The sequence below is a fragment of the Streptomyces sp. NPDC051243 genome (assembly GCF_044455405.1).
GTDB lineage: Bacteria > Actinomycetota > Actinomycetes > Streptomycetales > Streptomycetaceae > Streptomyces.
Genome location: NZ_JBITES010000019.1, coordinates 171,494 through 223,275 on the forward strand (window position 1 = coordinate 171,494; position 51,782 = coordinate 223,275).

The following is a 51,782-nucleotide window of genomic DNA, read 5'->3' on the forward strand; positions in this document are numbered from 1 at the left end:
ACCGCCTTGCGTCATCGGTTGGGCGGGACGCCCGATGTTCTCGTGGGCAGCGCGCACGCGGTCTCCGAGGACGGCTTTCGCCTGGTCGGATCCGCCAATGGCCGCCGCTCGCCTGCCGAGCGAGGTGTGGTCGTGCCGGTCCGCGACCCTGTCGGGTTGTGACGCGCTTCCCGTCGGACGACCCCGACCGAAACGAACCCGAAGGGAATTTCATGCACCTGCAATGATCTAGCCCTCAACTGCCTGCTAGACATGAGGGGATGACCCCCTGCGACGCCGCCCGCACACCCGGCTCGTCCGCGGCCGGAACATCGCGCGAAGCCGGGGCGTTGTGACTCATGACGAGATGTGCCAGGCGCCGACGCGCATGACCCTGAGGACGGAGGTGGTGGACGTGACGCCCATATTCCACGCCGTCCACCTCCATTCCCGGCCCCACATAGACCTCCAGCGCGTTGCCGGCGCGCTCTGTTGTTCCTGACCCGTTCCTTCACCGCCGTTGCCTCCCCTTGTCTGCGGGGGCCGGCGTTCTCGTCACGGACTTCCAGGAAGGCACCCACTCGTGTCCTCGACAACTCCCCCCTCCCTGCACCTTGCTGTCGCCCTGGACGGCACCGGCTGGCATCCCGCCTCCTGGCGCGAGCCGGTGGCCCGCCCCCGCGACCTTTTCACCGCCGGGTACTGGGCCGATCTGGTCGCCGAGGCCGAGCGCGGTCTGCTCGACTTCGTGACCATCGAGGACGGCCTCGGCCCGCAGTCCTCCCACTTCCTGGACCCGGACGAGCGCACCGACCAGGTCCGCGGCCGCCTCGACGCGGTCCTCATCGCCTCCCGCGTCGCACCGCTGACCCGGCACATAGGTCTGGTTCCGACCGTGGTCGCCACCCACACGGAGCCGTTCCACATCTCCAAGGCCATCGCCACCCTCGACTACGTCAGCAAGGGCCGCGCCGGCCTGCGGGTGCAGATCACCGCCCGCCCGAACGAGGCCGCGCACTTCGGCCGCCGCACCATCCCGCGCATCGAGGCCTACGACCACCCGGAGACCCGGCAGTTGGTCGCCGATCTCTTCGACGAGGCCGCCGATCACATGGAGGCTGTGCGCCGCCTCTGGGACAGCTGGGAGGACGACGCCGAGATCCGCGACGCCGCCACCGGCCGCTTCATCGACCGGGACAAGCTGCACTACATCGACTTCGAGGGCCGCTTCTTCAGCGTCAGGGGCCCCTCCATCACGCCCCGCCCACCACAGGGCCAGCCGATCGTCAGCGCCCTCGCCCACGACACCGTCCCGTACCGGCTCGTGGCCCGCGCCGCCGACATCGGCTACGTCACCCCGTACGACACCGACGAGGCCCGCGCGATCGTCGCTCAGATCCGCGCCGAGCAGAACGCGGCGGGGCGAGGCGCCGAGCCCCTGTACGTCTTCGGCGACCTGGTGGTCTTCCTCGACGACGACCCGGCTGTCGCGACCGCCCGCCGGGAACGGCTCGACGCGCTCGCGGGACAGCCGTACACGAGTGACGCCCACATCTTCACCGGCACGCCTTCCGAACTCGCCGATGTACTACAGGAGTTGCACAGCGCCGGGCTGACCGGCTTCCGGCTGCGCCCCGCCGTCGCAGGCCACGACCTCACGGCGATCACCCGCGGGCTGGTCCCCGAACTGCAGCGCCGGGGCGCCTTCCGCCGCGCCTACGAGGCCGACACCCTGCGCGGCCTGCTGGGCCTGGCCCGCCCCGCCAGCCGCTACGCCGAAGCTGCCACCGCCTGAGCCGGAGGGACGACCACGACCATGAGCAAGCCGTTGAAGCAGATCCACCTGGCCGCCCACTTCCCCGGCGTCAACAACACCACCGTGTGGAGCGACCCGAGTGCCGGCAGCCACATCGAGTTCGGCTCCTTCGTCCACTTCGCGCAGACCGCCGAACGCGCCAAGTTCGACTTCCTGTTCCTCGCCGAGGGGCTCAGGCTCCGCGAACAGGGCGGAAAAATCTACGACCTGGACGTCGTCGGCCGCCCCGACACCTTCACCGTCCTGGCCGCACTCGCTGCCGTCACCGAGCACCTCGGCCTGACCGGCACCATCAACTCCACCTTCAACGAGCCCTACGAGGTGGCCCGCCAGTTCGCCAGCCTCGACCACCTCTCCGGCGGCCGCTCCGCCTGGAACGTCGTCACCTCCTGGGACGCCTTCACCGGCGAGAACTTCCGCCGCGGCGGCTTCCTGCCGCAGGAGGAGCGCTACTCCCGCGCCAAGGAGTTCCTCGCCACGGCGAACGAGCTCTTCGACTCCTGGCACGGCGACGAGATCCTCGCCGACCAGGAGACCGGCACCTTCCTGCGGGACGCCAAGGCCGGCGCCTTCGTCCACACCGGACAGCACTTCGACATCCACGGGCAGTTCAACGTGCCGCGTTCCCCGCAGGGCCGCCCGGTGATCTTCCAGGCCGGCGACTCCGAGGAGGGCCGCGAGTTCGCCGCCTCCGAAGCCGACGCGATCTTCAGCCGGCACGCCACCCTCGAAGCGGGCCAGTCCTTCTACACCGACGTCAAGAAGCGCCTCGCCAAGTACGGCCGCCGCCACGACCAGCTGCTGATCCTGCCCGCCGCCACCTTCACCCTCGCCGACACCGACGCCGAGGCGGAGGAACTGGCCAAGCTGGTGCGCCGCCAGCAAGTCAGCGGCGCCACCGCCCTCAAGCACCTGGAGTTCGTCTGGAACCGGGACCTGTCCTCCTACGACCCGGACGGGCCGCTCCCCGACATCGAACCGGACGTCGGCGACGACCACATCTCCAAGGGCCGCGCCCAGGTCCGCATGTACCGCGACCCGCTGGCCACCGCCCGCGAGTGGCGCGAGCTCGCCGCCGCGAACAACTGGTCGATCCGCGACCTGGTCATCGAGACGGGCAACCGGCAGAACTTCATCGGTTCGGCGGAGACGATCGCCCGCACCATCAACGAGTTCGTGCAGGCCGACGCAAGTGACGGCTTCATCCTCGTCCCGCACATCACCCCGACCGGCCTCGACGAGTTCGCCGACAAGGTCGTCCCACTCCTGCAGGAACAGGGCGTGTTCCGCACCGAATACGAGGGTCCGACCCTGCGCGACCACCTCGGCCTGGCCCTCCCCCACTCTCGGCTTCGCTCGAGCGGGGGGACCCCCATCGACGACATCCGTGACGCACGGGCAGCGTCGTGAAGTTCCTCGCCATCACCCTGATCGTGCACCGGCCGGATCCGATCACCGGGGTGCACAAGCCGACCCAGGACCGCTTCCGCGAGGTCCTCGACAACGCCCTGCTCGCCGAGGAACTCGGCTTCGACGGATTCGGTGTGGGGGAACGGCACGAGCGGCCGTTCCTCTCCTCCTCACCGACCGTCGTCCTCGGTCACATCGCGGCACTGACCCGACGCATCCGGCTGTTCACCGCCGTGACCACGCTCAGCCTCCTGGACCCCGTGCGCGCCTACGAGGACTACGCCACCCTCGACCATCTCTCCGAGGGACGGCTGGAGCTGATCATCGGCAAGGGCAACGGCGCCGCCCAGCGCGAGCTGTTCCACGTCACACCCGAGGACCAGTGGGAGCGCAACGCCGAGAGCTATGAGGTGTTCCGGCAGATCTGGCGGCAGGACAAGGTGACCGCGGCGACCCGCTTCCGCCCTCCGCTGACGGGCGCCGAGGTGTTGCCGCGGCCCTACCAGCAGCCCGTCCGGGTCTGGCACGGCAGCGCCACCAGCAAGCAGTCGGTGGACCTGGCCGCCCGCTACGGCGACCCGCTGTTCTCGGCGAACGTCACCAACCCCCTCGAGCCGTACGCCGAGTTGATCAGGTACTACCGCGAGCGCTGGGAGTTCTACGGCCACGACCCGGCGAAGATCGCAGTCGGCGCCGGCAGCGCCGGGCTCCTCGTGACCCACACATCCCAGGAAGCGCTCAAGGTGTACCGGCCGATCTTCGAGTCGACGCTCGCGTTCCAGAAGCAGTTCGGCCTGCCGGTGGTCTTCGAGACCGTGGAGGACTTCGTGGAGCGCAGTTCCGCACTGGTCGGCAGCCCGCAGCAGGTCGTCGAGAAGGTGCACCGCTACCACGAACACTTCGGGCACACCGTGCTCCACCTGCACGCGGACGCGAACGGTTTGACGGACGCCCAGCACCGCGCCTCACTGGAGCTGTTCCAATCCGAGGTCGCCCCTGTACTACGGCGGGACATCCCGGACCCGCCCTTCACCTGGGGACCAGTACTGCCCGTCACCGAGGAGCCCGCCCATGCCTGACATCCCCCTCGGCGTCCTCGACCTGGTGCCGATACCGTCCGGCTCGACGGCCGCCGACGCCCTGCGCAACTCCATCGACCTGGCACAGCACGCCGAGCGCTTCGGATACGCCCGGTACTGGTTCGCCGAGCACCACCTCAACCCGGGCGTGGCGGGCACGTCCCCCGCGGTCGTCCTCGCGCTCACCGCGTCAGCCACCTCCACGATCCGGCTCGGCTCCGGCGCCGTACAGCTCGGCCACCGCACCGCGCTCAGCACGGTCGAGGAGTTCGGCCTGATCGACGCGCTGCATCCCGGCCGCTTCGATCTCGGCCTGGGCCGCTCGGGCGGCCGCCCGCCGGGACAGACGACCGCAGCCCCTGCCACCGTCACCCCCGTCGTGGACGGCCGGGCCCCGAACGGCCTGCTGATCCCGCCCCGCTTCTCCTTCGAACGCCTCCTCGGCTCACCCCGCGTCGCCTTGCAGCGCAAGCTGCTCCTGCTGCCCGGTGCCGAGTCGCAGGACTACGCCGAGCAGATCGACGACATCCTCGCCCTGCTGGCCGGCACCTACCGGTCCCCGGACGGCGTCGAGGCGCACGCCGTGCCGGGTGAGGGCGCCGACGTCGAGGTGTGGATCCTGGGCAGCAGCGGCGGTCAGAGCGCCGAGGTCGCGGGCGCGCGGGGGCTGCGGTTCGCCGCGAACTACCACGTCAGCCCCGCCACCGTGCTGGAGGCCGTGGACGGCTACCGGGCCTTCTTCCAGCCCTCCGACTTCCTCGACAAGCCGTACGTCAGCGTCTCGGCCGACGTGGTCGTGGCGGAGGACGAGGAGAGGGCCCGAGAGCTCGCCACCGGCTACGCGGCCTGGGTCCGCAGCATCCGCACCGCCGAGGGCGCCATCGAGTACCCGACGCCGGAGCAGGCGCGGGCCTTCGAGTGGAGTGACGAGGACCGGGAGCTGGTGCGGGACCGCGTGGACACGCAGTTCGTCGGCTCACCCGGACAGGTGGCCGACCGCCTGGTGCGGCTCCAAGAGGCCACCGGGGCCGACGAGTTGCTCATCACCACCATCACCCACGACCACGCCGACCGGGTGAGGTCGTACGAACTGCTCGCGCAGGAGTGGAGCCGGAGGTGAGCGGGAGACCCGGCATTGCGGGAGACCTACGCCGAGCCTCCCGCGCGCAGCCCGGCGGCCCCCAAAGGGATCGGCCGTCGCGGCTGCCTTGACTGCGTGGGAGACCTGCGCGCGCAGCTCGGCGAACTCGCGCGAGCCGCGCAGCTCCTCGGCGTCGACGTCGCCGCGCGGCAGGGTGATCGGCAGGTCCAGGGCCACGGTGCCCGGGCTCTTGGTCGGCACCACGGCGCGGGAGCCGAGGAACACCGCCTCCTCCGCCGAGTGCGTCACGAACACCGCGGTCCGCCCGGTCCGTTCGGTCACCCGGCGGACGTCCTCCTGAAGCCGCTCCCGGGTCAGCGCGTCCAGCGCCGCGAACGGCTCGTCGAGCAGGAAGAGCGGGTTCTCGGCGGCGAGGGCCCGGGCGATGGCGACGCGCTGCTGCTGACCGCCGGAGATCTCCCGGACACGCCGCTTCTCGTTGCCCTCCAGGCCGACCCGGGCCAGCAACTCCGCGCGTCGCTCGGCCCATTGAGCGCGGTCCACACCCGCGTACCGCAACGCCAGGTCGATGTTGCCCCGCACGGTCCGCCACGGGAACAGCCGCGGCGTCTGGCACACCACCCCGGCCGCCCTGCCGGGCCGCGGTTCGGTGCCGGAGACCCGCACCGAACCGTACGTGGGCCGCTCGAACCCGGCGATCAGCCGCAACAGCGTGCTCTTGCCGCAGCCGGAGGCGTCCACCAGGACCAGGAACTCCCCGGCCGGAACGGTCAGGTCGACAGGCCCGACGGCGGTGAAGGCCTCGCCGCCCCGGCCGTACAGGTGGGTGACGTGGTCGAGACGGACGGAACCGGCGCGCGCGGAGTCGGCCTCTTCCGGGGCCTGGGTGAGCTCACTTGAGGACATCGGACAGCCCCTTGAGATAGAACGCCGTGCGGACGATGTCCTCGGACGGTGCGGCGTCGGTCTGTTTCTGGTCGGCCAGGAACCGACCGGTGTCGGTCACGTACGTGAGCAGCTTGCCCGGGCTGCCCTCGGTGCCCAGCCAGTCGGCGGAGACCACCTGCTCCGGGGTGAGGAACACCCCCTGGGCGAGCTGTGCCCCGGCATCCGCGACACTGATGCCGAGCTCGGCCGCGCCGGCCTCGACCGAGCCGTCGGGGTCGGACATGAGCAGGCGCAGTGCCTCGGCCTCCGCTTTGCGCCAGGCGTCGATGGCCCGTGGGTCCCTGGCGATCAGGTCGTCCGAGACGACGGCCAGGTCGAGGGTCGGCTTGCCCGCCGCGCCGATCTCCTTGCTGCTGGTGAGCTGGGTGCCGGTCTTGCGCAGCTCGTCCAGGGTTGGCAGCCAGACGTAGGCGGCGTCGATGTCGCCCCGCTGCCAGGCGGCGAGGATCGGCTGCGGCTGCAGGTCGATGAGCTCGACATCGGACGGCTTGAGGCCGGCCGCCTCCAGCGCCGCGAGCAGGCTGTAGTGCGAGGTGGAGGCGAAGAGGGTGGCTATCTTCTTGCCCTTGAGCCCGGCGACGCCGATGATGCCGGTCGCCGTGCGCGCCACGAGGGCCTCGTTCTCACCCGCGACGTCGAGGATCCACGCGACCTTGTACGGGACGGGCGAGCTGCCGGACACCCCGCGGGCGAACGGGCTGGAGCCCAGCGCGGCGATGTCGAGGGACTTGCCGATGAAGGCCTGGTTGACGCTGGCGCCGGAGTCGAACTTGATCCAGGTGATCGTGGATCGCGACCGGGAGCCGGTTCTCGGCGGGCGGCAGCGGGCAGGTCGCGAAGTCGGCGCAGGCGCACGGCAGGTTGGTGGCGCGGCTGAAGTCCAGCACCACGGTGCCGTCGGGCCCCGGTGCGTCGATGTGCAGGGCGCGGTTGGCCGGATACGTGGTCACGCCCGATGCCGCATCGGTGAACAGCACCATGAGGCTGCCCGGTGTGTGCCCGTTGAACGCGGTCAAACCCAGGGTGCGGCCTTCGACGCGGAAGCGGATCCGACCGGGGGCGTCGAAGACGCGCTGCAGCCCCTCGACGGTGGCGCCCACGGTGGTCGGCCGCGGCTCGGGGAACGGGGTATACGCCTCCCCCCAGACGGCGTTGACGCCGCCGCGTTCCGGGATGACGCCGAAAGCGTGCCGTCCGCGCACCACGGTGCCGTCGACGACGAGTTCCTCCCCCTCGCCGAGCACGACGGTGACGCCGTCGTCGCCCGTCGACCAGGCTCCAGGTTGCGCACGGTCTCGCTGAGTCCGGGCTGGGACAGGTGCAGTTCTTCTGCGGCGCGCCGCAGCGACCTCAACCGTGTGACGCAAGCGATGTATTCGAGCTGTTCGATACGCACGGCAAGGAGGCTGCCGTTCACCGTGCGCCGCGTTCAAGAGAATCCCTGTCACAACCTCGTGAATAGCGACTCTCAGCATGTGGAATGACATCCGGGCATTCTTGACCGGCCGGACCCCCACTGCTTTGATCGAAGGCATGAAGCGACAGGACCTCACGCGGCGACGCCATGTCGACCTCGCGCGTGTCTCCAGCTCCTGCTGTCGCTGTCGGGTCTGAGCACACCAGCTCGGCCGCCGAGGGAAACCCTCGCACTCGCGCCGATCTCCGCTCTTGAATTCCACCTCCGGCCGTTTTCCGTCGTGATTACGGCCTTGCCGGGAACAGTGCGCCCGCACGCCTGAATCCCGATCCCTGAACACGTTTCCCTGTCGCGCACGCGCCTTTTTCGCCTGCGCAGTCATGCCAGGAGTTCCCCATGCCCGAACCGACCGGACCCGACCCCGTCCGCTTCGACCACCGGGTGCCGAACGTCAGCGGAGGCCTGGTCACCAGCACCATCGAGCAGCGCACCGACCACTCAGCGCCTGAAGGCCATCGCCGCCGACCAGCTGTCGAACGGCCGTTTCGCCGTCAACGTCGTCAGGGGCTGGTTCAAGGGCGAGTTCACCGCCCTGGGCGAGCCCTGGCTGGAGCACGCCGAGCTCCCCCAGTTCTCGGCTTCGCTCGAACCGGGGAACCCCATCCGCCGCTCCGAGGAGTTCATCCTCGCCCTGCGCCAGATCTGGACCGAGGACCGCGTCGAACTCGCCGGGAACTTCTACCGGTTGCCCGACTTCCCCCTCAAGCCCAAGCCGCTCAACACCGTCGAGCGCCCGCACCCGGAGATCTTCCAGGGCGGCAATTCCACCGCCGCTCGCGCCACGGGGCGGGCCGGGTCTCCGGCTGGTACTTCTCCAACGGCAAGGACTTCGACGGTGTCACCGCGAGATCGTCGCCAAGGACAACACCGAGGCCGTCCACGGCTTCCGCGACGCCGTCCAGCAGGCCGGCCCCTCCACCGCCGACCGCAAGGGCATGTGGCAGGACTCCACCAAGCGGGTGCTGCCCCTGGTGCGCGAACCGGAGGCCCAGGAAACCGAGTCCCAGCCCGTCACCGCCCACGCCTGACCGCCACCGGCATACCACCGCAGCTCACCCGGCACTCCTGAAAGGTCCTCGCATGGCCATCGTCCTGTCCGTCTCCGGCAGCCCCTCCGCCACCTCCCGCACCGCCCGGCTGCTGCGCCACCTGGACGCCCGGCTCCGGGCCCAGGGGCACGAGGTGATCCCGTTCGACGTCCGTACGCTCCCGCCCGTCGCCCTGCTGCACGCCGACTTCGCCCACCCGGCGATCGTCGAGGCCACCGCCCTGTTCGAGCGCGCGGACGGGATCGTGATCGGCACGCCCGTCTACAAGGCCGCCTACTCCGGGCTGCTGAAGTGCCTGCTGGACCTGCTCCCGCAGTACGCACTCGCGGGCAAGACCGTCCTTCCGCTGGCCACAGGCGGCACCACCGCCCACGTCCTGGCCATCGACTACGCCCTGCGCCCCGTGCTGAACTCCATGGGCCCCGCCCACATCACGCCCGGCTGGTTCACGCTCGACAAGGACATCACCGTGGCCGACGACGGCACCCTGACCGTCGCGCCGGCCCCCGCAGAGGCCCTGGCGCAGGTCACCGACCAGTTCTCGCTCGCCCTCGGTGGCCGCCCGACCCTGCTGGCGGCCGCCGGATGAGCGCCGCGACGGTGCTCGCCGGCGACACCGAAGCGCTCGCCGTCGCCGCCGAACTGGCCGCCGACTTCCGCAAGGACGCCGCCGAGCGGGATGCCCGCCGCCGGCTCCCGCATACCGAGGTGGCGCGGCTGTCCGCGTCCGGACTGCTCGGGGTGACGGTGCCCGCCGTTCGGCGGTGCGGACGTCCGTACGGACACACTCGCGGAGATCTTCCGGCTGCTGGCCTCCGCCGACGCCAGCCTCGCCCGGATCCCGCAGAGCCACTTCGTGTATGTCAATGTGCTCCGCCGGCAGGGGACACAGGCGCAGAAGGAGTTCTTCTTCGGCGAGGTGCTGGCCGGAAAGCGGTTCGGTAACGCCCAGTCCGAGGCGGGTACCGGCCATGTGCAGGACATCCGTACGCGGCTCGCGCGGCGCCCCGACGGGCTGGTGCGGGGCGGTGCGGGCACGGCGCTGGTCGGCAGCCACGACGAGGTCGCCGAGCGGATCGCCGAGTACCACCGGCTGGGCATCGACGAGTTCGTGCTCTCCGGCTCCCCGCATCTGGAGGAGGCCTACTGGTTCGGCGAGGGCGTCCTGCCGAAGCTCACGGCACAGGGACTGTGGACCCACCCCTTCCGCACCGTGGCGGATGTGGGGCCCACCGCTCAGGTCCCCTTCGTCTGCGCCGGGAGCCCACGACGCCCCGCGTGATCGCTGACGACTCCGAGACGGCGACCGGTGCCTGGGACGTCACCGGCACAACGGTGCCGTCATCACAGTGCCCGGGCTGCGTAGGCCCTGACGTCCGCGTCCGGGTCCGTCGTCGCCGTGGCCAGGGCCGCCCGGGCGTCCTCGGTGGCGCGGTGCCCGGTCAGTGCCACCACGGCGGCCTTGCGGACGTCGGCGTTCGGGTCGGCGAGGGCCTTGGCGAGGGCGGGAACCGCCAGGCCGGGGTCCGCGAGGGACAAAGCCGTGGCGGCGCCGACCCGCACCTGCCAAGCCGGGTCGGACAAGGCGGCCTGCGCGCGTGCGGCCAGGGGAGCCGGGCAGCCGGACGTGCCCAGCGCTTCGTAGGCGGCAGCTCGCACCAGCGCGTCGGGATCGTCGGTGAGCCCGGCCAGGGCCGAGTGGACCAGGTCGGGTCCGGGGCCGGTCGGCGGGGTGTCGCCGAGCTGTCTCCCCGTCACGGTGGCCAGGGCCTTGGCGATGGTGACGCGGACCTCGCGGGACGGGTCGGCGGTCGCCGTGCGGGCCAGCTCTGCGGCGGCGTCGACCGACACGAGCGCCCGCACGGCCGCGATGCGGACGGTGATGTCGGAGTCCGACAGGGAGTTCGCGAACAGTCCGGTGTCTCCGAGGCGCAGGACGCGCAGGGCGTCCAGCGCGGCGGCGCGGACGACGGGGTCCGTTTCGGACAGCGCGGCGGTGAGGCCGTCGCGCAGGGCCGGTTCGGGGGCCAGCGTCTCGACCAGTTCGCTCAGCGAGGCGGCAGCGGCGGCGCGGACGCCGGCGTCGGTGTCGGTGAGCGCGGCGGCCAGTGCGGGTCCGGTGCCCGTTGGCACCGTCTCCGTCAGGACGGTGACGGCCGTGCGGCGGACGGTGGGGTCGGGGTCGGTCAGGTAGGGGGTGAGGGCGGGGAGCGGGGGTTCGTCTTCCGCGAGGGAGAGGAGTTCGAGCAGGCGTGGCGTGGTCGGCGCGTCCGCGTCGGTACCGGGGTGGGCGGTGGTACCGGTCACGGCGGTCTCCTGCCGCATCACCACCGGCGCCGCTTCCCGGGCCCCAGCGATCGCCACCTGTTCCGGGTGGACCTCGCCGAGATGACGGGAGGGTCCGCCGACCGGCCTGAACTCGTCGACCGGGACCAGATAGGGGGCCACGGGACGTGCCGTGAACTCCATCGCGCCCGTGGGGGACTTGCGCAGGTCGAGGTGGTGGAACCAGGACGCGTCGTCACGACGCGGGTGGTCGAGTCGGTCGTGGTAGAGGCCCCAGCGGGATTCCGTGCGGGCCAGGGAGGCCCGGGCGGCCATCTCCGCGCAGTCGCGGATGAAGCTCACTTCCGCGCAGCGCATCAGCTCGTGCGGGGTGCGGGCGCCCATCGAGGCGATGTCGGTGCGCATCCGCTCGAACGCCTCCAGGGCCAGCGACAGCCGGGCGCCGGACTTCGGCGGAGCCACATAGTCGTTCACGAAGCGCCGCAGCTTGTACTCGACCTGGGGCTGCGGCGGGCCGTCGGGGTGGTGCAGCGGGCGGTAGATCAGCTCGTGCGCCTCCTGGAGCTGGTCAACGGGCAACTCCCCTTCGTACGGCGTGTACTGGGACGCGTCCGCTCCCGCGAGGTCCCCGAAGACGAACGCGCCGATCATGTAGTTGTGCGGGACACAGGCCAGGTCCCCGGCGGCGTACAGCCGGGGAACGGTCGTACGGGCGTGGTCGTCCACCCGTACGCCCGAGGCCGAGTGGCCGCCGCACAGGCCGATCTCGGAGATGTGCATCTCGACGTCGTGGGTGCGGTAGTCGTGGCCGCGGCCGGCGTGGAAGGTGCCGCGGGTCGGGCGTTCCGTCGAGTGCAGGATCGACTCCAGAGCCGAGACGGACTCCTCCGGGAGGTGGCTCAGCTTCAGGTAGACCGGGCCCCGGTCACTGGCCACCTCGGCCGCGAACTCGGCCATCATCTGGCCCGACCAGTAGTCGGAGTCGACGAAGCGTTCGCCGTGCCGGTTGACCTGGTAGCCGCCGAAGGGGTTGGCGACGTACGCGCAGGCGGGGCCGTTGTAGTCCTTGATCAGCGGGTTGATCTGGAAGCACTCGATGCCGGTCAGCTCGGCGCCCGCGTGGTACGCCATCGCGTAGCCGTCACCAGCGTTCGTCGGGTTCTCGTACGTGCCGTACAGATAGCCGGAGGCGGGCAGTCCGAGTCGGCCGCAGGCGCCGGTCGCCAGGATCACCGCGCCCGCGCGTACGGTGACGAAGGCGCCCGTGCGGGTGTTGAAGCCGACCGCGCCCACGGCACGCCCCTCCACCGTGAGCACGCGCACCGGCATCACCCGGTTCTCGATCCGGATGCGCTCGCGCATCTCGCGCCGCCGCAATTGCCGGTACAGGACCTTCTTGACGTCCTTGCCCTCGGGCATCGGAAGCACGTACGAACCTGAGCGGTGGACCTGGCGGACCGCGTACTCGCCGTGCTCGTCCTTCTCGAACTTCACTCCGTACGACTCCAGCCGCCGCACCATGGCGAAGCCGCGGGTGGCGGTCTGGCGGACGGTGGACTGGTCGACGATGCCGTCGTTGGCGCGGGTGATCTCGGCGACGTAGTCGTCCGGTTCGGCGCGGCCCGGGATGACAGCGTTGTTGACGCCGTCCATGCCCATGGCGAGCGCGCCCGAGTGGCGGACGTGGGCCTTTTCCAGGAGCAGCACGTCCGCGCCGCGCTCCGCGGCGGTCAGGGCAGCCATGGTGCCGGCGGTGCCGCCGCCGATCACGAGCACGTCGCAGCTGATCTCCTCGGCGTCGGTGAGGGCCGGGATCTGCAGGGGGGTGTCCACCGGGGTGCCTTTCAAGAACCGAGTGAGGTGAGGACTTCGCGTCGCAGGGCGATACGCGCCGGATCGTCGTGGGCGGCGCGCTCACGCGGGCGCGGTACGTCCCGTACGGCGATGAGCCGGCCCGCGCCGAGCAGGGCCACGCGGTCGCCGAGGAACAGGGCCTCGTCCACGTCGTGGGTGACGAAGACGACGGTGGCGCCCGTGCCGTGCAGCACCTCCACCAGCAGGTCCTGCATCCCGGCGCGGGTCTGGGCGTCGAGGGCGCCGAAAGGTTCGTCCATCAGTACGGCGCGGGGCGCTCCGGCGAGGGCCCGGGCCAGTTGGGCGCGCTGGCGTTGCCCGCCGGAGACGCGGTGCGGCAGTTGCCGGGACTGTTCGGCCAGCCCGACGCGGGCAAGCCAGGCATCGGCCTGGGTGCGGCGTTCGGAGCGGGACAATCCCTTGATGGCGAGGGGGAGTTCGACGTTCGCGCGCAGGGTGCGCCAGGGCAGGAGGGCGTCCTCCTGGAAGATCAGCGCACGGTCGGCGGAGGGATCCGCCAGTGGGCCCGCGTCCTGGGTGACCTCTCCGGCCAGGGGCGACAGCAGCCCGGCCAGCGTGCGCAGCAGCGTCGACTTGCCGCAGCCGGAGGGGCCGACGACGGTGAGGATCTCGCCGGGCGCCACCTGGAGGTCCACCTCGTCGAGCACGGGAGCGCCGGGCCGTCCGAGGATGGCACCGTGCAGGGTCAGCGCCGCACCGGTGCGGGCCGGGGAACGCACGTCAGACGAGCTGGTCATGGGGCACGTTCTCCTTGGTCCTGGGGCCGACCGGTATGAGGGCTGTGGCGCCGCGCACCCGGCGTGGGGCCCGTCCGCCGGGGACGTACGACGTACGCGGCAGCCAGTGGGTCAGGCGGCGGCCCAGCAGTTCGACGGCGGTGGAGGTGAGCCAGCCGAGCACGCCGATCGTGACCATGCCGACGAACACGCCGGGGTAGTCGACGACCGTGTAGTCCTGCCAGGTGCGGTAGCCGACCCCGTACTGACCGGAGATCATCTCGGCGGAGATCACACAGATCCACGAGACGCCGATGCCGACCGACAGGCCGCCGAAGATGCCGGGCAGCGCGCCCGGTAGGACGACGGAGCCGAGGATCCGCCACCGGCCGCCGCCCATCGTCAGCACCGCCTCCTCCCACACGGGGGTCAGCGCGCGCACCGCGTGCCGGGTGGAGACCAGGACCGGGAAGTAGGCGGCGGTGAAGGTGATGAAGACGATGCCCTGTTCGTTGGAGGGGAACAGGAGGATCGCCACGGGGACCAGGGCGATGGCCGGGATGGGGCGGAGGACTTCCAGCAGCGGTCCGAGCAGGTCCTCGGCGAGCCGCGAGCGGGCCACGAGCACGCCCGTGGCCACACCCAGCACGGTGGCCAGCAGGAAACCGGTGAGGATACGGGTGAGGCTGTCGGTGAGATCCGTCCAGTAGTCGGGCCCGGACAGCCGGTCGGCGAAGGCGCGGGCCACGTCGGTGACCGTGGGGAACTGCGAGAAGCGCAGCCAGACGTCGACGTTCAGGCTGGTCAGCAGCTGCCAGAGACCGAGGCCGACGGCCAGGGACAGCCCGCGCAGCGCGTACCGCGTCACGACGCCCGCTCCAGCGCCTCGGCATAGGTGACGACGCTCGCGCCGCCGTGACCGTCGACGTAGGTCTGCGCGGTCGCCGGAGCGACGAACGGCAGCAGCTTCTCCCCGTCGGCCACCCACACCGCCTTGTCCGCGAACCACAGGGTGCCGGTGGTGGCGTCGGGGACGTAGGCGGCGCGGATGGTACCGCGGTGGGCGGACACGTAACTCAACAGTTCGGCGGGCGACTTGAAGGTACGCGTCCGCGCGGAGCCCTTCGGCCACACCTCGCTCGCCGCGGCCGGGGGCGTGGCGGCGAGCCGCTCGGCGTACGCCGTCCCCAGGGCCTTCTTCACGTACTGGTCGTCGACGAAGGAGTCCACGTCCACGTCACCGGTCAGCTTCGCGGACTTCAGGATCGCCACGTCCTGCTTCAGGGCGGAGACGAGCCGGGGCTTGAGAGCCGGGTCGAAGGTGGCGATGCCGTGGGCGCCGTTGTAGAGGTAGACGACCTCGGCGGGCAGGCCGGTGGCCTCCGCGACCTTCTCGGCGGCGGTGACGGGATGGTCGTTGAGGTAGTCGGTGGCCTGTGCCTGGGCCTTGAGGAACGCCTCCAGTACGGTCGGCCGCTCCTTCGCGAACTCCTCGCGGGCGGTGACGCCGTGGAAGGTGGGCAGGTTCAGTTGCGCGCCGTCGTACAGGGCCTTCGCCTTGCCCTGGTGGGCGAGCAGGCCCGGCCAGGCGACGAACTGCGACAGCGCGTCCGCGCTGCCCGCGGCGAGGGCCGAAGCGCCCACCGCGGGCTGCTGGTTGAGCTTCTCGACGCCCTTGTCGGGGTCGATGCCGGCGCGTTGCAGGGCCCGTACGAGCGTGCCGTCGGCGGCGGAGCCGACGCTCGTGGAGACCTTCTTGCCCTTCAGATCCTTCAGGGAACTGAGCTCGGAGTCGGGCGCCGTGACGATGGTGTTCAGGCCGCCGCGCAGGTTGTAGCCGGTGACCGAGACCAGATGGGTGGGGCGGCCGAGCTGTTTGCCGCGGGCGGCGTTGATGAGCAGCGGGAAGTCGCCCATCGAGCCGATGTCGATCTTTCCGGCGGTCATCTGGGCGGTGATGGGGGCGCCGGTGGCGTAGTCCTGCCAGACGACCCTGTAGCTGACGCCGTCGCCGAGCGAGTTCAGCTGCTTCTCGAAGTAGCCGAGGGAGCGGAGCAGGGTGCCGGCCGTGACCGTGTTGATGGTCTTGGACTGGTAGCCGACGGTGACGGTGACCGTGGAGCCGTCGCCGGCCTCGGCCTCACCGCCGCAGGCGCTGAGCGGGAGCAGAAGGACGACTGCGGATGCTGCGACTGCCGTGCGTTTCATGGTGGTTCGGCCTTTCACCGGATCAGGTCAAGGGGATCAGCGGAGCAAATAGGGCATGTTGACCGTGACGGCTCCGGTGGGACAGCGGGCCGCGCACGGGCCGCAGTACCAGCACTCGTCGACGTGCATGTACGCCTTCCCGCTGCTGACGTCGATGGCCAGGGAGTCCAGCGGGCACATGTCCACGCAGAGCGTGCAGCCGTCGATGCACTTCGACTCGTCGATGGTCACGGGCACATCAGCCCGCTGGGGCGCCAAGGGCATGGCTGTCTCCAGGAAGGTCGGACTCGGTAAGAGGGAGGTGTGAGGAGGTGTCAGAGGGAGCGGCGCAGCAGGCCGCTCATCGTGATGCGGTCGCCGCGGAAGCGGATGAACTCCAGATCGACGGGGCGGCCGTCGGACAGGTGCGTGAGGCGTTCCAGCATCAGCACGGCCGCACCGCGCGGGGCCTGGAGCACGGCGGCGGAATGGGCGTCCGCGTTGACCGCCTCCAGGGTGATCTCGGCGTGGCCGAGCCGCTGGCCGGTCACGGCTTCCAGGAGGCGGAAGACGTCCGTGTTCTCCAAGTCGCAGCCGAGCAGAGCGGTGCCGATGTCCAGGGGGATGTAGGTGAGGTCCAGGGACAGGGGGAGGCCGTTCAGACGGCGAAGGCGTTCGATGTAGAGGACGTCGGTGCCGGATGGGACGCGGAGGCGATCGGCGACGGGGAGGGGTGCCGGGGCGGGGCCCATGGTGCGGACCTCGTTGGTGACCCGGCCGTGCTCGTGGAGGGTTTCCGCGAGGCCCATCAGGCGGTCGAGGCCGTGGGGGTACTTGCGGGCCACGACCACGGTGCCGACGCCGGGGTGGCGTTCCACGAGGGCCTCGGCGCGCAGGAGGTCCAGAGCCTCGCGGACGGTGTTGCGGGAGGCCCGGTAGTCGGTGGCGAGAGTGGACTCGTGGGGGAGGGTGCCGGCGGGGTATCCGCCGACGAGGATCTGGTGGCGGAGCAGGTCGGCGAGCTGGCGCGCCCGGTCCGCGCGCAGCCGGCGTCGCGCGCGGTGGGCCGCGACGGTCGTCGCGCCCTGGCCGGCGTGGTCTCGGATGCGGTCGGTCGGAGGCATGGCCGGAACCATACTCATCCGGTAGGGATAGTGGTGTTGCGGAACTGTTGCGCCACCTGACACATCGCCGGGTACGCCGCTGACCTGGGCTTTCGGCGGGCAGGAGGGGAGATCTGCCAGGGGCCCGGCGCTGGGAGCGGCATGCCGGGCCGCAGGAAGGGCCTTGGAAGAGCCTTGGAAGGGCCTTGGAAGAACCTGGGAAGAACCTGGGAAGAAATGGAAGGGCCTGCGCCCGTCCCGTCCGCTGCGCCAGGCGGCCACGCAGGCGGGTCAGCCGCTCGATCTCGGCGTCGATGGCCGCCAGTCGGTCGGTGACCACGTGGGAGCCGGCGGAGGCGGAGTCGGTGTTCGCGCAGCCCCTGGCCCTGCTCGCCGCCGCACTGTGAGGCTGGTACCCCGCGGTCAACCGACCGCTACGGAGCGCCACAGCCCCCTGCACGTGACCGCCTGGACCTCCGCGGCGGGCGCGGCGGTCCTGCTCTTTCCCGCTCGCCGCGATCGCGCGGGCTTCACCGTGCACGGGACGGTACGTGGACCGGGCCGGCCTCCGGTGCCCGCATGGCCCATTGACCCTGCTCCCCAGTACGCAGGCGCGGCGCATCACAGGTCCGCGGGGCCTGCTGTGCGCCCTGGACGCCGAAGAGGCAGGTGAGCATCGTGACGCGGCTGCGCATCGACGGCGGCGATCTGGTGGTGCGTCTGCCGTGGCGGTGGGTGCTGGCGGCGGGGCGCCGCGGCGTGCGCCTGCCACTTGCATCCGTGGACGACGTTCACGTGGAGCCGCTCTGGTGGCGCGCTGTGCGCTCGCCTCCCGGGCCCCGCTACCGCTTCCGTCCGGGACGCTGGTGCGTGGGCGAGCCCGATGCGGCGCACCATCCAGCGCGAGCTCGACGACCTACTTCTGTCCGGCACCCTCAATCCAGGCGACCGGGTCCGTGTCGATGCCGTCGACGGACGGCTTCACCTGCAGCCGGTATCGGCGGGTGCCGCGGAGCAGGACAACAGCGGCGGACAGTCGCCGGCGTAGGAGCCTGTCGGCGGCGGGCCGGCATCAGGACCCGGGTAGGCGTTCCGGCTCCCCGCCGTCGGCGTCGAACACCTTCGTGAAGGTGGCCCCGTACCGGCAACGGGAGTGCTCGATCAGTACTCCCTCGGCCGAAACGCTCAGCCCCTGGCTGAGCCGCACGTGCACATGATCACCCATGAGAAACCGGCCTCCTTGGCCTCGTCCGGTCCGGTCATCGTGGAGGCCGGCCGCGTGGACCGACAATGCCGCAGCTCACATATGAGTGCTGATCGTGACGCCCGCTCTTCATCCGAGGAAGTCCCGTCGCAGCGCCCAGGCGCGCACTGGCCGGATCACCCGGACGGCTTCGTGGACGGCTGCGCTGCTCGCGCGCTGGGCTGCGGCAGCGGGTGACCGGCGGCGTGCGGCATCGGCGCAGCGTGCCGCTCGGGACGATGACCGTCCTCGCCCGGGACACGGCTGCGTGGCGCCTCGGCGTCGCCGGGCAGCGGTACGGGCCAGCGCGCCACCAGGCGTCCGACCCAGCGGCGGCCGCAGTGCTCGCAGGGCGGAGCGCCCCGCGGCGTATACGGGGAGGGAACAGCGGTGTTGTCGCGGCAGAAGACCTCCCACTCTGCGTCGAGAGCATCTCGGTGGCGCTGCACGTCGTAGTCGACGCTCCAGCGGTGCCGGCACGAGCCGCAGGTGAACTCCACACGTTCGACGGCGACTTCGGTGATCACTGCACTGCACCTCCCATCCGGTGTGCGGGAACGGCCGGGGTGCTGACAGGGCCGCATCGAGAGAGGGGCACACGGGCGGAGCCGAAGCAGCGCCGCTGCTCTGGCAGCAGCCGATCTGTGCGCCCTTGCGGGCATACCAGCCGTAGCTCCCCTGGTCCTGGTCCAGCAGCGTCCGCACGGATATCAGGGCGTCGAGGCCGTCGGCGTCGGCATGTGTCAGTTCGGACAGGTCCAGGATCAGGTGCTGGTGCCTGCGCGGTGACGGAGGCCGCGAAGTCATGCAGTTCTCGCGCCGTGGCCGCGTCCAGGACGCCTTTGATCTCGACCCCGGCCCAGCCGTTGTGCCAGTGCGTCGCGAGGAACAGTGTCATGATCCGCACCCCGCTTTCTGCTACCCAGTGTCCCCGTGGGCCGCCCACGGTCGGCGGTCCTGGGTCTCTGCTGCAACTCCTTCGCCCACTGCACCGCTCTGCGTTGCGCAGTACCGCGGATACCTCCCCTATTACCCCCCGTGGATACCTCCCCTATTACCCCCGGGCCCAGACTTGACAAGGAAAGACTCAAGTTTTATCTCAGAAGGGTAGGCAAGCAGGTGAGAAACCACAGCTCAGCATGGGTAAGGAGGTGGCCGGACGTGCCGGTGCGAGGGCCGGAATCCGACCTGTACGCGGTGCTGGGGGTGCAGCCCTCGGCGACAGCCGAGGCCATCACCTCGGCCTTCCGCGCCCGGGTGCGGGAACTGCGCCCCGACACCCGCGTGGACGCGGACACCGCCGCGCGGTTCGGCCAGGCTCGGGCGGCGTACGAGACGCTGCGCGATCCCAACCTGCGGGCGGCCTACGACCAGCGCCTCGAGCAAGCGCTGCAGGTGCCTGATCGAGGAGCTGTCCCCACCGAGCCCGTGCGGCCCGCGTGGAGGTACGCGGTGGTCCTCGGGGACGTGCGTCCCGAGCCGCCGCTGCGTGCGGGGCCGGTCCGGTGGATTCCCGGCCGGTGAGACGAAGAACGAGGTGAGGACGAGAAGGGAGCGCACAGATGGCTCGTGCGGTTGGTATCGACCTGGGTACGACGAACTCGGTGGTCTCGGTCCTGGAGGGCGGCGAGCCAACCGTCATCACCAACACCGAAGGCGCGCGGACGACCCCGTCGGTGGTGGCGTTCTCCAAGAACGGTGAGGTGCTGGTCGGCGAGGTGGCCAAGCGGCAGGCCGTGACGAACGTGGAGCGCACCGCACGCTCGGTCAAGCGGCACATGGGCGACCACACCTGGCGTTTCCCCGATCACGGGGACATCGACGGCAAGCGGTACACCGCGCAGGAGATCTCCGCTCGCGTGCTGCAGAAGCTGAAGCGGGACGCGGAGTCCTACCTGGGTGAGGACGTCGCAGACGCGGTGATCACGGTGCCCGCGTACTTCGATGACGCCCAGCGGCAGGCGACGAAGGAGGCCGGTGAGATCGCGGGCCTGAACGTGCTGCGGATCATCAACGAGCCGACGGCGGCCGCGCTGGCGTACGGCCTCGACAAGGAGAACGACCAGACGGTCCTCGTCTTCGACCTGGGCGGCGGCACCTTCGACGTGTCGCTGCTGGAGATGGGGGAGGGCGTCATCGAGGTGAAGGCGACCAACGGCGACACCCACCTCGGCGGCGACGACTGGGACCAGCGGATCGTCGACCACCTGGTGAAGCAGTTCAAGAACGGCTACGGCGTGGATCTGTCGAAGGACAAGATGGCCGTGCAGCGCCTGCGGGAGGCGGCGGAGAAGGCGAAGGTCGAGCTGTCGTCATCCACCGAGACGACCATCAACCTGCCCTACATCACCGCCTCGGCGGAGGGCCCGCTGCACCTGGACGAGAAGCTGACCCGCGCCCAGTTCCAGCAGCTGACGGCCGATCTGCTGCAGCGGTGCAAGGCGCCGTTCCACAATGCGATCAAGGACGCCGGGATCAAGGTGTCCGACATCGACCACGTGGTCCTGGTGGGCGGCTCGACCCGGATGCCGGCCGTGACCGAGCTGGTGAAGGAGCTGACCGGCAAGGACCCGCACAAGGGCGTCAACCCCGACGAGGTCGTCGCGGTCGGTGCGAGCCTGCAGGCCGGTGTCCTCAAGGGTGAGGTCAAGGACGTCCTGCTGCTCGATGTCACCCCGCTGTCTCTGGGTATCGAGACCAAGGGCGGCATCATGACCAAGCTGATCGAGCGCAACACCACGATCCCCACCCGCCGCTCGGAGATCTTCACCACCGCCGAGGACAACCAGCCCTCGGTGACCGTGCAGGTCTTCCAGGGAGAGCGGGAGATCGCCGCGTACAACAAGAAGCTCGGCATGTTCGAGCTGACCGGCCTGCCGCCGGCCCCCCGGGGTGTGCCGCAGATCGAGGTCACCTTCGACATCGACGCCAACGGCATCATGCACGTCTCCGCCAAGGACCTGGGCACCGGCAAGGAGCAGAAGATGACCGTCACCGGCGGCTCGGCGCTGCCCAAGGACGACATCGACCGCATGGTCCGCGAAGCGGAGCAGCACGCCGAGGAAGACCGCAAGCGGCGCGAGGCTGCCGAGACCCGCAACCAGGGCGAACAGCTCGTCTACTCCACCGAGAAGCTCCTGAAGGACAACCCCGACAAGCTCCCGGCGGACGCGAAGAGCGAGACCGAGTCGGCGCTGGCGGAGCTGAAGGAGAAGCTGAAGGGCGACGACACCGCCGCGATCCGGCAGGCCATTGACCACACCGCCCAGGCCGCGCAGAAGATCGGCACCGCCCTGTATCAGCAGTCCCAGGCCGATCAGCCGGCCGGTGCCTCCGCGGGCGGTGGTACGAGCGGTGGTCCGGCCGAGGATGACGTGGTGGATGCCGAGATCGTTGATGACGACAAGCCGGAGGCTGGCTGACGATGACCAGAAGCGGCCCGCAGAGCACCGAGCTGGACCATCTGCGGCGCCTGGTCCAGGAGCAGACCGCCGACCTGCAGCGGGTCAAGGCCGAGTACGACAACTACCGCAAGCGGGTCCGGCGGGACCGACTGGCCGTGCGCGAGATCGCCGCGGTCAACGTGCTCCGGGCGCTGCTGCCCGTGCTGGACGCCGTCGACCGGGCGTGCGCCAATGAACCGCTCACGCCTGGTCTGAAGGACATCGCCGGCACCCTCGAGGAGCAGCTCGGCTCGCTGGGTGTCACCTCGTTCGGTGAGGTGGGCGATCCGTTCGATCCTGCCTGCCACGACGCCCTCACCCACCACGTCTGCGCCGCCGCGGACGGCCTGGTGTGCTCGGCGGTCCTGCGTCCCGGCTACCGGCTGGGCGAGAACCTGCTGCGCCCGGCGACTGTGGAGGTCACCGGACCGGCCCCGCCCGCGAGGAGCGCACCAGCGCCGCAGTGCGGCGGACGGGGGTCATCCGCCCGCCCGGACAAGCCGCCGTTGCCTGTCGTGCGGAGCTGACAGGCTTACCCCTACCTGGGTACCGGGGAAGTGGGCATCACCTTCGATGCCCTGCGATCACTGGCAAGCGGAGGTGACGAACCATGCAGCACCACGAGTTCCTCGCCCGCGTACGCGAACTCGGCGAATACGCCGGCCAGGACGAAGCCGCGAAGGTCACCGACGCGGTGCTGGAAGCCCGAGGCCGCCCGGCGACGTCGTAGGAGCGACCGAATCATGGAACCCCCCCGTTGTATTCGTCCTTGCGCGCCCGGCCGCACGTACTGGGTGCGTACGGCCCAACGTACTGGCAAGGGAGAGCGCCGTTACAGGCGCAGCCGTATGCCGGGCTGCCCGGGGTCCTGGGTGGTGCGGTCTGCTCAGGAGGTTCTCCCGTGACCCGCTGCGTCGTCGGTCAGCCGGTGTCCGGGGCATCACTCTGCAGCACACGGCGGCTGTGGCACTCGTGCACCGCGAGCGACAGCTCCTTCACCGCGCTCGGGTACGTTCGGCGTGCACGCCGTCATCGATACAGCCTCCAACGCGGCAGCCGCCGACACACGGACGGAGCGGGGCAGGCCGTCATAGGCGCAGAGCCGGTACGCGACGGTGCGACGGGCCTCCTGCTCCTCATCGTTCACCCCGTCAGCGGCGAGCGGGAAGACCGCGATCGCCCGGCGTGTCACGGGTGCCGGACGCAGCGCTGGATACGGGCAGGTGATTGAGCGTCAAAGGCCGTTGTCAGTGCCTCCCCATAGAGTGGAGACATCACTCGGGGAGCCTCGAAGGGGGAGCACAAACATGCCCGCAAACAAGATCCAGCACAAGGTGAATCACGTCGCGCTGGTGGTGGACTGTTCGGGTTCAATGCGTCCGCACGAGAGTCAACTCATTCGAGTTGTGGACGAGTTCGTGGCAGGGCTGAAGGCCGAATCGGACAGCCTCGGCCACGAGACCCGGATCAGCCTCTATTCCTTCGACCACAGGGTGGAGAATCTGGTCTGGGACATGGACGTGAAGCATCTTCCGTCCATGCGCGGGCTGTACCAGGTCGACAATGGCGCTACGGCCCTTATCGAGGCTTCTCTGAAGTCCCTTGACGATCTGGGTCACATCTGGGAGGAATACGGCGAGCACAGCTTCCTCCAGATCGTAGTGACGGACGGCGAGGAGAACGCCTCCGGCGGCGACCGGCGGCACGACGGCGACATGGCCATCCTCGGCCCCTGGCTCGACAGGATCACGGCGAAGATGGGCGGGCTCCCGGGTCACTGGACTTCGGCGATCCTCGTGCCGAACTCCCTGGCCAAGCGGACAGCCCAGAACTACGGTTTCCCGGCCGGGAACATCGCGATCTGGGACGCGGATTCCCAGAAGGGCGTCGAGGAGGCGATCGGCACCGTGCGCGCTGCCGCCACCAGCTTCCTGCGCGGGCGCGAGCAGGGGGTGCGCGGCACGAAGAACCTGTTCGCCGTCGGTCAGGACATATCGGTTGACGAAGTGCGGGCGAACCTCGAACCGATTCCGGCCGACAAGTACCGGCTCCTGAAGGTCGACAAGGAGGCCGAGATACGCACCTTCGTCAACTCGCATCCAGGCGTGACGTACGAACGTGGTTCGTGTTACTACCAGCTGGGCGCCCGTGCTCAGGTTCAGCAGAACAAGGAAGTCATCGTGGTCGAAAAGGACACCGACCGAGCCTATACGGGCGACGCGGCACGCAGTCTCCTTTTCGGTGCGGACGTCCGGGGAACCGTCTCCGTGAAAGCGGGGAACAACCCCAAGCTGGAGGTATACGTACAGAGTCGTTCGGTCAACAGGAAGCTCAAGCCGAATACACGTCTGCTCATCATGCTCTGAAATCAATGAGTGAAGAGCGGGGGCGGTCCGGGAGCAGCTCACTCCCCTTGCTGGAAACCGCCGCGAGACAGATGTGCGCCCCGTGCGGTCACTTGCGGCACGGGGCGACACGAAGGTAAGACAGGGATACGTACGCGCGAACTTACGTGGAAATCGCGCCTACTGGACGAGCTCCCAGTCCTGGGATCCGTCCGTGAGCGAGTTCTGCAGGGTCAGCTGCGCCCCGGCGGACGCGCCGGCCAGGTACGGATTCGGGTTCTTGACGGACTGCAGTTTGTAGAACCGGTCGGCGGTCTTGACGAGGTTTCAGCTGCCCGTGGCACTGTTGTCCACCCACTGCCCGATCTTCTGTCCGGCCGTCGCGTTCCCGGTCCAGATGGCTGCCGCGCCCCGCCCGACTTGTTCAGCAGCGTCTGGCCGCCGTTCGGTTCGGTCACGATGTGCCGGTACTGCGTGTCCGGGTCGCCCGCGGAGCCGGGGGCTTCCAGACGGACGTCGGGAACGTCGCCGTTGCCGAGGATGACCGGGTCTGCGGCCGAGGGAGGGGCAGTCCCCGCAGCTTGGCCTGCTGTCGTGGGACTGCCCCCCTTCCCGACGGGCCTCTGCCTGCTTGGGCAGGGGGCGGGTTACGTGAGCGTGGTCCACTTCTGGTTGTTCTGGCCGTTGCAGGTCCACAGGACGACCGGGGTCCCGTTGGCGGTTCCTGCCCCTTCGGCGTCCAGGCACAGCCCGGCGTGGACGTTGCGGATCGACCCGTCGGCCTGCCTGGTCCACTTCTGGTTGTTCTGGCCGTTGCAGGGCCAGATGATGACCCGGGTGCCGTTGGTGGTGCCCTGGTTGGAGGCGTCCAGGCACTTGTCGCCGTAGACCCGGATCTCGCCTCCGGCCCACGCGGTCCAGAGCTGGTTGGCGGCGGTGTGGCAGTCCCAGATCAGCGTCGACGTGCCGGCCGCGGTGGAGGCGAGGTCCACATCCAGGCAGCGGCCGGACCCGGTACCGCGCAGCCGCGAGGTGGTCGCGGCCAGCGGGCTGCCGCCGGTCACCTTGAACACGGCGACGCCGTGCGCGGGGACGCTGGCCGAGATCTGGCCGGAGGTGCTGGACGTGCCGCCGGTCCACAGGTCGGTGAGGGTGAACGATCCGCCCGTGAGGCCGACTTGTGCGGCCGTGGTGGTCACGGTCGCGGTGCTCTCGCCCCGGTTGAGCAGGCCGACGGCGACCGAGCCGTCGGACAGGGGCTTGGCGAACACCTCGGTGTTGCCGTCGTCGCGCACCCGGCGTCCGCCCGCGCCGAGCGAATCCTGGTTCACGGCGAGCAGGCGGGGGTTGCGCAGGATCGCGCTCACGTCGGCGGACATGGTGCGGATGTCGTTGCCGGCCATGAGGGGGGCACCCATCAGCGACCACAGGGCGAAGTGGGAGCGGGACTCCGTCAGTGACAGGCCGGGTCGGCCGACGACCAGCATGTCGGGGTCGTTCCAGTGGCCCGGGCCCGACTGAGCGGCCAGCGGCGCTGTGATGTCCAGGACGTTGCCGACGCCCATCGGGTAGCTGTTGGTGTTGTTGTTCTGCCAGATGTCGAGCAGGTCCTCGGTCGTCCGCCACAGGTCGGCGACCTCGCCCCAGTTGAACTTGTCACCGGTGGGGGCGTGGAAGCTGTTGGGGTTGATGCTGTAGACGATCGGGCGGCCGGTGGCGCGCAGGGCGTCGCGCATGAGAGTGAACTGCGCGACCTGCTCGCTGAGGGTGCCGCTGCCGGAGCACCAGTCGTACTTGAGGTAGTCCACGCCCCATGAGGCGAACGTGTTGGCGTCCTGGACCTCGTGGCCCTTGCTGCCGGTGGAGCCGGGGTAGGTGCCCACGCCCTGCGCGCACGTCTTCTCGTTGGGCGCCTGGTAGATGCCGAACTTCAGGCCCTTGCTGTGGATGTAGTCCCCGAGCGCCTTCATTCCGCTGGGGAACTTGGTCGGGTTGGCCCGGAGGTTGCCCGCGCTGTCGCGCTGCGGGTCGAACCAGCAGTCGTCGACGACGACGTACTGGTAGCCGGCGTCGCGCATGCCGGAGGAGACCATCGCGTCGGCGGCCTGGCGGACCTGCGCCTCGGTGATCCCGCATCCGAAGCTGTTCCAACTGTTCCAGCCCAGCGGCGGGGTGAGCGCGGGGCTGCCCGGTGCGGCCTCGGCGGTCGTGCCGACGGAGGCGGTGACGCAGGCGGTGAGCGTCAGTGCGGTGGCCGTGAGGAGACGCAGCAGTCGTCTGTGTATGGGGACCATGGGTGTGGCCTTCCTGGCCCGCAAAGCGGGAGCCGCTTTGCGGGCCTGAGGGGGACGGTCATGAGCTTGTGATCACGTGCTCGCGGGTCAGCGCTGCAGGGTGAGCAGCCCCGGCCGGTACGGCAGTTGTATGTAGGGCGTGTTCGGCGGTTGGTTGGGGGCCAGGCCCTGGTAGAGGAACTGCAGGTTGCAGGGGTCGATGGTCATGGTCTGGTCGGGGTTGTTGCGGACCAGGTCACCGTGGCTGATGTCGTTGGTCCAGGTGGCGCCGCTGTTGGCCTTGCCGGCGAAGGGGTTGGACTCGGTGGCGGCCTGCGGGGTCCACGGACCGTTCAGGCTGGTGGCCGTGAACGAGCGGAAGAAGCGGTCCTCGTTCGCACCGCGAGCCTCGACGATCATGAGGTACTGGTTCTGGCCCTGGACCTTGTAGACCTCCGGCGCCTCGAACAGGTTCTTCACCGTGTCGCTCATGATCGTCGTGTACGACGAGCCGAAGCTGGCCGGGAAGTTCCCGATCGGCATGGTCGACTGGTAGATCTTGCCGTTGTCACCGGCGAAGAACATGTGCATGGTCGTGCCGTCGGCGATCATGGTCGGGTCGATCGCGCTGCCGTCGGGGAGGCTGCCGGTGAACAGCGGCTGCGGGGCGGACCAGCCGTTGGGGTTGGTCGGGTCGCTCGACGTGCGGTAGACGAAGGGCCATTGGGTGCCCCACCCGTTCGAGGTCAGCACCCAGATGTTCTTGGGCGCGAAGTAGAACAGTTTGGGCGCCACCGCCAGGCCCTCGGCCATCCCGGTCTGGGTGGCCGTCGCCATGTCCGACCAGTTCGTGAAGGGGCGGAACGCCATCGAGTCCCACGACGATCCGTCAGAGGTGGTCGCGTAGACCAGGTTCTGGCCGTTGTACCTCACGGCGGTGAAGTCCTTCAGCGCGACCCACCCGTTCGCCGGCTGCGCCAGCGGACCCGTTGAGGTCCACCGGTACGTCGACGGAAGGGAACACGTGGGCGACGTCCCGGACAGGCCGGTCCACTTCTGGTTGTTGCCGCCGTTGCAGTTCCACAGCTGCACCGCCGTGCCGTTGTCTGTGGCGCCGCCGCTGACGTCAAGGCACAGACCGGACTCCACGGCGACGATCGTGCCGTCTGCGTTCGCCCGCCACTGCTGGTTGGTACCGCCGTTGCAGGACCAGATCACCGGCCGGGTACCGGCCGTGGTGGCGTGGCCCGGAACGTCCAGGCACTTGTTGCCGTACACAGTCAGCTGGTTGTTGTCCGTCAGCGTCCACTGCTGGTTGGTCCCGCCGTGGCAGTCCCAGATCTGCACGTTCGTGCCGTCGGTCTGGTTGGCGCCCGGCACATCGAGGCACCGGCCGGAAGCGACGCCGCGCACGGCGCTGGTGGTGGCCGCCTGAGCAGGGTTGGCGACGAGCGTCGCCGCCGAAGCGACCAAAGCCGCGAGCAGCACAGGCAGATGTCTGCGGCTGAAAGTATGTCTGAGCACGGGACCTCATTCCTTGGGTGAACTGGGTTCGGTATGTCGAACGTTGGTCGAAGAATCGAGCAAAAATGAAGGGCGGAGAGCGACCAAGACCTGGTTGCGGGGCGGATCTCAGTTCCTCACGATGCGCCATCGGTTGTCGGCGGTACCGTCGTCCGAGTCCTGGACTGCGAACGCGCCCACAGCGGTGGAGTTGTTCGCGATGGCGAGCAACTTGCCGCTGTTCTCGTTGCGGATCTTGTACGTACCGTCTCTCTGGTCGAGCAGCGTCCATCGGTGGTCGGCGGTGCCGGTGTCCGACCACTGCAGGACGGTCGCCTCGTCCGCCGTGGACATGCCCTGGACGCCGAGCACCTTGCCGCTGTGGGCGTTGCGGAAGCGGAACCCGTTCCCGTCGGTGATCATGTACCAGTCGTGGTCGGCGGTGCCGTTGTCCGACCACTGCAGCGCGCGGCCACCGTCGGCCGTGGACATGTTCTGGATGCCCAGCAGGAGGCCGCTGCCCACGTTGACCAGACGGACACTGCCGCCGGCGTTCCAGTAGACGGTGTAGTTGTGGCCGTGCGCGTCGTGGAAGGGGCCCAGGTTGACGGTGGAGCCGTTGGCGGTGGCGGTGAAGGCGAGCGAACTGCTGCTGGTCCGTGTGATCGACGACGTGTTCAGTGTCGGGAGGGAGGTGAGCGCGGAATTGCCGTAGTTGCCGGACAGGACCACCGGGCCGTAGGTGATCGCGGCGACGTCGGTGTTGTCGTTGGCCCCTCGCATGACGATCCGCATGGGCAGGCGCACGGTGACCGTGTCGCCGGAGCTCCAGGAGCGGCTCAGGGTGGCGTAGCTGCCGGGGTTGGTGGCGATGTTCTGCTGCGTGCCGTTGACGCTGATGGTGGCCCCGGTGGTCCAGCTCGGGATGCGGATGCGCATGGCCCAGGTTCCGCTGACGTTGCCGGTGACCTGCAGGGTCGTGGTGTCGCTGACGGGGTATGTCGTGGTCTGGGTGACCGTGATTCCGCGTTCTGACCAGTTGAGCACCGAGGGCACGAACAGGTTCACGATCAGGGTGTTGTCACTGCGGTAGTAGATGGAGTCCATCAGCCTGGTGTGCATCTCCAGGCCCGTGCCCTGGCAGCACCAGAAGGTGCCGTAGTCGGTGCTCCAGGTGCCGCCGCCCCACGCCGGGCCCACACCGCGTCGGCCTCCCGGGTTGAGTGGCGTGAAGTAGGTGACGTGGCCGTGGTCGTCGGCCGGGTTCTGCTGGCCGATCATCTGGTTCAGCCATGCCCGCTCGTAGTAGTCGAACAGTGCCGCTCGGTTCGGGTCCAGCGCGAACAGTTCCCGGGTGAGGAGGAGCATGTTGAAGGTGTTGCAGCTCTCGCACGTGTCCTTGTTCAGGAAGCCGGCGATGGCGTTCGGGGCGCGGAAATGCTCCGCCTGGCTGTTGCCGCCGATGGCATAGGTGTGCGAGTTGACGGTGATGTTCCAGGCGTTGGTGGCGATGTCCCGGTAGCGGGTGGTGCCGGTGGCCTTGTACTCCCGGGCGGCCCCGATCCACTTGGGCACCTGGGTGTTGGCGTGCAGTCCGCCCAGCCGGTCCTGGTTGGACGCCAGCGGGTCGAACACCGCGGCGTGGTCGAACCGTTGGGCGACAGTGAGCCACCGTGCGTCGCCAGTCTGCTGGTAGAGATCGGTCAGCACGGTGTTCATGCCGCCGAACTCGGTTCCCAGCATGGCCTGCATCTGCTGGCTGGTCAGCCGGCCGGTGCGCCAGTCGACCCATCCCGCCAGGGCGAGCAGCACGTTCCGGGCCTGTGTGCTGCCGATGTGGCGCCACACGTCCAGCAGGCCGACGAGGGTCTTGTGGATGGTGTAGTACGGCACGTTGCCGTTGCTCAGGGTCCGCTGCTCGAGAGCGGTGAAGTCGGACTCGGAGTAGCCGGAGAGGTACCCGGCGTTGAAACCGGCGGCGCCGTTGTTGGCCTGGCACTTGGCCAACTCCGCAACCATGTAAGTTGCCTTGTCCCGGCAGGTGGTGTCCCCGGTCACGGCGTACAGCTGTGCCCATGCCGTGAGGAAGTGCCCCTGGACGTGGGTGCGGAAGGGGAAGTCCGGCGCGTCCCAGCCGCCGGTGGCAGCCGCGCCGTTGGTGGACAGCCGGTGGTTGGCGCGGAAGTTGTACAGCAGCCGGTCGACATCGACGAACCGCAGGTAGTTCTGCGTACGGTTCTGGTTGTCCAGCCAACGGCTTGCGGTGAGCCGGACCTGGTCGAGTGCGAAGGGGTGCGCGGAGACCCCGATGTCGGCCCTTGCGGGCGGGATCGCCGCGTGGGCGGGAGAACTGCCGATTAAGGATCCAGTGGTAGAGGCGACGGCGGTGGCCCCGGCTATTTGCAGGAGGCGCCGTCTGCTGACGGAGGAAGACATCATGCGCCTTTCGGTGAGGAGAGAGCGACTGCTTGGTCGTTGGTGTGCGGGCTCACATCAGAACTCCGCCCCGGTTCCCCAGGGTTCTGGAAACCACGGGTCCTCTCCACTGATACATGGGATGGATTAACGGATACGCACGTTGTTCCTGTCTAGTCTTGTGACAGACATTCCTGACCTACTTGCGGGTCAACTTCCGGATGTGCGCCCGATCGGCACCCTGGCAGCAGGGCCAGACATTGGATGTGTAGGAAAGGAGCGTGAGGGCAAGTACGCCTGGTGCGCTGACGTGCCCCATGTCTGCGACCCCTGGCCAAGCCGGCCAACGCGGGGTAAGGGCTCGGAGTTGAGCTGTCGAGGAGGGAGGCGTCGTACGGCTGTGCCGGGGGCGGCCGCCCCGTCACTTCGGCGCTGTCGTCCCGAAGGGGAGGGGTTCGCCCGAGCGCAGGTGTTCCCTCAGCCACTGCTCGGTGTTGCTCACGTGCAGCAGTGCGGCCGCCTGGCTGAGGGCGGGGTCACGGGCGGACAGAGCATTGAAGATCGCCTCGTGTTCGGCGAGGGTGCGGGCCGCGGCCCGGTCGTCGACCAGACCGCGCCAGATGCGGGCGCGCAGGGTGCGGCCGGAGATCCCTTCCAGGAGGGTGAGGAGGGTCTCGTTGCCCGTGGCGGAAACGACGGTGCGGTGGAAGGCGGCGTCGTGGGCGTTGAGCTGTTCCACGTCGTCGCGGGCCTCGCGCATGGCGTCCAGGTGCCGCTTCACCTCGGCCAGCTGGGCGTCGGTGATCCGGGTGGCGGCAAGTGCCGTGGCCATCGGTTCGAGGAGCCGCCGTACCTCCATGAGGTCCCGCAGGGCGACCGAGTCGCCCTGCAGCAGCTCCACCGCACCGCCGAGACCCTCCAGGAGCAGGCTCGGCTGCAGGCTGGTCACATAGGTGCCGTCGCCTCGCCGGACCTCCAGGACCCGCGCGACGGCGAGTGCCTTGACCGCTTCCCGGGCGAGGTTGCGGGACAGTCCCAGCTGGGCGGCCAGGTCCGGCTCCGGCGGCAGCTTCGACCCCGGAGGCAGCGCACCGGTCCGGATCAGCTCACGAATCTGCTCGATGGCCTTGTCCGTCAAAGACACCGCGCATCCCTCCCCCCACCGCGCCCCACGAGCACGTCCGACCTGATCAGCCCCTGAGCGTGGAGATCGTCCCAGAGGGCGTCGGGGACGCGCTGATCATGGAGTTCCACGTTTCGTCCGACCCGTTCCGCAGTCCGCATGCCGAGAGTGACGTTGATGATACGGGGATGGGTGTACGGGAAGCCGACCGCGGCGGCGGGCAGGGTGGTCGGGCGCCCAAATCGATTCCCATTCCATGATGCGCTCGCCAAACATTCCATGTCTGGCGCCGAACGAATGGGGAGATCGCGCTCATATCGGGCGAAAAAGCGAGTCGACAGGGCCTATTCATCCCTGCACGCCCGTTGACAACGGAGCGTCACATGGTCGACCTTCATGCGTAACATCCGGTCCGCTCCAGAACCCTGACGTCGCATCCCCCAGTACTTCCAGTCCCCTTGTCCCCCCCCACACCAGGGATGTCCTCATGCCGAGTTCTCTCAACAGACGCCAGCTCCTGTCCGCCGCCACATGTGCAGTGGCGGCAGCCGTCGCCGGCGGCGGCCTCGGGGCCGGCGTCGCACAGGCGGCACCGGGCACCTACACGCCCGACTGGAATTCGGTCGATCAGCACCCGCCGGCCCCGGAGTGGTTCCAGGACGCCAAGTTCGGTGTCTACTTCCACTGGGGGGTCTTCAGCGTTCCCGCCTTCGGCAACGAGTGGTACCCGCGCAACATGTACCGGGCCGGCGACAGCGCCAACCAGCACCACATCGCGACCTACGGCCAGCCATCGGCGTGGCCGTACCACAACTTCATCAACGGCGCTCAGGACCTGGCGGGCAACTTCGTGAAGTTCGCGCCGAAGCTGAAGTCGGCCGGCGGGAAGTTCGACCCCGACGAGTGGGTGCAGCTGTTCGTCGACGCCGGCGCCAGGTTCGCCGGCCCGGTCGCCGAACACCATGACGGCTTCTCCATGTGGGACAGCCAGGTCAACGAGTGGAACTCGGTGAAGAAGGGCCCGGGACTGGACCTGCTGAAGCTCTTCACCACGGCCATTCGCGCCAAGGGCCTCAAGCTGCTGGTGGCCATGCACCACGCGTACAACTTCACCGGCTTCTACGAGCACGCCCCCGCCCAGACCGACCCCAGCCTCAAGAAGCTCTACGGACAGCTGGAGCCGACCGCGGCGAACCAGCTCTGGTTCGACAAGCTCAAGGAGGTCGTCGACCGCGCCCAACCCGACATCCTGTGGCAGGACTTCAACCTGGACGCCGTCGACGAGCAACAGCGCCTGAACTTCCTGGCGTACTACTACAACCAGGCGGTCAGCTGGGGTCGTGAGGTCGTCACCACGTACAAGGACGGCATGAACGGCAAGGGCGAGGTGTTCGACTACGAGCGCGGCGGCCCGGCCGACCTCACCACCCCGTACTGGCTGACCGACGACAGCATCTCCAACAGCAGCTGGTGCTACACGCAGGGCATCGGCTACTACAGCATCCAGCAGATGCTGCACTCGTTCATCGACCGGGTGAGCAAGAACGGCAACGTGCTGCTGAACATCGCGCCGATGGCCGACGGCACCATCCCCCAGGCGCAGAAGGACATCCTGCTCGGCATCGGTGACTACCTGAAGCGCTTCGGTGAGTCGATCTACTCGACCCGTGCCTGGACGGTGTACGGCGAAGGCCCGACGAAGATGGGCGGCGGCTCCTTCACCAATCCGACGGCCGGCACCGCGCAGGACATCCGCTTCACCCGCAACAAGGCCGACAACGTCCTGTACGCCACCGTCCTGGGCTGGCCCGGCAGTTCACTGACGATCAAGACCCTCGGCACGGACCGGATCAACCTCCAGTCGCTGACCTCGGTGAAGCTCCTCGGCTCCACCGCCGGCACCTACATCGACCTGCCCACACCGACCCAGAACCCCTCCGGCCTCACGGTCACCCTGCCCTCCTCCGCCCCGCACAGTGCGCACGCCTACGTCCTGAAGCTCGCCTTCTCCGGCACGATCCCCGGCATGCTGCCACTCACCGGCGCCGTCGCCTTCACGGACGTCAACTACACCGGCCGCTCGGCCCCGTTCACCGTCGGCGACTACACCGCGGCGGACCTGACCGCGGCCGGCCTCGGCGCGCGCACCATCTCCTCCCTCCGTCCGGCTCCCGGCTACCAGGTGATCGGCTATTCGGGGGACAGCTTCACCGGCACCTCCTGGACCTTCACCGCCGACAACGCGGACCTCCGAGTCACCGGCAACAACGACCAGATCACCTCCCTGAGAGTCCAGTTCAACCCGGCCACGTACTTCCGGATCACCAACGTCACCAACAGCCTCGCCCTGGACAGCGGCGGCAACGTGGCCTCCGGTTCCAACCTCAAGCAGTGGACCTGGGACGGCAGCCCCAATCTGCAGTGGCACGCGGAGGCGGTCTCAGGCGGCTACTACCGGCTGGTCAACCGCACCAACGGCATGGTCGCCGACGGCTGGGGCGCCACCTCCGACGGCTCCGCGGCCAGGCAGGCCCCCTGGAACGGCGGCACCGACCAGCAGTGGACGATCACCCACCGGGGCGGCGCCAGCTACTCGATCGCCAACCGCACCACCGGCCTTGTCCTCGACGGCGGCGGCAACGTCGAGTCGGGCTCCGTCACCAAGCAGTGGACCTACGGCAGCAGCAGCAACCTGCTGTGGACCTTCACGGCGCTGTGACGCTCGCACCGCCATGGCAAGTGGCCGCGGCGGGCGCGACGCCTTCGTGGCCGGGTGCGTTCGTGGGTGATCGTGACGACCATTGAGGTGTGGTCGGTGGTGTTCATCGCCGCGATCACGACGTCGTCGCTGGGCTGACAGGGAGGCGCCAGGCCGAATTTCCGCGCGGACGCGGATTCGGCTGGTGGCGCCGTCCCTCCTTCGGATGGCCCGAGTCCGGCCTGTCGGCGGGGGTGGTCCCGCTGATCGGCGGAGTGAATGCCTCATGGGGTCGAGGTGGGATGGCGGTGCACGCCACCACCCATGAGGAGTACGTGAATGAGCAGAGTGAGGACCAGGACCGCGACCGCGCCGGCGAACCAGGCCCTGTCCGACCGGCAGTTGCTGAAGGACAACGCCTTCGCGGTCTGGAGGAACAAAGGAGAACCTGGCGCTGCTGAAGCACGCCGGCGAGGTGCCTGCGGCACCAACACCATCCGCGCCGCCGGCACGGCCTGGTGGAACTCCCCCGAGCAGGGCCGCACTCCCGTGCCTCGGCCCACCTCCCCATTCATCGCCTCCTCTGACGAGTGACGCGACCGTGAAGATCAGCTTTCTGCTCCACAACGCCTACACGATCGGTGGCACGGTCCGCGCCACGACCAACCTCGCCGCCGCACTCGCGGCACGTCACGAGGTCGAGATCGTCTCCTACTACCGGACCGCCGACCGGATGTCGCTCGCAGTGGCGGACGGGGTGACGACGCGAACGCTGGTGGATCTGCGTCCCACCTCCCGGCGGACCGCGGTGGAGGCGGCGGACCTGCGATCGCCCGGAATCGTCTGCCCGCACGATGCCATCCACGCCGGCTGGACACCGCCCAGCAGGCTCGGCGAGACGCGCCTTGCCGCGTACCTCCGGAGCACCGACGCCGACGTGGTGATCGCGACGCGCCCCTACCTCGTCTGTTTCCTGGCCGAGCGCGGACGCACCGACTATCTCCGCCTCGGCCAGGAGTACGCGGGCCGTGCCGCGCACGGGACGGCGCTACTGAGCGACCTGGACGCGGCCGTCTCCCGCCTCGATGCCTACGTGACCTTGTCCCAGGCCGACGAGCGCGCCCACCGTGCGGCGCACTCCGGCGTGCGGACACGGGTGACGCGCATCCCGGTCTGCTGTCCCGTCCCCGACACCGAGCCCTCCACCGGCGAGTCGCGGATCGTGCTGGCCGCCGGCCGGCTGACGCCGACGAAGCGCTACGACCGTCTCGTGGACGCGTTCGCCAAAGTCGCGGCCGTGCACCCGGACTGGAGTCTGCGGATCTACGGACGCGGCCGGGAGCGGCTCCGGCTGCGTCGCCGAATCGAGGAACGCGGCCTGTACAACAACGTCCTCCTCATGGGCGCTCGCACTCCCATGGACCCGGAATGGGCCAAGGGTGCGCTCGCCGTGGTGTCCAGCAGCAGCGAACCGTCCGGCACGTCGGTCGTGGAGGCCATGAGCTGCGGGCTCCCGGTGGTCAGCACCGACTGCGACCACGCGCCCCGCGAGATCATCACGCACGGCGAGGACGGCCTCCTGGTCGCGGACCACGGGCCGGTCGAGGACGCGCTCGCCGACGCGCTCTGCCGCCTGATCGAGAACGAGGCCGAGCGCAGGCGGATGGCAGCGGCGGCCCGGCGGAACTCCGAACAGTTCCGGCCCGAGTACATAGCCGCGCAGTACGAGGCCCTGTTCGCCGCCCTTCGGCCGGAGCCGGTGCGCCGGTCGTCGAGAGCCGCGGCCCGACCGCTGCGGCGAACTCGGCTGCCCGGCCTGGGTGTTGCCCGAATCGGCCGGCCGGTCACGGTCAGCTGTCAGGTCATGCCGGGAGGCTCGCTTGCCTTTGAGGCGTCCGCGGACCAACTGGCCCCGGGTGCATGGAAGCTGGTCCTGCACCCCCGCAACAAGAGCAGCGCCGACGCTCCCCAGCTGCCACTCGAACAGGCTGACACGGCCGGCGACGGCCGCGCGCGGGCCGTCCTCGACAAACGTCACTGGGAACTCGCCGAGGGCGACTGGGACGTGTTCCTCCAACGCGCGAGCGGCAGCAGGCGGCGCCCACTGCGCGCAGGGCTCGTCGAGACGGCGCGCCTGCTGGATCCGGCGGCTCTCGGGTCGGCGGACGCGGGAGGGCGGACGTGGATCCCGTACCCGACCGAAGAGGGAGGCCTCGCTGTGCGCACCTGGCTCCGGCCGGCGCACGCGGAGGTGTCGGCGGTCCAAGTCGACGACGAGGCGATCCGGTTGACGGGCTCGCTCCACGGAAAGACGGCGCGGGCGCACCACTACCGCTTCGTGGCCCGGCTCCAGGCAAACGGCGGTCACCTCATAGACGCTTCCTGTCATGTTGATCGGTACGGCCGTTTCCGCATCGCCCTGCCGGTCGACGTCGTGGCGGAACTCCATCCCGGGGAAGAGGCGTTGTGGGATCTGCGGCTGAGCGCCTACGGCGGGCCGGAGATCCGTCTGGCGATGGTGACCGGGGACCTCGTCGACCGACCGGACGTCAGCGTGTTCCCGGCGATCCGGTGCGCGGGGCCCGGCGGCGTACTGTCGCTGAGGCCCCAGCTGACACGCGAGCACGACCTGGTGCTCAAAACCGCCGACGCGGTGCTGGACAGACCGTGGTGAGTGGATTCAACTGAGCCGTGCCGCGACGTCGGCCCCTTCCCGTGTGAACACGGGGATGCGTTCCAGCGGGGCCCGCGCGTCGAGCGTCGTACCGCCCTCCGGGCGGTGGCGATACGGACGAGCAGGGGGCGGCGGCGGGACTGCTCGGCGTGCGGGCGGTTACGCATCGCCGGCAGCCCCGGAGCGGCACCGCGTACCACGTGCGCCTTTCACTGCCGCGCCAGTTGGCCGCACCGCCGGGCCTGCGAGGTCACCCGGCGGTCAGAGTGGTCCACTTCTGGTTGGCGCCGCCGTTGCAGTCCCACAGCACGAGCTGAGTGCCGTCGGTCGTGGAGGCGCCCGGAACGTCGAGGCAGCGGCCGGAGGCGGGGTTGCGATAGCCGCCGTTGTAGGGCTGCCACACCTGGTTGGCGCCGCCGTGGCAGGCCCAGAGCTGCACCTTGGTGCCGTTGGCGGTGGCCCCGCCGGCGGCGTCGAGGCACTTGCCCATGGAGCGCAGGGTGCCGTCGGTGTAGGCGGACCAGTACTGGTTGGCGCCGTCACCGCAGCTCCACGTCTGGACGGCGGTCCCGTCGGCGGTGCCGGCGCCGTTGACGTCCAGGCACTTGCCGGTGATGCCGGACTGTACGCGGGCGGGGGCGGGGGCGGGGCTCCTCAGCCACCCGGCGCTGTCCGCGGCCTGGACGCCGCGGTGGAAGGCGTCGGCCATCTTCTGGTAGCCCGAGTCGTTGGGATGCAGGGGATCGGCCAGGTCGGCCGTGGTCAGGCTGCTCATGTCGACGAAGGCGACGCGTTTGCCCGCGGCCTGTGCGTCCCGGACGATCTGGGGGATGGCCTGGTTGTACGTGCCCCGGTGCTGCTCCTCCGAGGGGCTGGTGGACACGACCAGGGAGGCGACGAGGACGGTTGCGTCGGGGGCGGCGGCGGTGATCTGGTTGACCAGCGACCTCAGCCGGGTGATGGCGGTGTTGGCCTCGGACGCCCCTTGAAGGTCGTTGGTGCCGATGTGCAGTGTCACGACGTTGGGCCGGTAGCGGGTCAGCGAGGCGTCGGCGAGCGCGGCGATCTGGTCGATGCGGTATCCGGAGTGGCCCTGGTTGTCGGGGTCGGACATCGAACCGCCCCGCAACGTGCCCACGAAGTCCAGCGGATGGCCGTCCGCCGCGAGCTTGTCCCACAACGGCGCGCGGTAGCCGTTGCCGGTACTGCTTCCCACGCCCCAGGTTATCGAGTCGCCCAACGGCATGACCCGCAAGGGCGTGGTGGGGGCGGCGGAGGCAGGGGTCACACCTGCCGCCGTCACCCCGAGTGCGACGGCGGCAAGCGTGATCAGGGGGCGGACCCAGGGCTTTCTCATGCAGCGTCCTCTTCTGCGAGTGATTGCTGAATCAGCGGGGCTGATCGCCGTTCGTGTCAGCAACTCGGCCGCAGTGCCTTTCCTCCGGCGTCGGCGGCCGCCTGACGTACTGGCAGAACGACGTGGGTGGGGGAGCCTCTTGCGCTGTGAGCGCACCGTATAGATACCACGATCCCGGCTGGGACATCCCATGAATGCAGGAAATCTGCGATCGGCGGCTCGGTGCGAGGTCTGCGCCGTTTCGCATGAACACCGCTGCCAGTACGGTCAGTTGGCTGCTCTGTCCCTCGTGGGACTGGCCCGCGAACATCCCATGTATGGCTGCCGGTGAGCAGTGCTGCCGACGGCTTGTGGTCAAGGCCTTGATCACTCAACCTACCCAGCGATGGCAGCCGGGGCCGCCGCCGGTCGAGGAGCGAAGTTCGAATTCTTGCCGCGATCGGGGCCCTGTCGGGTGAGGACGCTGGGAGACTCCTCGCAACCTCGCGGAGGCCGAGCGCGAGTGCGTCACCCGGACAAGAGGAGAAGCGGTGGAAGCGACGATTTCACAGGTGCGGCAGAGCACCATATCTCCGGTCGTTGCGGCGCGGTGGGCGCTGTGGACGTTCGTCATCGCCAACTTGGTGATCGTCGAGGTTCTGTTCCTCACCGCCGGAACCGGCAAGAACGGGGTGCTCACGGTCGCCAAGTTCTTCGGCCTGCACGCCGCCGTGCTGATGCTGTTCCAGCTGCTGCTGGTGGCCCGGCTGCCGTGGCTCGACCGTCGTATCGGCATGGACCGGCTGACGGTGTGGCACCGGTGGGTCGGTTTCACCCTGTTGTGGACCCTCCTCACCCACGCCGTGCTGGTGGTGCTGGGCTATGCGAGGCTCGATGACGCGTCGATGACGAAGACGTTCTTCGCGCTGGCCGGAGTGCCGGCCTCCCTGCTCGGGATGCTGGCCGCGGCGATCGTCGTCGTGGTCGCCGCGGTCTCCGCCCGGTATGTGAGGCAGCGGCTGCGGTACGAGACCTGGCACGGCCTGCACCTGCTGCTGTACCTGGCGTTGGGGCTGGCGTTCGTCCACCAGTTGCAGGAGACCACGACCTTCAGCTCTTCCGCGGCCGCGATGATCTACTGGTGGGCCCTGTGGCTGTTCGCGTTCGGTGCCCTGGTCACGGGCCGGATCGTCCTGCCTCTGTGGCGCAACGCCTATCACGGATTCCGGGTCGTGGAGGTGGTGGCGGAATCGGACGACGTGGTTTCGGTGCGCGTCACCGGCCGCCACCTCGACAAGCTGCCGGCCCGGGCGGGCCAGTTCTGCATCTGGCGGTTCCCCGGGCACAACCACTGGTGGCTGGCGAATCCGTTCTCGCTGTCGGCGGCACCCGACGGCCGCACCCTGCGCCTGACCGCCAAGGCGGTCGGCAGCACCAGCGCCGGCCTGCGGCAGGTCCCGGTCGGGAGCCGCGCGTTCGTCGAGGGGCCGTACGGGGCGTTCACCTCGTTGCATCGCACGAGGCCCGGCGCACTGCTGATCGCCGGAGGCGTGGGGATCACGCCGGTTCGAGCCCTGCTGGAGGAGGAACCGGCCGGCGATGTCGTCGTGTTGTACCGGGTACGCAGCGAGAACGACGCCGTGCTGGTCGACGAGGTGCGAGCCCTGGTCGCTGCGCGCGGCGGACGGCTGCACCTGCTCACCGGCCGTACGGGTGAGGGGAACTCGCCGTTCGAGCCGGACAACCTGCGTGCGCTGGTTCCCGACATGGCCGAGCGCGACGTGTACGTCTGCGGCCCACCCGCGATGACCTCGGCCGTGCTCAGCGCTCTGCGCGGGCTGAAGGTCCCCCGCCGGCAAGTGCACGCCGAGCGGTTCGGCCTGGCCTGAGCCCCGCCTGCGGCGGCATCCGGCTCAAGAGCGAGGGGAGCGGGGAGGGCGTGGCCGGGCAAGCCCGGGGCTTCGGCACCATGCTGCTGCCCGCACCCGTGTCCGCACGGACGACCCCGGCCGGCGGCCATGGTCGCCGGGACACGACACTTGACCGAAGACAATCGAGAGGAAGACGACGATGAGCGTCCTTGACGGGATCCTCGCGGGAGTCCGCGAAGACTTGGAAGAGCGTAAGCGTGCGACGCCGTTGGCGGAACTGCGCTCCCGGGCAGCGGACGCGGCACCCGCGATCGACCCGCTGCCCGCGTTCCGGGCGCCCGGGGTGTCCATCATCGCCGAGGTGAAGCGCAAGAGCCCCAGCAAGGGTGCGCTGGCAGACATCCCCGACCCCGCATCCCTCGCAGTTCAGTACGCGGCCGGCGGTGCCGCCGCGATCAGTGTGCTGACCGAGGGCAGGCGTTTCGGCGGCTCTCTCGCCGACCTGGACGCCGTACGTGCCCGGGTCGACGTGCCCGTCCTGCGCAAGGACTTCATCGTCGACCCCTATCAGCTGTGGGAAGCCCGCGCACACGGCGCCGATCTTGCGCTTCTCATGGTCGTGTCGCTGGACGACGGCCAACTGGCCGATCTCATGGGACTGTGCAAGGAGTTGGGTCTCACGCCGCTCGTGGAGGCGCACACGGCCGACGAGGTGCGGCGCGCCGCTGCCGCGGGAGCCGAGCTCCTCGGCATCAACGCGCGGGACCTGACAACGCTGGACGTGGATCGCGGTGTGTTCGCCGACCTGGTGACGGCCATCCCGGAAGGCACGGTCAGGGTCGCGGAATCGGGAGTGACGGGCCCGAAGGACGTGGCGGAGTACCGCGGTTGGGGAGCCGACGTGGTTCTGGTCGGTGAGGCTCTGGTCCGCTCGGGTGACCCGAGCACCGCCGTGCGCGAGTTCATCGAGGCCGCCGGGGCGTGACGCAGTCCGGCTCCGGTACCGGCCCGCGCGAGCCGTGTGGTGTCCCTGGGCGAACCCGCCCCCACTGCCCGTCGGCCGTCGGCCGTCGGCCGTCGGCCGTCGGCTAGCAGGCCATGACCTGCGCATCGAACGGCCGGCTCACGGGGCGGGCCCGTTCCGCCTGGCTTCGCCCGGCTCACGGGGCGGGCCCGTTCCGCCTGGCTTCGCCCGGCCTGCTCGCCCGAGCCGGCCGACGGCCCGCTGCCTCCCTTGCCCGGGCGCCTTGTCCGCGGACCCGTGCGCCGGCGTGCTGCCGCCCGGGGGAGTGAGGCGCGTCGCTCAGGCTTCGGCGGCCCCGCCGCGGTCACTTCGCCCTCCGCGACGGGGCCTCGTGCCCTCGCTCACACCGAGTCGACGTCCGTGGTGGCCAGCCTGGCGTAGACGTCGGGCCGGTTGCGGCGGATCCGCAGGGCGAGCGCCGCGCCGGTCGCGAAGACGGCCGGAGTGAGCGCGACCAGTGTCCAGTTGACGGCCGGTGCGGCACTGGTGAAGAGCTGGAGGCGGGTACAGACCAGCCCCCCCATCGCCGCCAGGAGGAACGCGGCGGCCACCGGTGCGGCGACCGTGCGCAGCCGTCCCGCCCCGTGGGCGCCGGGGTTGCGGCGGAAGAAGACGGCCACGGCGCAGGCCGCGAGCGTCTGCAGCGCGAGGATGCCTACCACGCCCGGAGTGTTCACCCACAGCAGGAACTGGTTGTAGGGGTGAGCGCCGATCGCGGCGAAGACGGCGGTGACGACGACCGCCAGTACGGTCTGCGCGATGCCGGAGATCCAAGGGGAGCCGTGCCGCGGGTGGATGCGACCCAGACGGGCGGGGGCGGCGCCCTCGGCGGAGAGCGCGTAGCCTACCGGTCCTGGTGCGACGAACGCCGCGTGCCCGCCCTCGTCGAGGAGTACGCCTCGCTGCCCGACTGCTTCACGGCCGAACAGGACGCGGTCGGCCGGCTGCTCCACCACGAACCGCGACCGGACGCCGTCATCGGCGTCTACTCCGACTCCGGCCACAACATCCTCGCCGCCGCTCGCCGCCAGGGCCTTCGGGTCCCGGGGGACCTGCTGGTGGCGTGCATCAGCGAGGATCCGGACTACGCGACGACGACCCCGCCGGTCACCACCGTCAGCCTCCGCCCGGACAGTGTGGGCGCCGAAGCGGTCGACCTGCTGATCGCTGTCATCAACGGCCGCAGCGGCGTGGACCGGCGTCGGCTCGCGCAACCGGTGCTGCTCCCTCGCCGGTCCACGCGGCGCGCGGTGCCACGGAGGAACGGCGAGCCGTGACCGCACGGCCCGGAACGCCAGACGATCCGGGCCGGACAACCTCTCCCTCACCGAGCGTCCCGGCGGCTCACACCGCGAGGATCTGCCAGTCCTGGTTGGAACCGCCGGTGACGGGCCACTGGATGACGGGGGCGCCGTCCGCGGTGGAGGCGTCCTTGACGTCGGCGCACCAGCCGTTGCGGACGTTGACGAGCTGGTAGTAGCCGCTGGTCCGGGAGGGCACCAGTTTCCATGACTGGTTGTCGCCGGCGTCGTCGGTCCACTGGTTCACTCCGTCGCCCTGGGCGGAGCCGCCCGGGCTCTGCAGGACCTTGCCGCTGCGCACGTTGGACAGCCGGTAGGAGCCGTCGGCGTTCGGCAGCAGCTTCCACTGCTGGTTGGTGCCACCGCTCCACGGCCACTGGACGACGGCGCCCCCGTCGGCGGACGAGGCGTCCCTGACGTCCAGCACCTTGCCGCTCCCGCGGTTCACCAGGCGCACGGTGCCGGCGTCTGCGCCGACGGGACGGTCGTAGACCTCCAGGCTGCGGATCGAGGCCCACACGCCGGAGGGCAGCCCGGTGACCGTCACCCGTACATACCGTGCCTGAGCGCGGAACACGCAGACCCGCACCTGGCTGGTGCCGGTGGTGGCGGTCAGGTCGGCCAGGGTGATCCAGTTGGCGTTGTCGGTGGAACCCTCGATCCGGTAGCGGTAGTTCGTGGCCGGGGACTCCCAGGCGATACGGCTTCCGGTCAGCGACCTCTCCGAGCCCAGGTCGACCTTCAGCCAGTGCCCCGTGTTGCCGTCGTTCGCGCACCAGCGGGTGGCGGTAGAGCCGTCGACGGCCTTGGCCGCGGTGTTGCCCTTGGAGGATTCCTCGCTGCTGGCCGTCGCCGTGCTGCCGGCGGCGATGTCGGTCGGCTGCACGGTTCGGTCCAGGGTGACGCCGACGATGCTGTCCTCGGGGATGCGGGTGCGGTTGATGCCGGTGATCGTGACGGTGCCGTCCGAGCCGGTGGTGTACGGCAGGTCGGTGCCCGTGGCGACGTCGAAGACGCGGGTGACCTTGGCGTCCGCGGTGGACGGGGTGGTGAAGGAGGTGCCGCTGTAGCCGGGCAGCAGGTGGACGTAGAAGGTCTTGTCCTTGTACGTGTAGCCGTACTGTCCGTCGACCGGTTCCCACGGTCCGCCGCGCGTGCCGTAGACGGCCTGGCCGCAGGTGGACAGGAAGGAGCCGACCCTGCGCACGGCCGCTGCCTGGTCGGCGGGGACCGTGCCGGTGCGGTCGGGGCCGACGTTGAGGAGGACGGTCATGTCGCGCACCCAGGCGTTGACCAGGATGTTCATGATGTCGCCGAAGCTCATCACGGACGCGCCGGCCGTGTAGCCCCAGGCGCCGCCGATGGTGAAGCACTTCTCCGCCAGCCGGCCGGTGCGGATCGGGCCGCTCGGCACGGAACCGCCTTCCTCGCTGGTGAAGTCGCCGATCCAGCCGGAGCGCAGCGTGGTGACGATGTCGGGCTGGTGTTTGCGCACCAGGCCGGTCAAGCCGAGCGGCCTGCCGGTGGCGGGGTCGGTCTCGCTGAAGGCGGCGTCCACGGGCCACTCGTTGGCGGGTCGCGGAACTTACCGGGCTCCCAGAAGAAGGCGGCGTCCGCGTCGGTACCCTGCTGGCCGAGCCAGCCGCCGTCCCACCACAGGTCGTCGATCTTGCCGTACTGGGTGACCAGTTCCTTGACCTGCTGGTACACCTCGTTCTTCATGATCCGCGCGTTCTCCTTGTGCGCGGCATCGGTGACGTAACCCCACTTGTTCGGGAGGCAGTTGGTACCGCGGACGTCGTAATAGCCGGGGTAGCGCCAGCTCAACGGCGAGTAGTACAGACCCACCCTCAACCCGGCGTCGCGCACGGCGGTGACGTACTGGCCGATGAAGTCGCGCTGCAGGGGCGCCTGTCCGCTGTGCCAGGCGTTCGGGTGCCTGGACGGCCACAGCGCGAACCCGTCGTGGTGACGGGCCGTGAGGACGGTGTACCTGGCGCCCATGTCCTTGGCCAGCTGCGCCCAGTCGGCAGGGTTGTACGCACTGGCGGTGAACTGTTCGCCGGTGGCATCGGTGACGTACTTCCGGTAGTTCTCCGGGGGGATGGCGGCGTTCTCCATGTACCACTCGCCCTTGGCCGGGCCGGCGTAGACCCCCCAGTGGATGAACATGCCGAGCTTTGCGTCCCGCAGCCACTGGATCTTTTCGTCGGACTGCTGCTCGATGCCCAGGTCCAACTGAGGAATCCGGAGTGGGAGCAGGGGCAGCGGCTCGGGGAAGGGGGCGGCGTGGGCGGGGGTCGCCGGCGTCGGCGAGACGGCTGCGGCAACGGTCGTGGCTGCCATGCCGGTCAGCACTGTGCGGCGACTGATCGGTTCGGACAAGGTGGTCTCCTGACTGTTCACAGAACAGCACGGACGGTGCTGCGGCTCAGGTTCGGAGCAGGTCTGCGGAGGGGCGCCCGGATGTTGGCGCATGGCGCAGTGCGACGAGGAACATGGGATGTATTAGCAGGGGAGGCGTGACTGTTGTCCAGAGTGGCGACCAAGTTGCGCCACAGTGGCGGTACTTCTGGGAGTTGCTCCGGTCGATGGGCGCTATACATAGGATGTATGCACCCGTGGAACGCCAATGACAAGAACATGACATGTGTACTCGGTGGCGCCACGACCCACGGCCACGGCGAGACGGATGAAGGGCGTGCCCAGGCGTGCCGGCTCATGTCCGAGGAGCCGCAGATCGTTCGCCGGTCGCGGCGACGTCACCTTCCCGGCGGCCGCCGGTCGCGGGTGTCCTCAGGCCATGGCCAGGACGGCGGAGATCAGCGCCCGCATGCAGACCGCTTCGGCTTCCTCGTCCGGCACTGAGAGGTGCTGCATCGTCAGTCCGTCGAAGCCCGCGAGGAAGAATCTCGCGATCGTCCGGGTGGCGTTCATGGCGGTCTACCGCGACCGCACGGGCGCGGGCGACGACGAGGCCACCTCCTGGCTGGCGGCCCTGACCGAATCCGGCCACTACGTGGAAGACGTCTGGGCCGGCTGACCGTCTCCCCCCACTCCTGCCCCTCGTCCGAAACGCGGCTCGTGCCCCTGACTCGTGAGGCTCCCATGCTCGTTGCACACTCGCGCTCCGCCCAGGAACGATGGTAGTCCCCAACTCCTCGCCAGGGAACGGCCGGTGAACGCCCGCAGCGGCTCCGCCCTGACCTTCGGTATGGCGGTGGCACTCATCGCCGGAGTGACCCTGGGCAACGGCGGGGCGAACGTGATGCCCGTCTTCGTCGACGACTTCTCCTCGCGCTTCGCGATGTCGGACTCCGGCGCCGGACTCGTCGCCGCGACCCAGCTGATGGCGACCGCCGTGGTCACGCTGCTGCTGGCCGAGCGGGCCGCGCGGCCGGGGCGGGTGCGGATGACGCGTGTGGGCCTGGCCGTTGCGGGCGTCGGCTTCCTGGGGGCAGCGGCGGTCACCGACCCGGTGACCCTGATCCTGGCCAACCTGGTCCTCGGCGCGGGGCTCGGCGCGGTCTACGCGGCGGCCACGGCCGCGCTCGCCGCCACCGACGACGCCGACAAGGCGTCCGCCGTCACCATCTCCGGCGTGGTCGGGGCGACGGCACTGCTGATCATGGGCGTTCCCGCGGCCAACCACGACTTCGGGGCGGGCACCGGCTTCCTGCTCATGGCGCTGTGCTGTCTCGTCGCCTGGCCACTGATACGCCGACTCCCAGAAGACCCCGCCGGTCGTGCGCCGACGGACGCCGCTTCCGCCGGTACGGGCGAGTCGACCGCGGCCAAGCCGTCCGTGGTTCTCCTCCTCGGGACCGCGCTCCTGTGGGCCGTCACCCAGGGCGCGTGGTCGTACGCCTCGGTCCTGGGCCGTCAGCACACCGGAATGTCGCACTCGGCCGTATCGGCCGTCCTCGCGATCTCCAGCGTCGTGGCGCTCGTCGGCGCGGCGGTGGGTCCGGTGGCGGCGCGGCGCTTCGGACGGATGCGGTCGATGGCCGTCTTCGTCGCGGCGCAAGCCCTCGCGATGGCGGTCCTGATCCTCACCCACGACCCCGTGCTCTTCACCGTCGCGGCGGTCCTCTGGCAGGCCTGCCAACTGGCCGTCCTGGTGCAGACGCTCGCCGCCGCGGCGCTCATCGACCCGACCGGACGCCTGGTCGCCTCCCTCAGCGGGGCGGGCGCCCTGGTCACCGGCATCGGACCGCTGGCCGTCGGAGCCGTCCTCGACGCCGCCGGAGCCGACGCGCTCGGCCTCGTCCTGGCGCTCGGGACCTTCCTCGCCTCGCTGCCCCTGCTCCGGATGACGGTGGCCCGAAGGCATCGGCCGAGCGCGGCCTCGGCCGGTCCGCCGCCGAGACCAGGTGAGCACTTCAGTCCGGTTGTCCGACGGCTCGACGCCGTGAAGCGGCCACCACCCCTGACGCAGAACAGGGGCGGTGGCCGCTTCACGGCAGCTGCGGCCTCCCGCTGGCCGCTGCGGTCCCCTCTGTGGCCGCAGGGGTCAGTTCCCGCCGGCCGCCCGGTGCATAGGTTCCCCACAACGTGACAGATCAGGGAAAGGAGCCCGACCGGTGAGTGAGAACCAGTACGACCCCTGTGTGATCGGTGCGGGACCCGCAGGGCTGGCGGTCGCACGGGCGCTGGCCGAGCGGGACCTGCCGTACACGCACATCGAGCGCCACACGGGACCGGGCGGGCTGTGGGACATCGACAACCCGGGCAGCCCGATGTACGAGTCGGCCCACTTCATCTCCAGCAAGAGCCTCTCCGGATTCGGCGGCTATCCGATGCCGGACCACTTCGCCGACTACCCGCCGCACCGGCAGATCCTGTCCTATCTGACCTCCTTCGCCGAGGCATACGGGCTCAGGGACCGGATCGAGTTCGGCACCGGGGCCCGCAGTGTGGACAAGAACCAGGACGGCACCTGGACCGTCACTCGGGCCGACGGGCGGGCGACCACGCACCGGCAGGTCGTCGGGTGATGGGGGTGAGGCAGCGCAGGATGTTCGGCGGGATGGTCGCCGAGGTGCTGCGGCTGGTTCCCGGCGACTGCGCCGGGGTGGGGCTGTCGCGCATGGCGTTCCTTGTGACCGGGCGTTGCTCACTGCGCACACAGTAGAAGGGTTCTCTCCCGGTCCCGCTCGGGCAGGGATGGGGCGCGTGCTCATGAGCTGCTCGAGGCGGGTGCTCGGGCCGCGCCAACGGGCCGGGCGTTGGTTGGCTTCGAAGCGCTTCGACAAAATGGTGTGCGCCCGTACACATGGTGGGAGCGATCGAGATTCGCGACGGCGCCGGTTCGGGGCGCTCCGCGGCCGAGCCGCGCGCTCTTCATCGCGCTCGTGCCCCGGAGGTCCGGGGGGCCAGGGGACTCGGCTGACCCCTGACCCCGGACCCTGACTGCCTTCACGTCGGTTCTCAGTGCGCCTCAGCCTGGGGGCAAGGTCTGCGCGCACCAGATGGTCTTGCCGTTGGTGGTGTGCCGGGTGCCCCACCCTTGGGTGAGCTGGGCGACGAGCAACAGGCCTCGGCCGCCCTCGTCGAAGGCGCGGGCCCGGCGCAGGTGCGGAGCGGTGTTGCTGGCGTCGGAGACCTCGCAGATCAGGGAGGTGTCGCGAATCAGCCGTAGCCTGATCGGCGGCTCGCCGTAGCGGATGGCGTTGGTGACCAGCTCGCTGACGACCAGTTCGGTGACGAACGCCGCCTCCTCCAGGCCCCAGTCATCCACCTGATCGACGGCGAACTTCCTGGCGCGCGGCACCTGCGCGGGGTCGGGCTCGACGTCCCAGTCGGCGACATGGTGGGGATCCAGCGCGCGAGTGCGAGCGAGCAGCAGGGCGGCGTCGTCGGTTCGGCGTTCGGGGAGCATGGCGTCCATCACCGTGTCGCACAGGGCCTCCAGGGAGGTGGCCGAGTGGTTCAGGACCCGCTGCAGTTCGGCGATCCGCTGGTCGACGTCGCGCTCGCGGCTTTCCACCAGTCCGTTGGTGTAGAGGGCGAGCAGGCTTCCCTCGGGCAGCTCGAGCTCGGTGGCTTCGAAAGGCAGCCCACCGATGCCGAGCGGCGGTCCCGGATGGGCGGGTACGGGGGTCCTGGTGCCGTCCGCGGAGATGATCAGCGGCGGGGGATGGCCGGCGCTGGCCAGCGTGAGGCGCCGGGAGACAGGGTCGTAGACGGTGTACAGACAGGTGGCCCCGGACTCGCCGGTCGGCTCGAACTGGCCCGTGGGCTGGAGGTCGCTGGCGAGGTGGAGGACGAGGTCGTCCAGGTGGGTCAGCAGTTCGTCCGGCGGCAGGTCGACGTCGGCGAGGGTGCGGACCGCTGTGCGTAGCCGGCCCATACTGGCCGACGCGTGCAGCCCGTGACCGACGACATCGCCGACGACCAGGGCGACCCGGGCGCCGGACAGGGGAATGACGTCGAACCAGTCACCGCCGACCTCTGCGCCGGTCCCGCCGGGCAGGTAGCGAGATGCCACCTCGACCGCCTCCTGGTTCGGCAGCCCTTGCGGCAGCAGGGTGCGTTGCAGGGTCAGCGCGGTCGTGCGCTCGCGCGAGTACCGGCGGGCGTTGTCGATGGCGACGGCTGCCTTGGCGGTCAGCTCTTCGGCGAGGATCAGGTCGTCGGCGGTGAAGGCCTCGGGCCGGTCCAGGCGGGAGAAGGTGACGACCCCGAGCAGGGCGCCCCGCGCCCGGAGCGGCACGGTGATCCGGCCGGTCAGCCCGTCCGCGGCGATGGACGCGTCGATCAACGGGTTGCCCGGCGGCCAGTGGGCCGGGTCGGCGGCGAGCCCGGGCCCGAACGCCCATTCGCCGCCCTGGCCGGGCTCAGCCGCGAGCTCGACCGTGGACCTGCCGGTGGCCATGCAGCGGGCGGCGACGGAACCGGGAGGGTGACTGACCGGCATCGGCGGCCCGGGAGCCCGGTCGGTGTCCTCCTTCGCGCTGTGCTGGGCGGCACGGCGGAGCGCGAGGGGCTCGCCGGGGGTGAACGCGGACGCTGAGGGCGGCTCCTCTCCGCGCAGCACCTCGTCGAAGAGATCCACGCTGACGAGGTCGGCGAATCCTGGCACCGGGGTCGTGGCCAGTTCCTGGGCGGTGCCGGCCACGTCGAGTGTCCGGCCGATGCCGCCGCTGGCCTTGTTGAGGATGAGCAGGCGCTGCCGGGCCCAGTACTCGGCGCTCATGTCGAATCCCCAGTTGGCGACCGCGCGGACCCTGCCCTCGGCATCCCGGACCGGCCAGATGCTGGTGGCCCAGGCGTTGGCGTAGTTGCTGCCGAGCGGGCGGAAGACGGTGATGAGACGCGTGGCCTCGCCCGTCCTCGCCACTTCGGCGAGCGCGTCGGTGTAGGGCTTGTCGTCCCTCTCGGGAAAAAGCTCGCGGTCGAATTCGGGAAACAGATCGCGGTACTTCTTGCCGAGCACTTGCTCCTCCGAGTGCGCGATCACCCGGCCCGAGGAGGCGTTGATCCACAGGAACCGCAGCTCAGGGTCGTAAACGCCCAGAGCGAAGGGAGACTGTTCGAAGGCCCGGTCGGCGATCACCGGGCGCCGTCCCCAGCGCTGGACGGTCACCACGTGACCCAGCGGCCGCCCGTCGGGGCCCAGCAGCGGATGAGCCGTCAGCACGGCGTCCACCGTGGAACCGTCCCGGTGGCGCAGGGGGAGGAACCCCGTGGGGTCGGGGCCTGTGCCGTAGCCCTCGGGGAAGCCGGGTGGCGGTGGCTCGACCAGCAGGTCGGTCACGGGACGGCCGACAATCTCCGTCGCCGTCCAGCCCAGCAGCAGCCGGCCCCCCTCGCTCCAGCCGCTCACCATGCCGCCCGGGTCCACCACGGCCACGGCAGTGGGGGCGTCCTGCTTGCCGGCCATCTCCACGCGCCATGCCTCCGTCCGGACAGCCGTGCCCGTCAGGGCTGGTTTCCAGCGGCTGTTTCCAGCCTAGATCGGCCTCTGCTCCACGGCGCTCCGACCGGTGCGTTCGGGGACGCCAGGGGTGCCCCAGCGACGGGGCCGGGGCCTTCGGGCCCTGCTCGCTCGCCGTCGTACGAGGTCGGTGTCGCGGTGGTGTGGGCGGCTTGTTGAAGCGCTTCGATCCGTCGGACGTCCGGAGGAACCAGGACGGCGACACCTACGGCGAGAGGCTCGCGTCGTTCTCGCCTCGGCAAGATCGAAGACGTTCTCCTCGCATCCTGTTCAACAGCGGAAAGCCGGATCCGGGCCCGGAACTGGCCGGATCCGCTTCCTTGTCGTCACAGGTTCCGCACAGGGTTGCCGCGAGTCGGCAAGTTTTTCAGATCACCTCGTGGCGCGGTTGGCGCTGATCAGCGTTCGGATCAGTAGCCGTAGATCATCTTGTAGGCGACCTCCGGGAGGAACTGGCCGGCCGATGAGCCGGCTCCCACGCCGCAGTTGCCGTCGGACTCGCCCGGAACCTTGATCCACAAGAGCATCTCGGCGCCTCCGCCCAGCTGGGATGGGGTGCCGATACGGCGGCCTGAAGGGTTGCACCACTGGCCGTTGGAGCCGTTGCCGTTGCGGCTGGTGTCCACGACGAACGGCTTGGTGTAGCCGTACCGGGCGCGGAGTTCACTGTTGACGGCGTTGCCGTACGCGGTGTTCTCGGCCGTCGTCAGGTAGTTGGAGACGTTGAGCGAGAAACCGTGGGCCTGCCGGACGCCCGCTTCGTGAAGGCGCCGGGCCATGACCGCCGCGCTCGCCCAGGCCGGGTTGCCGGCGTCGAGGTAGACCCAGGTGTTGGGGGCCTGACGGTTGAACTCGGCGAGCGCTCCGGTCAGCATGCTCTCGCGTTCGTCGATCTGCGCCTGGGTCATGCAGCCGTAGTCCCCGAGGGAGTCCGGCTCGAGGACGACGACGGCCGGGCGGCCCGCGATCCCGCCCGCGAACTGGGCGATCCAGTTCGCGTAGGCGGACGGCGAGGAGGCTCCGCCCGCGGAGTGCCCGCCGCAGTAGTCGCGGTTGTAGATGTTGTAGGCGACGAGGATGGGCAACTTGTCACGGGCGTCGGCGGCGCCCACGTACGCGCCGGTGGCGGTGCCGATGGTGCCGCTCCAGGAGCCGAACCAGCGGGCCGTCGGTGTGTTGGCGATGGAAGCGTTGATCGCGGGTGTCCGGCCGTCACCGGGGTTGGCGGCGACCCATCGCTTCGCGCTGGAGTCGGGGTCCGCATAGAACCCGTTGGTCATGGTCGTCGGGTCGGCCGCGTGGGCGGACGGGGCGGCGGCGAGTGCCAGCGGCAGTGAGGAGAGCGCTGCCACCAGGGCGAGAAGTCTGCGGCGCATGACGGTACCTCGGCTTTCTGACAGGGGGCTTTCTGACAGGGGTGAGTCCGAAGGTGGGCGGCGGGGGGGGGGGGGGGGGGGGGGGGGGGGGGGGGGGGGCCGCCCGCGGCCCCCCCCCCCCGGGGCGCCCGCCCCCCCCCCGCCCCCGGGCGCGCCGCCCCCCCCCCCCCCCCCCCCCCCCCCCCGGTGGT

At 69.9% G+C, this 51,782-nt stretch carries 38 protein-coding genes and 11 pseudogenes; 24 read left to right on the forward strand and 25 right to left on the reverse strand.

From position 1 onward, the window contains the following. The first annotated feature begins 367 nt into the window (after nucleotides 1–367). From ACIBAG_RS38400 to ACIBAG_RS38420, 5 genes are all read left to right on the forward strand, one after another. On the forward strand, nucleotides 368–481 hold the full coding sequence (locus tag ACIBAG_RS38400) for a putative leader peptide (RefSeq protein ID WP_399111864.1): 114 nt from the start codon (nucleotides 368–370) through the stop codon (nucleotides 479–481). An 81-nt stretch (nucleotides 482–562) separates the two neighbouring features. Further along, on the forward strand, nucleotides 563–1,774 hold the full coding sequence (locus ACIBAG_RS38405; protein WP_399111866.1) for an LLM class flavin-dependent oxidoreductase: 1,212 nt from the start codon (nucleotides 563–565) through the stop codon (nucleotides 1,772–1,774). 21 nt (nucleotides 1,775–1,795) lie between these two features. Beyond that, nucleotides 1,796–3,205: an NtaA/DmoA family FMN-dependent monooxygenase gene (locus ACIBAG_RS38410; protein WP_399111868.1), complete on the forward strand. Its 1,410-nt coding sequence runs from the start codon at nucleotides 1,796–1,798 to the stop codon at nucleotides 3,203–3,205. Next, nucleotides 3,202–4,284, forward strand: coding sequence for an LLM class flavin-dependent oxidoreductase (locus ACIBAG_RS38415; protein WP_399111870.1), 1,083 nt, complete (start codon nucleotides 3,202–3,204; stop codon nucleotides 4,282–4,284). Before ACIBAG_RS38410 ends, ACIBAG_RS38415 begins: the two co-directional genes overlap by 4 nt. Beyond that, nucleotides 4,277–5,404, forward strand: coding sequence for an LLM class flavin-dependent oxidoreductase (locus ACIBAG_RS38420; RefSeq protein ID WP_399111872.1), 1,128 nt, complete (start codon nucleotides 4,277–4,279; stop codon nucleotides 5,402–5,404). The genes ACIBAG_RS38415 and ACIBAG_RS38420 overlap by 8 nt, the downstream gene beginning before the upstream one ends. A 78-nt stretch (nucleotides 5,405–5,482) precedes the next feature. Here the strand turns inward: ACIBAG_RS38420 and ACIBAG_RS38425 are convergent. The 4 pseudogenes from ACIBAG_RS38425 to ACIBAG_RS38440 form a co-directional block, all read right to left on the reverse strand. Next, nucleotides 5,483–6,292, reverse strand: a pseudogene (locus ACIBAG_RS38425) (ABC transporter ATP-binding protein); the annotation flags it as partial. Continuing rightward, nucleotides 6,279–7,121 (reverse strand): annotated as a pseudogene (locus tag ACIBAG_RS38430) (ABC transporter substrate-binding protein); the annotation flags it as partial. The pseudogenes ACIBAG_RS38425 and ACIBAG_RS38430, both read right to left, overlap by 14 nt. A gap of 1 nt (nucleotide 7,122) precedes the next feature. Beyond that, nucleotides 7,123–7,641 (reverse strand): annotated as a pseudogene (locus ACIBAG_RS38435) (DUF1684 domain-containing protein); the annotation flags it as partial. Beyond that, nucleotides 7,611–7,730: pseudogene (locus ACIBAG_RS38440) on the reverse strand (LysR family transcriptional regulator); the annotation flags it as partial. The pseudogenes ACIBAG_RS38435 and ACIBAG_RS38440, both read right to left, overlap by 31 nt. 137 nt (nucleotides 7,731–7,867) lie before the next feature. Here ACIBAG_RS38440 and ACIBAG_RS38445 point away from each other — a divergent pair. The 5 genes and pseudogenes from ACIBAG_RS38445 to ACIBAG_RS38465 form a co-directional block, all read left to right on the forward strand. Then, the gene (locus ACIBAG_RS38445) at nucleotides 7,868–7,948 is read left to right on the forward strand and encodes a putative leader peptide (protein ID WP_351078001.1); all 81 of its coding nucleotides are present in this window, start codon (nucleotides 7,868–7,870) and stop codon (nucleotides 7,946–7,948) included. Nucleotides 7,949–8,280: 332 nt separating this feature from the next. Continuing rightward, a pseudogene (locus tag ACIBAG_RS38450) lies at nucleotides 8,281–8,634 on the forward strand (LLM class flavin-dependent oxidoreductase); the annotation flags it as partial. Between the two features lie 257 nt (nucleotides 8,635–8,891). After that, nucleotides 8,892–9,449, forward strand: coding sequence for an NADPH-dependent FMN reductase (gene ssuE / locus ACIBAG_RS38455; RefSeq protein ID WP_399111873.1), 558 nt, complete (start codon nucleotides 8,892–8,894; stop codon nucleotides 9,447–9,449). Continuing rightward, nucleotides 9,446–9,875, forward strand: a pseudogene (locus ACIBAG_RS38460) (acyl-CoA dehydrogenase family protein); the annotation flags it as partial. The gene ssuE and the pseudogene ACIBAG_RS38460, both read left to right, overlap by 4 nt. Continuing rightward, nucleotides 9,873–10,142, forward strand: a pseudogene (locus tag ACIBAG_RS38465) (alkanesulfonate monooxygenase); the annotation flags it as partial. The pseudogenes ACIBAG_RS38460 and ACIBAG_RS38465, both read left to right, overlap by 3 nt. Before the next feature lie 62 nt (nucleotides 10,143–10,204). On the opposite strand, the gene ACIBAG_RS38470 reads toward ACIBAG_RS38465, so the two are convergent. The 6 genes from ACIBAG_RS38470 to ACIBAG_RS38495 are packed head-to-tail and all read right to left on the reverse strand — an operon-like array spanning nucleotide 10,205 to nucleotide 17,048. Continuing rightward, nucleotides 10,205–12,979 carry a fumarate reductase/succinate dehydrogenase flavoprotein subunit gene (locus tag ACIBAG_RS38470; protein WP_399111875.1) on the reverse strand — a complete coding sequence of 925 codons (2,775 nt, stop codon included), beginning with the start codon at nucleotides 12,977–12,979 and terminating at the stop codon, nucleotides 10,205–10,207. Between the two features lie 11 nt (nucleotides 12,980–12,990). Continuing rightward, the gene (locus tag ACIBAG_RS38475; protein ID WP_399111876.1) at nucleotides 12,991–13,758 is read right to left on the reverse strand and encodes an ABC transporter ATP-binding protein; all 768 of its coding nucleotides are present in this window, start codon (nucleotides 13,756–13,758) and stop codon (nucleotides 12,991–12,993) included. Further along, nucleotides 13,742–14,605, reverse strand: coding sequence for an ABC transporter permease (locus tag ACIBAG_RS38480; protein ID WP_399111877.1), 864 nt, complete (start codon nucleotides 14,603–14,605; stop codon nucleotides 13,742–13,744). The genes ACIBAG_RS38475 and ACIBAG_RS38480 overlap by 17 nt, the downstream gene beginning before the upstream one ends. Further along, nucleotides 14,602–15,945: an ABC transporter substrate-binding protein gene (locus ACIBAG_RS38485; RefSeq protein ID WP_399111879.1), complete on the reverse strand. Its 1,344-nt coding sequence runs from the start codon at nucleotides 15,943–15,945 to the stop codon at nucleotides 14,602–14,604. The genes ACIBAG_RS38480 and ACIBAG_RS38485 overlap by 4 nt, the downstream gene beginning before the upstream one ends. Nucleotides 15,946–15,981: 36 nt before the next feature. Further along, nucleotides 15,982–16,209: a ferredoxin family protein gene (locus tag ACIBAG_RS38490; RefSeq protein WP_055491243.1), complete on the reverse strand. Its 228-nt coding sequence runs from the start codon at nucleotides 16,207–16,209 to the stop codon at nucleotides 15,982–15,984. A gap of 50 nt (nucleotides 16,210–16,259) precedes the next feature. Further along, nucleotides 16,260–17,048: a GntR family transcriptional regulator gene (locus ACIBAG_RS38495; RefSeq protein ID WP_399111881.1), complete on the reverse strand. Its 789-nt coding sequence runs from the start codon at nucleotides 17,046–17,048 to the stop codon at nucleotides 16,260–16,262. Nucleotides 17,049–17,910: 862 nt separating this feature from the next. Here ACIBAG_RS38495 and ACIBAG_RS38500 point away from each other — a divergent pair. Then, a complete protein-coding gene (locus ACIBAG_RS38500) occupies nucleotides 17,911–18,075 on the forward strand; it encodes a hypothetical protein (RefSeq protein ID WP_399111882.1) in 165 nt (54 codons plus the stop codon). Nucleotides 18,076–18,099: 24 nt separating this feature from the next. On the opposite strand, the gene ACIBAG_RS38505 is transcribed toward ACIBAG_RS38500, so the two are convergent. Both ACIBAG_RS38505 and ACIBAG_RS38510 read right to left on the reverse strand, forming a co-directional pair. Beyond that, nucleotides 18,100–18,252 (reverse strand): hypothetical protein, encoded by a 153-nt coding sequence (locus ACIBAG_RS38505; protein WP_399111883.1) that lies wholly within the window; start codon nucleotides 18,250–18,252, stop codon nucleotides 18,100–18,102. Nucleotides 18,253–18,407: 155 nt separating this feature from the next. Beyond that, complete coding sequence (locus ACIBAG_RS38510) at nucleotides 18,408–18,797, reverse strand: hypothetical protein (protein ID WP_399111884.1); 390 nt, start codon at nucleotides 18,795–18,797, stop codon at nucleotides 18,408–18,410. Between the two features lie 634 nt (nucleotides 18,798–19,431). Between ACIBAG_RS38510 and ACIBAG_RS38515 the strand changes: the two genes are divergently transcribed. From ACIBAG_RS38515 to ACIBAG_RS38530, 4 genes are all read left to right on the forward strand, one after another. Then, entirely contained in the window at nucleotides 19,432–19,794 is a 363-nt protein-coding gene (locus ACIBAG_RS38515; RefSeq protein ID WP_399111885.1) for a J domain-containing protein, read from the forward strand. A 38-nt stretch (nucleotides 19,795–19,832) separates the two neighbouring features. Next, nucleotides 19,833–21,692 (forward strand): molecular chaperone DnaK, encoded by a 1,860-nt coding sequence (dnaK, locus tag ACIBAG_RS38520; protein WP_399111887.1) that lies wholly within the window; start codon nucleotides 19,833–19,835, stop codon nucleotides 21,690–21,692. Nucleotides 21,693–21,694: 2 nt separating this feature from the next. Continuing rightward, a complete protein-coding gene (gene grpE / locus ACIBAG_RS38525; RefSeq protein WP_399111889.1) occupies nucleotides 21,695–22,240 on the forward strand; it encodes a nucleotide exchange factor GrpE in 546 nt (181 codons plus the stop codon). 780 nt (nucleotides 22,241–23,020) lie between these two features. After that, nucleotides 23,021–24,079 carry a VWA domain-containing protein gene (locus ACIBAG_RS38530; RefSeq protein ID WP_399111890.1) on the forward strand — a complete coding sequence of 353 codons (1,059 nt, stop codon included), beginning with the start codon at nucleotides 23,021–23,023 and terminating at the stop codon, nucleotides 24,077–24,079. 159 nt (nucleotides 24,080–24,238) lie between these two features. Here ACIBAG_RS38530 and ACIBAG_RS38535 read toward each other — a convergent pair. The 6 genes and pseudogenes from ACIBAG_RS38535 to ACIBAG_RS38560 all read right to left on the reverse strand — a co-directional run. After that, a pseudogene (locus tag ACIBAG_RS38535) lies at nucleotides 24,239–24,645 on the reverse strand (hypothetical protein); the annotation flags it as partial. A 60-nt stretch (nucleotides 24,646–24,705) separates the two neighbouring features. Further along, on the reverse strand, nucleotides 24,706–26,352 hold the full coding sequence (locus ACIBAG_RS38540; RefSeq protein ID WP_399111892.1) for a glycoside hydrolase family 27 protein: 1,647 nt from the start codon (nucleotides 26,350–26,352) through the stop codon (nucleotides 24,706–24,708). 87 nt (nucleotides 26,353–26,439) lie between these two features. After that, nucleotides 26,440–27,855, reverse strand: coding sequence for a non-reducing end alpha-L-arabinofuranosidase family hydrolase (locus ACIBAG_RS38545; RefSeq protein WP_399111894.1), 1,416 nt, complete (start codon nucleotides 27,853–27,855; stop codon nucleotides 26,440–26,442). A 108-nt stretch (nucleotides 27,856–27,963) separates the two neighbouring features. Then, nucleotides 27,964–30,270, reverse strand: coding sequence for a beta-L-arabinofuranosidase domain-containing protein (locus tag ACIBAG_RS38550; RefSeq protein ID WP_399111929.1), 2,307 nt, complete (start codon nucleotides 30,268–30,270; stop codon nucleotides 27,964–27,966). Nucleotides 30,271–30,670: 400 nt separating this feature from the next. After that, nucleotides 30,671–31,393 (reverse strand): FadR/GntR family transcriptional regulator, encoded by a 723-nt coding sequence (locus ACIBAG_RS38555; RefSeq protein ID WP_399111896.1) that lies wholly within the window; start codon nucleotides 31,391–31,393, stop codon nucleotides 30,671–30,673. Continuing rightward, nucleotides 31,384–31,602 (reverse strand): annotated as a pseudogene (locus ACIBAG_RS38560) (aldo/keto reductase); the annotation flags it as partial. The gene ACIBAG_RS38555 and the pseudogene ACIBAG_RS38560, both read right to left, overlap by 10 nt. A 257-nt stretch (nucleotides 31,603–31,859) precedes the next feature. Between ACIBAG_RS38560 and ACIBAG_RS38565 the strand changes: the two are divergent. From ACIBAG_RS38565 to ACIBAG_RS38575, 3 genes are all read left to right on the forward strand, one after another. After that, nucleotides 31,860–34,091 (forward strand): alpha-L-fucosidase, encoded by a 2,232-nt coding sequence (locus ACIBAG_RS38565; RefSeq protein ID WP_399111898.1) that lies wholly within the window; start codon nucleotides 31,860–31,862, stop codon nucleotides 34,089–34,091. A gap of 318 nt (nucleotides 34,092–34,409) precedes the next feature. Further along, complete coding sequence (locus tag ACIBAG_RS38570; RefSeq protein WP_399111899.1) at nucleotides 34,410–34,664, forward strand: hypothetical protein; 255 nt, start codon at nucleotides 34,410–34,412, stop codon at nucleotides 34,662–34,664. Nucleotides 34,665–34,671: 7 nt separating this feature from the next. After that, nucleotides 34,672–36,744, forward strand: coding sequence for a glycosyltransferase (locus tag ACIBAG_RS38575; RefSeq protein WP_399111901.1), 2,073 nt, complete (start codon nucleotides 34,672–34,674; stop codon nucleotides 36,742–36,744). 250 nt (nucleotides 36,745–36,994) lie between these two features. Here the strand turns inward: ACIBAG_RS38575 and ACIBAG_RS38580 are convergent, their stop codons facing one another. Continuing rightward, the gene (locus tag ACIBAG_RS38580; protein WP_399111902.1) at nucleotides 36,995–38,101 is read right to left on the reverse strand and encodes a ricin-type beta-trefoil lectin domain protein; all 1,107 of its coding nucleotides are present in this window, start codon (nucleotides 38,099–38,101) and stop codon (nucleotides 36,995–36,997) included. Between the two features lie 551 nt (nucleotides 38,102–38,652). On the opposite strand from ACIBAG_RS38580, the gene ACIBAG_RS38585 reads away from it, so the two are divergent. Together ACIBAG_RS38585 and trpC are read left to right on the forward strand one after the other, a co-directional pair. Continuing rightward, complete coding sequence (locus ACIBAG_RS38585) at nucleotides 38,653–39,969, forward strand: ferric reductase-like transmembrane domain-containing protein (protein ID WP_399111904.1); 1,317 nt, start codon at nucleotides 38,653–38,655, stop codon at nucleotides 39,967–39,969. Between the two features lie 181 nt (nucleotides 39,970–40,150). Next, complete coding sequence (gene trpC / locus ACIBAG_RS38590) at nucleotides 40,151–40,936, forward strand: indole-3-glycerol phosphate synthase TrpC (protein ID WP_399111906.1); 786 nt, start codon at nucleotides 40,151–40,153, stop codon at nucleotides 40,934–40,936. A gap of 380 nt (nucleotides 40,937–41,316) precedes the next feature. On the opposite strand, the gene ACIBAG_RS38595 is transcribed toward trpC, so the two are convergent. Further along, a complete protein-coding gene (locus tag ACIBAG_RS38595; protein WP_399111907.1) occupies nucleotides 41,317–41,637 on the reverse strand; it encodes a hypothetical protein in 321 nt (106 codons plus the stop codon). 39 nt (nucleotides 41,638–41,676) lie between these two features. Here ACIBAG_RS38595 and ACIBAG_RS38600 point away from each other — a divergent pair, with 39 nt between their 5' ends. Continuing rightward, a complete protein-coding gene (locus tag ACIBAG_RS38600; protein WP_399111909.1) occupies nucleotides 41,677–42,252 on the forward strand; it encodes a substrate-binding domain-containing protein in 576 nt (191 codons plus the stop codon). 67 nt (nucleotides 42,253–42,319) lie between these two features. Here ACIBAG_RS38600 and ACIBAG_RS38605 read toward each other — a convergent pair whose 3' ends face one another. The 3 genes and pseudogenes from ACIBAG_RS38605 to ACIBAG_RS38615 all read right to left on the reverse strand — a co-directional run. Beyond that, nucleotides 42,320–43,834: an RICIN domain-containing protein gene (locus ACIBAG_RS38605; RefSeq protein ID WP_399111910.1), complete on the reverse strand. Its 1,515-nt coding sequence runs from the start codon at nucleotides 43,832–43,834 to the stop codon at nucleotides 42,320–42,322. Beyond that, the gene (locus ACIBAG_RS38610; protein ID WP_399111911.1) at nucleotides 43,780–44,622 is read right to left on the reverse strand and encodes an alpha-L-fucosidase; all 843 of its coding nucleotides are present in this window, start codon (nucleotides 44,620–44,622) and stop codon (nucleotides 43,780–43,782) included. Before ACIBAG_RS38610 ends, ACIBAG_RS38605 begins: the two co-directional genes overlap by 55 nt. Nucleotides 44,623–45,072: 450 nt before the next feature. Then, a pseudogene (locus tag ACIBAG_RS38615) lies at nucleotides 45,073–45,198 on the reverse strand (TetR/AcrR family transcriptional regulator); the annotation flags it as partial. Between the two features lie 256 nt (nucleotides 45,199–45,454). Here ACIBAG_RS38615 and ACIBAG_RS38620 point away from each other — a divergent pair. The 3 genes and pseudogenes from ACIBAG_RS38620 to ACIBAG_RS38630 all read left to right on the forward strand — a co-directional run bounded on the left by ACIBAG_RS38620 (nucleotide 45,455) and on the right by ACIBAG_RS38630 (nucleotide 47,410). Further along, a complete protein-coding gene (locus ACIBAG_RS38620) occupies nucleotides 45,455–46,834 on the forward strand; it encodes an MFS transporter (RefSeq protein ID WP_399111912.1) in 1,380 nt (459 codons plus the stop codon). A 25-nt stretch (nucleotides 46,835–46,859) separates the two neighbouring features. After that, nucleotides 46,860–47,267, forward strand: a pseudogene (locus ACIBAG_RS38625) (NAD(P)-binding protein); the annotation flags it as partial. Nucleotides 47,268–47,278: 11 nt separating this feature from the next. Beyond that, nucleotides 47,279–47,410 (forward strand): hypothetical protein, encoded by a 132-nt coding sequence (locus ACIBAG_RS38630; RefSeq protein WP_399111914.1) that lies wholly within the window; start codon nucleotides 47,279–47,281, stop codon nucleotides 47,408–47,410. A 306-nt stretch (nucleotides 47,411–47,716) separates the two neighbouring features. Here the strand turns inward: ACIBAG_RS38630 and ACIBAG_RS38635 are convergent, their stop codons facing one another. Both ACIBAG_RS38635 and ACIBAG_RS38640 read right to left on the reverse strand, forming a co-directional pair. Next, nucleotides 47,717–50,161, reverse strand: a complete 2,445-nt coding sequence (locus tag ACIBAG_RS38635; RefSeq protein WP_399111915.1) for a SpoIIE family protein phosphatase — start codon at nucleotides 50,159–50,161, stop codon at nucleotides 47,717–47,719. Between the two features lie 464 nt (nucleotides 50,162–50,625). After that, nucleotides 50,626–51,591 carry a glycoside hydrolase family 6 protein gene (locus tag ACIBAG_RS38640; protein ID WP_399111917.1) on the reverse strand — a complete coding sequence of 322 codons (966 nt, stop codon included), beginning with the start codon at nucleotides 51,589–51,591 and terminating at the stop codon, nucleotides 50,626–50,628. Nucleotides 51,592–51,782: the final 191 nt, after the last annotated feature.

What these genes read in the sequence shown, in the direction of transcription:
- ACIBAG_RS38400 (WP_399111864.1), top strand. Translation starts at nt 368, where the DNA reads ATGACCCTGAGGACGGAGGTGGTGGACGTGACGCCCATATTCCACGCC.
- ACIBAG_RS38410 (WP_399111868.1), top strand. Translation starts at nt 1,796, where the DNA reads ATGAGCAAGCCGTTGAAGCAGATCCACCTGGCCGCCCACTTCCCCGGC.
- ACIBAG_RS38420 (WP_399111872.1), top strand. Translation starts at nt 4,277, where the DNA reads ATGCCTGACATCCCCCTCGGCGTCCTCGACCTGGTGCCGATACCGTCC.
- ACIBAG_RS38445 (WP_351078001.1), top strand. Translation starts at nt 7,868, where the DNA reads ATGAAGCGACAGGACCTCACGCGGCGACGCCATGTCGACCTCGCGCGT.
- ssuE (WP_399111873.1), top strand. Translation starts at nt 8,892, where the DNA reads ATGGCCATCGTCCTGTCCGTCTCCGGCAGCCCCTCCGCCACCTCCCGC.
- ACIBAG_RS38475 (WP_399111876.1), bottom strand. Translation starts at nt 13,758, where the DNA reads ATGACCAGCTCGTCTGACGTGCGTTCCCCGGCCCGCACCGGTGCGGCG.
- ACIBAG_RS38485 (WP_399111879.1), bottom strand. Translation starts at nt 15,945, where the DNA reads ATGAAACGCACGGCAGTCGCAGCATCCGCAGTCGTCCTTCTGCTCCCG.
- ACIBAG_RS38490 (WP_055491243.1), bottom strand. Translation starts at nt 16,209, where the DNA reads ATGCCCTTGGCGCCCCAGCGGGCTGATGTGCCCGTGACCATCGACGAG.
- ACIBAG_RS38495 (WP_399111881.1), bottom strand. Translation starts at nt 17,048, where the DNA reads ATGCCTCCGACCGACCGCATCCGAGACCACGCCGGCCAGGGCGCGACG.
- ACIBAG_RS38500 (WP_399111882.1), top strand. Translation starts at nt 17,911, where the DNA reads ATGCGGCGCACCATCCAGCGCGAGCTCGACGACCTACTTCTGTCCGGC.
- ACIBAG_RS38505 (WP_399111883.1), bottom strand. Translation starts at nt 18,252, where the DNA reads ATGGGTGATCATGTGCACGTGCGGCTCAGCCAGGGGCTGAGCGTTTCG.
- dnaK (WP_399111887.1), top strand. Translation starts at nt 19,833, where the DNA reads ATGGCTCGTGCGGTTGGTATCGACCTGGGTACGACGAACTCGGTGGTC.
- grpE (WP_399111889.1), top strand. Translation starts at nt 21,695, where the DNA reads ATGACCAGAAGCGGCCCGCAGAGCACCGAGCTGGACCATCTGCGGCGC.
- ACIBAG_RS38530 (WP_399111890.1), top strand. Translation starts at nt 23,021, where the DNA reads ATGCCCGCAAACAAGATCCAGCACAAGGTGAATCACGTCGCGCTGGTG.
- ACIBAG_RS38540 (WP_399111892.1), bottom strand. Translation starts at nt 26,352, where the DNA reads ATGGTCCCCATACACAGACGACTGCTGCGTCTCCTCACGGCCACCGCA.
- ACIBAG_RS38550 (WP_399111929.1), bottom strand. Translation starts at nt 30,270, where the DNA reads ATGTCTTCCTCCGTCAGCAGACGGCGCCTCCTGCAAATAGCCGGGGCC.
- ACIBAG_RS38565 (WP_399111898.1), top strand. Translation starts at nt 31,860, where the DNA reads ATGCCGAGTTCTCTCAACAGACGCCAGCTCCTGTCCGCCGCCACATGT.
- ACIBAG_RS38570 (WP_399111899.1), top strand. Translation starts at nt 34,410, where the DNA reads ATGAGCAGAGTGAGGACCAGGACCGCGACCGCGCCGGCGAACCAGGCC.
- ACIBAG_RS38580 (WP_399111902.1), bottom strand. Translation starts at nt 38,101, where the DNA reads ATGAGAAAGCCCTGGGTCCGCCCCCTGATCACGCTTGCCGCCGTCGCA.
- trpC (WP_399111906.1), top strand. Translation starts at nt 40,151, where the DNA reads ATGAGCGTCCTTGACGGGATCCTCGCGGGAGTCCGCGAAGACTTGGAA.
- ACIBAG_RS38610 (WP_399111911.1), bottom strand. Translation starts at nt 44,622, where the DNA reads ATGGCAGCCACGACCGTTGCCGCAGCCGTCTCGCCGACGCCGGCGACC.
- ACIBAG_RS38635 (WP_399111915.1), bottom strand. Translation starts at nt 50,161, where the DNA reads ATGGCCGGCAAGCAGGACGCCCCCACTGCCGTGGCCGTGGTGGACCCG.
- ACIBAG_RS38640 (WP_399111917.1), bottom strand. Translation starts at nt 51,591, where the DNA reads ATGCGCCGCAGACTTCTCGCCCTGGTGGCAGCGCTCTCCTCACTGCCG.